55 protein-coding genes (2 of these 55 only partly in view) are annotated in these 57,671 nt (G+C 47.5%); 32 read left to right on the top strand and 23 right to left on the bottom strand.

Annotation, left to right across the window (positions count from 1 at the left end):
• The 7 genes from K7B07_RS09225 to purN all read right to left on the bottom strand — a co-directional run.
• Positions 1-1,652, bottom strand: partial view of a phosphocholine-specific phospholipase C gene (locus K7B07_RS09225; protein ID WP_223709122.1) — the 5' portion only. Its footprint begins 886 nt before the window's first position; 1,652 of the gene's 2,538 nt are visible here — the first part of the coding sequence; it begins with the start codon at positions 1,650-1,652; its stop codon lies beyond the left edge, outside the window.
• A gap of 183 nt (positions 1,653-1,835) precedes the next feature.
• The gene (locus K7B07_RS09220) at positions 1,836-3,380 is read right to left on the bottom strand and encodes a SusD/RagB family nutrient-binding outer membrane lipoprotein (protein ID WP_223709121.1); all 1,545 of its coding nucleotides are present in this window, start codon (positions 3,378-3,380) and stop codon (positions 1,836-1,838) included.
• Between the two features lie 36 nt (positions 3,381-3,416).
• Entirely contained in the window at positions 3,417-6,764 is a 3,348-nt protein-coding gene (locus K7B07_RS09215; RefSeq protein ID WP_223709119.1) for a SusC/RagA family TonB-linked outer membrane protein, read from the bottom strand.
• Between the two features lie 184 nt (positions 6,765-6,948).
• Positions 6,949-8,049 (bottom strand): FecR family protein, encoded by a 1,101-nt coding sequence (locus tag K7B07_RS09210; protein ID WP_223709118.1) that lies wholly within the window; start codon positions 8,047-8,049, stop codon positions 6,949-6,951.
• A 69-nt stretch (positions 8,050-8,118) separates the two neighbouring features.
• A complete protein-coding gene (locus K7B07_RS09205) occupies positions 8,119-8,652 on the bottom strand; it encodes an RNA polymerase sigma factor (RefSeq protein WP_223709116.1) in 534 nt (177 codons plus the stop codon).
• Positions 8,653-8,930: 278 nt separating this feature from the next.
• The gene (locus tag K7B07_RS09200; RefSeq protein WP_223709114.1) at positions 8,931-9,707 is read right to left on the bottom strand and encodes a carboxypeptidase-like regulatory domain-containing protein; all 777 of its coding nucleotides are present in this window, start codon (positions 9,705-9,707) and stop codon (positions 8,931-8,933) included.
• A gap of 102 nt (positions 9,708-9,809) precedes the next feature.
• A complete protein-coding gene (gene purN / locus K7B07_RS09195) occupies positions 9,810-10,385 on the bottom strand; it encodes a phosphoribosylglycinamide formyltransferase (protein WP_223709112.1) in 576 nt (191 codons plus the stop codon).
• Between the two features lie 402 nt (positions 10,386-10,787).
• Between purN and K7B07_RS09190 the strand changes: the two genes are divergently transcribed.
• From K7B07_RS09190 to K7B07_RS09135, 12 genes are all read left to right on the top strand, one after another.
• Positions 10,788-12,077, top strand: a complete 1,290-nt coding sequence (locus K7B07_RS09190) for a c-type cytochrome (RefSeq protein WP_223709111.1) — start codon at positions 10,788-10,790, stop codon at positions 12,075-12,077.
• Positions 12,078-12,183: 106 nt separating this feature from the next.
• Positions 12,184-15,354 carry a TAT-variant-translocated molybdopterin oxidoreductase gene (locus K7B07_RS09185; protein ID WP_223709109.1) on the top strand — a complete coding sequence of 1,057 codons (3,171 nt, stop codon included), beginning with the start codon at positions 12,184-12,186 and terminating at the stop codon, positions 15,352-15,354.
• A 139-nt stretch (positions 15,355-15,493) separates the two neighbouring features.
• Positions 15,494-16,939, top strand: a complete 1,446-nt coding sequence (gene nrfD / locus K7B07_RS09180) for an NrfD/PsrC family molybdoenzyme membrane anchor subunit (RefSeq protein ID WP_223709107.1) — start codon at positions 15,494-15,496, stop codon at positions 16,937-16,939.
• Between the two features lie 117 nt (positions 16,940-17,056).
• Positions 17,057-17,644 carry a DUF3341 domain-containing protein gene (locus K7B07_RS09175; RefSeq protein ID WP_223709106.1) on the top strand — a complete coding sequence of 196 codons (588 nt, stop codon included), beginning with the start codon at positions 17,057-17,059 and terminating at the stop codon, positions 17,642-17,644.
• A 35-nt stretch (positions 17,645-17,679) separates the two neighbouring features.
• Positions 17,680-18,339 (top strand): c-type cytochrome, encoded by a 660-nt coding sequence (locus K7B07_RS09170; RefSeq protein WP_223709105.1) that lies wholly within the window; start codon positions 17,680-17,682, stop codon positions 18,337-18,339.
• 37 nt (positions 18,340-18,376) lie between these two features.
• Positions 18,377-19,630, top strand: a complete 1,254-nt coding sequence (locus K7B07_RS09165; RefSeq protein WP_223709103.1) for a quinol:cytochrome C oxidoreductase — start codon at positions 18,377-18,379, stop codon at positions 19,628-19,630.
• A gap of 57 nt (positions 19,631-19,687) precedes the next feature.
• A complete protein-coding gene (locus K7B07_RS09160) occupies positions 19,688-20,806 on the top strand; it encodes a cytochrome c oxidase subunit II (protein ID WP_223709101.1) in 1,119 nt (372 codons plus the stop codon).
• A 38-nt stretch (positions 20,807-20,844) separates the two neighbouring features.
• A complete protein-coding gene (locus tag K7B07_RS09155) occupies positions 20,845-22,650 on the top strand; it encodes a cytochrome c oxidase subunit I (RefSeq protein WP_223709100.1) in 1,806 nt (601 codons plus the stop codon).
• Between the two features lie 87 nt (positions 22,651-22,737).
• The gene (gene cyoE, locus K7B07_RS09150; RefSeq protein ID WP_223709098.1) at positions 22,738-23,637 is read left to right on the top strand and encodes a heme o synthase; all 900 of its coding nucleotides are present in this window, start codon (positions 22,738-22,740) and stop codon (positions 23,635-23,637) included.
• 24 nt (positions 23,638-23,661) lie between these two features.
• Positions 23,662-24,237 (top strand): cytochrome c oxidase subunit 3, encoded by a 576-nt coding sequence (locus K7B07_RS09145; protein ID WP_223709097.1) that lies wholly within the window; start codon positions 23,662-23,664, stop codon positions 24,235-24,237.
• Positions 24,238-24,266: 29 nt separating this feature from the next.
• Entirely contained in the window at positions 24,267-25,139 is an 873-nt protein-coding gene (locus tag K7B07_RS09140) for a cytochrome c oxidase subunit 3 (RefSeq protein WP_223709096.1), read from the top strand.
• 74 nt (positions 25,140-25,213) lie between these two features.
• Positions 25,214-25,708 (top strand): cytochrome C oxidase subunit IV family protein, encoded by a 495-nt coding sequence (locus tag K7B07_RS09135; RefSeq protein ID WP_223709095.1) that lies wholly within the window; start codon positions 25,214-25,216, stop codon positions 25,706-25,708.
• Positions 25,709-25,907: 199 nt separating this feature from the next.
• Here K7B07_RS09135 and K7B07_RS09130 read toward each other — a convergent pair whose 3' ends face one another.
• Positions 25,908-26,462, bottom strand: coding sequence for a CopD family protein (locus K7B07_RS09130; RefSeq protein WP_223709094.1), 555 nt, complete (start codon positions 26,460-26,462; stop codon positions 25,908-25,910).
• 321 nt (positions 26,463-26,783) lie between these two features.
• Between K7B07_RS09130 and K7B07_RS09125 the strand changes: the two genes are divergently transcribed.
• Genes K7B07_RS09125 through K7B07_RS09115 form a run of 3 tightly spaced genes read left to right on the top strand, consistent with a single transcriptional unit; the run spans position 26,784 to position 30,286 of the window.
• Entirely contained in the window at positions 26,784-28,943 is a 2,160-nt protein-coding gene (locus K7B07_RS09125; protein WP_223709093.1) for an ATP-binding protein, read from the top strand.
• A 13-nt stretch (positions 28,944-28,956) separates the two neighbouring features.
• Positions 28,957-29,364, top strand: coding sequence for a hypothetical protein (locus K7B07_RS09120; RefSeq protein WP_223709092.1), 408 nt, complete (start codon positions 28,957-28,959; stop codon positions 29,362-29,364).
• A 10-nt stretch (positions 29,365-29,374) separates the two neighbouring features.
• Positions 29,375-30,286 (top strand): hypothetical protein, encoded by a 912-nt coding sequence (locus tag K7B07_RS09115; RefSeq protein ID WP_223709091.1) that lies wholly within the window; start codon positions 29,375-29,377, stop codon positions 30,284-30,286.
• A gap of 24 nt (positions 30,287-30,310) precedes the next feature.
• Here the strand turns inward: K7B07_RS09115 and hemH are convergent, their stop codons facing one another.
• Entirely contained in the window at positions 30,311-31,342 is a 1,032-nt protein-coding gene (gene hemH / locus K7B07_RS09110) for a ferrochelatase (protein ID WP_223709090.1), read from the bottom strand.
• 229 nt (positions 31,343-31,571) lie between these two features.
• Here hemH and hemA point away from each other — a divergent pair, with 229 nt between their 5' ends.
• The 11 genes from hemA to K7B07_RS09055 all read left to right on the top strand — a co-directional run bounded on the left by hemA (position 31,572) and on the right by K7B07_RS09055 (position 43,291).
• Positions 31,572-32,822 carry a glutamyl-tRNA reductase gene (gene hemA, locus K7B07_RS09105; protein WP_223709089.1) on the top strand — a complete coding sequence of 417 codons (1,251 nt, stop codon included), beginning with the start codon at positions 31,572-31,574 and terminating at the stop codon, positions 32,820-32,822.
• Between the two features lie 15 nt (positions 32,823-32,837).
• Entirely contained in the window at positions 32,838-33,812 is a 975-nt protein-coding gene (locus K7B07_RS09100; protein WP_223709087.1) for a hydroxymethylbilane synthase, read from the top strand.
• Positions 33,802-34,500 (top strand): uroporphyrinogen-III synthase, encoded by a 699-nt coding sequence (locus tag K7B07_RS09095; RefSeq protein ID WP_223709086.1) that lies wholly within the window; start codon positions 33,802-33,804, stop codon positions 34,498-34,500. The genes K7B07_RS09100 and K7B07_RS09095 overlap by 11 nt, the downstream gene beginning before the upstream one ends.
• 21 nt (positions 34,501-34,521) lie before the next feature.
• On the top strand, positions 34,522-35,568 hold the full coding sequence (gene hemE / locus K7B07_RS09090; RefSeq protein ID WP_223709085.1) for a uroporphyrinogen decarboxylase: 1,047 nt from the start codon (positions 34,522-34,524) through the stop codon (positions 35,566-35,568).
• A 15-nt stretch (positions 35,569-35,583) separates the two neighbouring features.
• Entirely contained in the window at positions 35,584-37,461 is a 1,878-nt protein-coding gene (locus K7B07_RS09085) for a M1 family metallopeptidase (protein ID WP_223709084.1), read from the top strand.
• The gene (gene hemF / locus K7B07_RS09080; protein ID WP_223709083.1) at positions 37,458-38,396 is read left to right on the top strand and encodes an oxygen-dependent coproporphyrinogen oxidase; all 939 of its coding nucleotides are present in this window, start codon (positions 37,458-37,460) and stop codon (positions 38,394-38,396) included. The genes K7B07_RS09085 and hemF overlap by 4 nt, the downstream gene beginning before the upstream one ends.
• Positions 38,397-38,464: 68 nt before the next feature.
• The gene (locus K7B07_RS09075) at positions 38,465-39,334 is read left to right on the top strand and encodes a hypothetical protein (RefSeq protein WP_223709082.1); all 870 of its coding nucleotides are present in this window, start codon (positions 38,465-38,467) and stop codon (positions 39,332-39,334) included.
• A 37-nt stretch (positions 39,335-39,371) separates the two neighbouring features.
• A complete protein-coding gene (hemB, locus tag K7B07_RS09070; RefSeq protein ID WP_223709081.1) occupies positions 39,372-40,355 on the top strand; it encodes a porphobilinogen synthase in 984 nt (327 codons plus the stop codon).
• Positions 40,356-40,451: 96 nt separating this feature from the next.
• Positions 40,452-40,982 (top strand): STM3941 family protein, encoded by a 531-nt coding sequence (locus tag K7B07_RS09065; RefSeq protein ID WP_223709079.1) that lies wholly within the window; start codon positions 40,452-40,454, stop codon positions 40,980-40,982.
• Positions 40,983-41,084: 102 nt separating this feature from the next.
• Entirely contained in the window at positions 41,085-42,380 is a 1,296-nt protein-coding gene (locus K7B07_RS09060) for an MFS transporter (protein WP_223709078.1), read from the top strand.
• Positions 42,381-42,430: 50 nt separating this feature from the next.
• Complete coding sequence (locus K7B07_RS09055; protein WP_223709076.1) at positions 42,431-43,291, top strand: MBL fold metallo-hydrolase; 861 nt, start codon at positions 42,431-42,433, stop codon at positions 43,289-43,291.
• Between the two features lie 80 nt (positions 43,292-43,371).
• Here K7B07_RS09055 and K7B07_RS09050 read toward each other — a convergent pair whose 3' ends face one another.
• Positions 43,372-44,196 carry a DUF3108 domain-containing protein gene (locus tag K7B07_RS09050; protein ID WP_223709073.1) on the bottom strand — a complete coding sequence of 275 codons (825 nt, stop codon included), beginning with the start codon at positions 44,194-44,196 and terminating at the stop codon, positions 43,372-43,374.
• Positions 44,183-45,184 (bottom strand): lysylphosphatidylglycerol synthase domain-containing protein, encoded by a 1,002-nt coding sequence (locus K7B07_RS09045; protein WP_223709072.1) that lies wholly within the window; start codon positions 45,182-45,184, stop codon positions 44,183-44,185. Before K7B07_RS09045 ends, K7B07_RS09050 begins: the two co-directional genes overlap by 14 nt.
• 27 nt (positions 45,185-45,211) lie before the next feature.
• On the opposite strand from K7B07_RS09045, the gene ruvC reads away from it, so the two are divergent.
• The 4 genes from ruvC (at position 45,212) to K7B07_RS09025 (ending at position 48,327) form a co-directional block, all read left to right on the top strand.
• Positions 45,212-45,772 carry a crossover junction endodeoxyribonuclease RuvC gene (gene ruvC, locus K7B07_RS09040; protein WP_223709070.1) on the top strand — a complete coding sequence of 187 codons (561 nt, stop codon included), beginning with the start codon at positions 45,212-45,214 and terminating at the stop codon, positions 45,770-45,772.
• 183 nt (positions 45,773-45,955) lie between these two features.
• A complete protein-coding gene (locus K7B07_RS09035; RefSeq protein WP_223709069.1) occupies positions 45,956-46,201 on the top strand; it encodes a hypothetical protein in 246 nt (81 codons plus the stop codon).
• Between the two features lie 34 nt (positions 46,202-46,235).
• Positions 46,236-46,730: a DinB family protein gene (locus K7B07_RS09030; protein ID WP_223709067.1), complete on the top strand. Its 495-nt coding sequence runs from the start codon at positions 46,236-46,238 to the stop codon at positions 46,728-46,730.
• A 220-nt stretch (positions 46,731-46,950) separates the two neighbouring features.
• Positions 46,951-48,327, top strand: coding sequence for a tryptophanase (locus K7B07_RS09025; protein WP_223709065.1), 1,377 nt, complete (start codon positions 46,951-46,953; stop codon positions 48,325-48,327).
• A 3-nt stretch (positions 48,328-48,330) separates the two neighbouring features.
• Here K7B07_RS09025 and K7B07_RS09020 read toward each other — a convergent pair whose 3' ends face one another.
• Positions 48,331-48,720 carry an HIT family protein gene (locus K7B07_RS09020; RefSeq protein WP_223709064.1) on the bottom strand — a complete coding sequence of 130 codons (390 nt, stop codon included), beginning with the start codon at positions 48,718-48,720 and terminating at the stop codon, positions 48,331-48,333.
• An 80-nt stretch (positions 48,721-48,800) separates the two neighbouring features.
• Here K7B07_RS09020 and K7B07_RS09015 point away from each other — a divergent pair, with 80 nt between their 5' ends.
• A complete protein-coding gene (locus K7B07_RS09015; RefSeq protein ID WP_223709062.1) occupies positions 48,801-49,895 on the top strand; it encodes a hypothetical protein in 1,095 nt (364 codons plus the stop codon).
• A gap of 114 nt (positions 49,896-50,009) precedes the next feature.
• Here the strand turns inward: K7B07_RS09015 and greA are convergent, their stop codons facing one another.
• The 4 genes from greA to K7B07_RS08995 all read right to left on the bottom strand — a co-directional run bounded on the left by greA (position 50,010) and on the right by K7B07_RS08995 (position 52,566).
• Positions 50,010-50,480 carry a transcription elongation factor GreA gene (gene greA / locus K7B07_RS09010; protein WP_223709060.1) on the bottom strand — a complete coding sequence of 157 codons (471 nt, stop codon included), beginning with the start codon at positions 50,478-50,480 and terminating at the stop codon, positions 50,010-50,012.
• Between the two features lie 97 nt (positions 50,481-50,577).
• Entirely contained in the window at positions 50,578-51,513 is a 936-nt protein-coding gene (locus tag K7B07_RS09005) for an NAD(P)-dependent oxidoreductase (RefSeq protein WP_223709059.1), read from the bottom strand.
• A gap of 46 nt (positions 51,514-51,559) precedes the next feature.
• Positions 51,560-52,312, bottom strand: a complete 753-nt coding sequence (gene rsmA, locus K7B07_RS09000) for a 16S rRNA (adenine(1518)-N(6)/adenine(1519)-N(6))-dimethyltransferase RsmA (RefSeq protein ID WP_223709058.1) — start codon at positions 52,310-52,312, stop codon at positions 51,560-51,562.
• A gap of 26 nt (positions 52,313-52,338) precedes the next feature.
• Positions 52,339-52,566 (bottom strand): CDGSH iron-sulfur domain-containing protein, encoded by a 228-nt coding sequence (locus K7B07_RS08995; RefSeq protein ID WP_223709057.1) that lies wholly within the window; start codon positions 52,564-52,566, stop codon positions 52,339-52,341.
• Positions 52,567-52,625: 59 nt separating this feature from the next.
• On the opposite strand from K7B07_RS08995, the gene K7B07_RS08990 reads away from it, so the two are divergent.
• Positions 52,626-53,240, top strand: a complete 615-nt coding sequence (locus K7B07_RS08990) for an HAD family hydrolase (protein ID WP_223709056.1) — start codon at positions 52,626-52,628, stop codon at positions 53,238-53,240.
• Positions 53,241-53,297: 57 nt separating this feature from the next.
• Here the strand turns inward: K7B07_RS08990 and atpH are convergent, their stop codons facing one another.
• The 7 genes from atpH to K7B07_RS08955 form a co-directional block, all read right to left on the bottom strand.
• Positions 53,298-53,861, bottom strand: coding sequence for an ATP synthase F1 subunit delta (atpH, locus tag K7B07_RS08985; protein WP_223709055.1), 564 nt, complete (start codon positions 53,859-53,861; stop codon positions 53,298-53,300).
• Positions 53,862-53,915: 54 nt separating this feature from the next.
• Positions 53,916-54,410: a F0F1 ATP synthase subunit B gene (gene atpF / locus K7B07_RS08980; RefSeq protein WP_223709054.1), complete on the bottom strand. Its 495-nt coding sequence runs from the start codon at positions 54,408-54,410 to the stop codon at positions 53,916-53,918.
• Between the two features lie 148 nt (positions 54,411-54,558).
• Complete coding sequence (atpE, locus tag K7B07_RS08975; RefSeq protein ID WP_067761131.1) at positions 54,559-54,810, bottom strand: ATP synthase F0 subunit C; 252 nt, start codon at positions 54,808-54,810, stop codon at positions 54,559-54,561.
• Positions 54,811-54,848: 38 nt separating this feature from the next.
• Positions 54,849-55,934, bottom strand: coding sequence for a F0F1 ATP synthase subunit A (atpB, locus tag K7B07_RS08970; protein WP_223709053.1), 1,086 nt, complete (start codon positions 55,932-55,934; stop codon positions 54,849-54,851).
• A gap of 103 nt (positions 55,935-56,037) precedes the next feature.
• On the bottom strand, positions 56,038-56,193 hold the full coding sequence (locus K7B07_RS08965) for a hypothetical protein (protein ID WP_223709052.1): 156 nt from the start codon (positions 56,191-56,193) through the stop codon (positions 56,038-56,040).
• 142 nt (positions 56,194-56,335) lie between these two features.
• Positions 56,336-57,226, bottom strand: a complete 891-nt coding sequence (locus tag K7B07_RS08960) for a COG4315 family predicted lipoprotein (protein WP_223709051.1) — start codon at positions 57,224-57,226, stop codon at positions 56,336-56,338.
• A gap of 40 nt (positions 57,227-57,266) precedes the next feature.
• Positions 57,267-57,671: the end of a DUF5777 family beta-barrel protein gene (locus tag K7B07_RS08955; protein ID WP_223709049.1), read on the bottom strand. The gene runs 501 nt beyond the window's last position; only the last 405 of its 906 coding nucleotides appear in the window; its start codon lies off the right edge, out of view; its stop codon occupies positions 57,267-57,269.

Raw genomic sequence — 57,671 nt, 5'->3', positions numbered from 1 at the left:
TTTTTCCCCGTTTTACGGGATGCAAAGTTTTCAATGAACTGCACCACCGATGTATGATCAAAAACCTGAGAGTTCACATACCCGCCGCGCGACCAGGGACTGGCAACCACAAACGGCACGCGGTAACCCAGACCGATCGGGCCTTCCCGCGCATTGTCTTTTGTGATCCCCTTCAGGCGGATCTCGTCATCCATGGTAACGAATTCCTTGTCGGTGTTTTTGATCCCGGCAGAAACGGCTCCGGTAGCGGGGTTCCGGTAATCCGGTGCCGTGAACGGCGGTACATGATCGAAGTAGCCGTCATTTTCATCATAAGTGAGGATGAAAATGGTCTTTTTCCAAACCTCCTCGTTATGGGTAAGTATATCCAGTACTTCAGAAACATACCAGGCGCCGAACCAGGGCGCTGAAGGATGATCGGAGAAATACTGTGGTGCCACCAGCCAGGAAACTGCGGGCATCTTTCCTTCTTTTACATCTTTCCTGAAATTGGCCAGCACGTCTGATTTGGGCACCCGCATCCGGCGCTTTGTTCCGTGATCATCATACTCGATCTCTTCGGTATCATGATAGGCGGGATCAAACTCGTTGGTGGTAAAGGCATGGTCGTGCAGGGCCTGTTCATCCGCGCTCAGGGTCTCCGCCAGTTCCTTCCGGCAGCGCTCGAGTTCAGCAATATAGCGTTTCTTCCGTTCCCGCAGTCCGTTCAGCGCCCGTTTGGCCTTTTGATCGTCGGGTTGTTCTGTTGTGCGCTGCTCCAGTTCAGCCAGACTTTTTTCATAGGCTTCCAGCCGGTTCACCAGGTACTGTTCATATTTACGGGAGCGGCGTACCCGGAACCGGGTAAACCATTCCAGCGGGTTGTCGGTAAAATTGCTTAACCAGGCATCGGCTTCCTCTTCCAGGCCGGAAGGCAGGCTGAGTTCGTTCTGATAGACCTTCCAGGAGAGTCCGTTCTCCTGCAAGAGTTCCGGCATTGTTTTCCAGTCGCTTTCAGCACTATAATCCGATTCGCTGTTCCTTACCAGTGCGGGGCTTCCGGCTTTTCCATCCTTCCGGAGAGTGCCCGACCAGAAGTACAGGCGGTTGGGGGTGGTGCCGGTGAGGGAAGAGCAGAAATGCTGATCACAAACGGTGAAGGCATCTGCAAAAGCATAGTTGAACGGGATGTCTTCCCGGTTGTAATATCCCAGGGTCATGGGCTTGCCCTCAAACCCGGGGTAGCCGGTTGTTTTAGCGATCAGCCACTGATCGTATTGCCCGTTATTGCGGGCGTCTACCTGGTCTTTCCAGCTATGCGGCAGTCCGCCCATCCAGGTTATTTTTGTTTGCTGCATGTCCAGCCGGAACGGCAGGTAGGTGGCATTGTTCTTATCGGTTTGTGCCCATACGGGGTTGCCGTTTGCCAGCTTCAGCGTACGGGGATCATTAAAGCCGCGCACCCCTTTCAGGGCACCGAAACAATGATCGAAAGAACGGTTCTCCTGCATCAGGAGCACAATGTGTTCGGCATCTTCAAAAGTAGAGCCGCTGGCCGGGTTGATGGCCATCGCCTTTTGGATAGAGGCCGGAAGGGCTGCAAAAACACCGGCGCCACCTGCCAGCAGGCTGGTCTTTTTTAAAAAATCTCTTCTTGAAAAATCAATGGGCATTGCGTATAAAAATTTTTAAGATTCGGTATTGCATTTCGCTAAATGTACTGCTTTTGCATAAGCAGCAAACCCAACAGGAATCTTATTTACTGCAACGATAAAAAATTCCTGCCGGGTTTCAAAATGCTGTTATTTAAACGGTAACTAATAACCGGGTTTAGTTAAGTGATCGCCCGCATCTCCTTATTTTAAGAGCCACATTACCTGGTTCACATCATCATTCCCACCGTATTGCGATTGAATGGCTGCTTTGTAGTTGTCTCCGTTATTATTCAACTCTACCTGGGGATACTTCCATCTTACGGGGAACTGGGTATTGGGAGTATTTAAATTGGTATTGGTATTTAATTTAAACTGGGGATATCCTGTTCTTCTGAACTCATACCAGGCATTGTAGTCTGCACCATGAAGAAATCCAGCAATATATTTCTGGGTAATGATCTGTCTGAGCTGGTTATCCTGATTACCGGTAAGAGCTACTGTTGCCGGATAACTATTAATATAGATCGCATCCATTTCCATTCCGTGATTATAGGTTGCCGGGGTAAAGTTCACCAGGAAGTTCATAGAACTTTGTATACCGGCAGTGTAATAATTCTGGGCAGGAGTTCCAGAGATCCAACCTCTTACTGTGGCTTCGGCCAGTATAAACTGAAGATCCCAATAGTTGAGAAGGCTTACAGGCTCTGCGTTGTATAAGTCAACGTATCGTTTGTTCACGTCTGAGAAGGTGCCTGCAGAGTGCGCTGAAGTAGTGCTGGAGTAAGGGTCAGAAGGCTCCACACCGATATAGGCATTAAAGTTATTGGCGGTTAACCCTGCTTTTATCGCAGAGGCCGCCGGTTCTGCATAATAAAACAATCTCCTGTCGTTATGGGTTTTTAAGAGGTCGATCAATGTTGTAGAGATCATAGGATAAATAGTGAACTGATTTTTTTGAACGGGAGTACTGCTCCAGGGATAACAATAATTTGCGGAATTGATATACGTAACTGCAAAATTGTCTTTATAATCCCGCATCAGCGGACGATTGGTAACAATGTCCTTAAACCGGTCCACCACATTTAAATCTGCGTCAGCTGTTTTTTTATGCAGGTTTATTAAAACATAAAGCGCAAAGGTATTGGTTAGTCTGCGCCATTGATCCACACTGCCTTTGTAAATAAAATCTCCGCTGAAATCTTTTCCTGTACTAAAAAGCAGATTGGCAGAGTCCAGTTCATTTAAAATACCTTTAAATACATCCTTCTGATTATCGTATTTAGGTTTAAGATTTTTTTCTGATTTTCCCTGTACCGCTTCCGAGTAGGGTATGTCACCTACCTGCATGGTTAACTGATAAAACTGCCAGGCTCTTATAAAATGCGCCAGCCCCCTGTATGACGGATAGGTTTCTGGATCTGATGCGGCATATTGCAGCATGGGGTCAATATTTCTCAAAACATTGTAACGCTCCCAGGCCCCCGTTTGTCCGATGGAGTTGTATTGATAGCTTTCCTGGAGTTCCGTCCACAAAATGTACTTTGCAAGCATAAGCGGCTGCATAAATCCTTTTTGACTGCTGATATCGCCGTAAGTGGAAGAGGAAATGATAGCAGTGGCCAGCCAGTCGGCCCTGGCTGTTGTAGACTTATCCGGATTGGTATTGATGGAATCAAATTTTTTTGTACAACTTAGCACAACCAGGGCTGTAAGTGCGATTGTATACTTATATATTCTAAAATTCATATTATTAGTTTAAAATATGTTATAAAAGGGCTTTAATTACAGGCCTAGTTTTATGTTAATACCTACCATACGTTGCGAAGGCGCATTCAGGTTTTCTGTGTCAACATCCGGGTCTGAGAATTTAAACTTGGTCAGCAATAACAGGTTTTGCCCTGTTACAGAAACAGCGGCCGATTTTATACCTCCTGCATGTTTCAAAACAGATGCAGGGAGGTTATAACCAATAGACAGCTGCCTCAGTTTTACAAATGATTCGCTCATCACACCATGAATAGTGGATGTTAATGACCTGGCATAAGCCTGGTAACCTATCGCTACATCGTTGGGAGCATACTGCCTGGTATCGCTGAGCACGTTACCGTATTTATCATAGCTTACAGTCCCCGAAACGATTTTAACGCCGGGAGCGACAAAGCTGTTATCACCATTTACTACCTGATTGTACCGATATTCATTGTCAGTTTCAGGATTGGTACCGGTGTCAAACATCTTATCCCAGATATAATCGTACATCAGTCCGCCGATCCTTCCATCTATATTAAGACCAAAAATGAAGTTGCCAAGAGTGAAATTATTGATAAACCCAAAGGAAAAATCCGGATCTCCGTATCCGATCTGACTGCCGAAGGGGTTTCGTTGCGGTTTACCACCTACGTTTACAATATTTCCAGCGGGGTCTCTTGTCCAGTCATTGGCAATATAAGCATCAAGCCGTTTTCCCACTTTTGTCCAGAGATTATCATCAGAATAAACCGGATCCAGTTGAACATAGTATTTGTGGTTGTATGAATAGTTGATCAGAGAATTCCAGGTGAATTTCCTATTCCTGATCACAGTTCCATCCAGGGTAATTTCCAATCCTCTGCGTGCATAGGTTTCCAACGTATTTAAAAGTATGGAAGAAAATCCGGATGAGTTTGAGATGGGAACGGACACCTGCTGATTATAGTAGTATTTATCGAAATAAGCTACATCCAGATGCAACCGGTTTTTGAAGAAATAAGCAGCAGTACCAATTTCCCAGGTACGGGCGGTAGAAGGCTTCAGGTTATCATCCAGCAGGTTGTTTGGATAGCTGGAGGTAACCAACCCAAATGATGTTCCGGGTGTATAAGTAAGATTGTTACTATAGATGCCGGCAGGTTTTTTATCAATCGTCCATGAGCCTCTTACTTTCCACATGCTGACCCATTGCGGCAGACGCAGATATTCGGAAAGGATAATGCTGCTTGCAAGTGATGGATAAAAATAGGAACGTTCTGATTCCTGTTGGGTAGAGCTCCAGTCATTACGGCCGGTAACATCCAGAAAGACGCCGTTGCCATATGAAAAAGTGGCCTTTCCATACAGACTGTTCACCTGGGATTGCCAGGTTGAGAAGTTATTGGTAATGGAATTAACGCCGGGAGCAGTGGAAGGTGTGGCATTGGCCAGGGAGTACCAGCCCGGTACGTTCAGTCCATTGGCTGTTTTTGCACCCTGTTCCCTGTCGATGAAATAATAAATACTTCCCCCGCCCAGGACATCAATACCGAACTTCCCGATTTTAGTATTATAGGTTAAGATCAGATCGTTATTTGTGCTGAAACCCCAGGTTTGATCCTGTCCGAATAGACCGGCTCCGTTCCAGTCCCAGCTGAAATTTCCACTCGGACTTCCGTCAACATCGGGTTTGAATTTACCGATTGAACTTCCTCTGGTAGAATTGATGCCTGCAGGGTTGCGAACGGTTAATTCATTTTTATAATAGTCGTAGCCGGAGCGGAGCATCAGCTTAAGATTCTTTGTGAATCTGTAGTTTGCTGTAAGACTGGCGTTTAATTTATTATTATCTATGCCCTGTAGTTTTTCATTAGCGATCAGATACGGATTGTCATACCAGGCATTGTAGAGCCAGTTCTGTTTCTGATCCGGGTTTACCCAGTAATCCTTGTATTGCCGGATATCGTAATCCGGTCCGGTCCACATCAGCAGCTGATACAGGTATCCCTGAGGGCCATATCCCTGTCCCCATACCTGAGGTGCGGTTTGACGTGTATAGCCCATATGACTTTCCATGTCAAACTTGTCGCCTATTTTCAATTGACCTGTCATCGTGTAATTGATAACCTTCAATGTGGCATTTGGCCATTGCCCTTTATTATAGATATAGTTAAGGCCTGCACGGAAAAATCCGTTATCGCCGCTTTGTGTAACGCTGATGTTATTATTGCTGATAATACCTGTCTGCATAAAATTTTGCAGGTTACGTTTACCGCTTGATACTAAGGGCATCACCTCCATCTGTTTGGAGACAGGGTTCCATTGTAATGTGTCCTTTCCTATATCCAGTTTAGGCCCCCACACATAGTCATCATCAAGTCTTCCGTTAAGACCATGTCCATAGGATGTCTGGATCTCCGGAATGGCAATAAATCCCGCAGCCATCATATTGTTACTGTTAATATCGACAGACAAGCCTTTCCCCTTTCCTTTTTTAGTGGTGATCATTACTGCACCGTTGGCGCCTCTGTTTCCATACAGGGCCGCTGCGGTAGGCCCTTTCAGCATATCGATGCTTTCAATATCATCCGTGGGTATATCGCGAAGGGTCATGTTACCATAGGGCACCCCATCGATCACCAACAAGGGAGTCTCCCCGCGCATTTCAAGTGCAGGACGGGCGTTGAACTCAGTCGAGTTTTTAATGGTAAGACCCGAAACCATGCCTGTAAGGGAGGTACCCACATCCACACCTTTTACTGTCTGCAAAGCTGTACCCCCCACCTTCTGCGTAGCATAACCCAGTGCTTTTTCCTGGCGTTTGATACCCAGGGCGGTTACCACAACCTCTTCCATCGCCCGGTTGGCCTCTTCAAAAACCACATTGATGGTTTGCTGTCCGTTTACTTTTATTACCTGGGAAGTATAGCCGACATAACTGAAAGTGAGTTCATCAAATTCATCCACTTCAATACTGTATTCCCCCTTATCATTGGTAATGGTGGCCTTGCCTTTATTGGAGGAGACGGTAGCTCCGGAAACCGGCGCACCGGACGGGTTGGTGACCACACCCTTTACCAGGATGTTTTTTTTGATGTTTGCCTTTTCGCGGATCACGATCAGGTTTTCGCTCAGCCGCTGGTACTCCAGCCCGGTTCCGGTAAGGATCCGGGGCAGCAGCGAAAGCACGGGTGTATTCTGTACCTTTATATTTACCAGGCCGATGTCATCAACTAGTTTATTGCTGAATACAAACCGGTAATCGGTCTTCTTCTGGATGGTTTTTAAGATCGTGGAAAGTCGGGCATTCTCCAGTTGTAACGAGACCGCCTCCTGACCAAATCCGGTATGAGCCGCAACCTGTGATGCCGTGGCAAACAGCAGGGCTAGACATAATTTCATAAACAACAGTTTTTTGAGCAGCCGCCGGGGCCGCTCACTCAAGTAAGCACTTTTTTTCATACTTTTATTTTAGTTTATTATTAAACAGTGGAAGGCTTTAGCTCCTTCCATTTATTATGAGGGGGAAATGGCCGCAATCCGTTTCTCCCTTTTTTACTGCTGTGATGTTACTGCTGCATTTTTATCATTTATATAGCGTGATATGATTCCCTTCTTTTTTATAAAGGAAGGGGTAGGACAGTTGAAGTGCTTTTAGTACTTCGTCAATTTCTTCATGTTGGAACGTTCCCGTATATGGATAATGGGCAACGTTGTCGCTGGCAATAGTGATCGTTACATTGTATTTACGCTCCAGTATATTCCTGATTTCAGAAAGCGGCTGGTTCTCAAAGATCAGGAGGTCATCCACCCATGCCGTTTCGATATTCTGATCCGCATCGTGGTAGGATAAAGGGATGACCTCCGGCTTTTCCCGTATGCTGCGCCCTGTGCTGTCTGAGGTGTTCAAAACAAATTTCTGGTTCACCTCAAGGGTCTTATAGATCATGTCGCTATTACCCCGGGTGAGCAGGATCTGTACCTTGCCTTCCAGCAGGGAGGTTTCACTGAACCGGTCGTTGGAATAGGCTTTCACATTGAATTTGGTTCCCACCGCCTTTATCTTGTATTTGGCAACATGTACGATAAACGGAAGCAGTTTGTTATGCGCCACATTAAACAAAGCTTCTCCTGTAAGGAATACATTCCGGTCTTTAACACCGAATGTTTCCGAGATCTGCAGCCGGGAGCCGGCATTCAGCGTTACTTTGGTGCTGTCGGGGAGTACAATGGTCCGGAGCTCACCCTGCCGGGATAAAACCGCATCCCCCGAATGAGGCGCTGTTGTGGTAACGGATGCCACAGGAGGCACAGGCCGTTGCGGGCGGTTGTAAAGATAGAATGCGCCGCTGCCCAGCAGCAAGGTGACGGCTGCAGCGATCGCGATCCGCCTTTTTCGGTAAGACCGGCCGGCGATGGTTTTCTCTTTGGGGTCCGGCGCCGGCTGATCAGGAACAACATAAAGCGCATGCGCCGACGAATCATCATTGGCGGATAATTCATTTTGTTTTTTCTGCAGCATGAATTTTAGTCCCAGCACCAGCTTGCGGGCCTCTTCCAGCGTCAGCAGCGCTTCCGGATGACGGGACAGGTAGTCGTTCCAGAAAGCGGCCTGCTCCGGATCCTGCCCGGTGCAGTATGCAATAAAGGAGTCGTTAATGACAAGCTCTTCAACGGTATACGTCATGTTCGCAGGACCTGTTTCTGTTATAGACGCCAGGTCTGAAGAAATCTAACCGCTTTTTTTAATATTTTTTTATGGAACAAAGGACAAAAGAACACTGGCCAACTTGGCAAGTATATTATCCTTTTGCAGGTTTTGACGCAATTGCTGTATGCCTTTGGAGAGATTGTTATAAACCGTCTGGTGGGTAAATCCGGTCAGCTCCACAATTTTTTCGGTGGAATAACCCTGGTAATATTTCATATAGATCACACGGCGCAGACGGGCCGGCAGTTTCTTGTATGCTGCTGCAATATGCTGGATCAGGGCTTCGTCTGTTTCCAGCTTTTCGATGATCTCCTGTGTGGAAGGGATATGGAAAGACTCGATGGCCTGCAGGTTCCCCTTACGCTGTTGTGTCCGGTGCAGGTCGATCAGCTTTCTTTTAAATGCGGTAACCACATAAGCTTCAGGATTTTTTATCTCATCCGTAAGCTGCTTTTGCAACAGGTCCAGGAAGAACTGATGAACAATATCTTCTGCCTCCTGCGCAGCATAGCCGAAATGACAGGCAATGGCCTGTAACTTGGCTTTGAAATCAATATACCATGAGTCAATTAGCAGCATGTGGCCAAAACTTACAAGTTTAATCTAAAGTCAGGTTTCCCGCATCAAAGATAAACGGAACGGAAGGCTTCCGGATCATTCCTTTTTTACTAAAAGATTATTTATTGATCGTATTCGTGCTCAAATTTGTAAATCCTCTGATAGTGTGGGGTTTAAAATAGTTGAAGACCGGCTGGCAGGGTGTTAATTTTTAAAGTAGCATATAGCATCGTAAGAAGGAGAAAGATAACTGTGAGGAGTTTACATTTTACTTTTGATATTCCACCCTTTACTTAATACTAGTACCGGATTCCTTCATCACCGGTAGCGCCTTCTTTCCACAGGGGCGGCGGTGGCAATCCTATCCGGAACCGCTCATAGGATTTCTTTATGTACTCATGGAACGTATAATCATTTACCCTGGTGGTAAAATAATAACCGGGCTGGTAAATGGTAATGAAATCATTGATAAGACTGTCGTCCGTCATTCCGGTGATCCGGCGGATCAGCGCTTTACTGAAGCGGTAGCGCACATAGCCTTCCTGTTCGTCTGCTATAAGCTTGTCGCGGAAACGGGTTAATTTTTTTGTCCGGCGGAAGCGGAATGCATTAACGATCTCATCCAGGTCAAAGGCTGCACCAAATCCATCACTTACAGACATGGTGGAAAGTCCCGGTTTCTGGAAATCGAAATATTTACGGTAGTTCTCGCGGTTCTCCAGGGAGTCCAGGTGGTAGTCGCGGTTCTTTACCCGCACTTCCGGGAGGTCCGGAATGCTGATGCGCAGCGAAATATCAAAAGCATAGGGCGTGGAAATAGTGGCTACCGGAAATTTTCGTGTGGGTTTGTTCAGGTAACTGAACCAAATGGAGTCTTTTGGATGCACCAGCAGGGAATAACTGCCGTCTACTCCGGTCATCGTGCCCGCGCCGGAGCTGCTGAGCACCGAAACCAGCGGTACGGGAGTCCGGCCGATGCTGTCATAAACATTTCCCTTGATCTGAACCTGGGCGGCAGCGCGGGGAAGGATCAGGAACAGGATCCCGGCAACAAATATGGATTTAATTAAGTTCAACGCTTGATACTTGGAATGGTACGGTGGTTGATTCCGACCCTCTGTTCGACGACAAAGCAATAAAAGAATTTGCAAAAACTATGGTAAAGTACAGCATTCCGGCTATGGAAAGTCCTTCAGGATCAGCCGTTCCACCACCGGAGCAAAGTGCTGGTGCTCCAGGAAATGGACTTTCTGTGCCAGTGATTCCGGTGTGTCGGATTTTGAAACCGGGCAGGTGGCCTGGAAAATGGTGGCCCCATGATCATACTGTTCATCCACAAAATGAATGGTGATGCCGCTCTCTTTTTCCCGCGCTTCAATTACGGCGGTATGCACAAACTGGCCATACATGCCTTTTCCTCCGTATTTGGGCAAAAGCGCAGGATGTATATTAATAATATGCCGGGGAAAGGCCCCGATGAGTGAAACGGGGATTTTTAGTAAAAAACCAGCCAAAATGATAAAATCGATCTCTTTTTCGAGCAATAATGCCGGAAAATCGCCCGATTGCAGCTGGTTCCGGTCGATAAGAAGCAGTTCAATGCCCTCGGCCGCAGCAATTTTAGTAACACCGGCTCCGGGTTTATTGCAAACGATCAGGGAAACGGAAGCAAATGCATGACTTCGGAAATGGTCAATAAGTTTTTGGGCATTAGAGCCGGCCCCGCTGGCAAAAATGGCGATCTTTTTTTTCATATTATTTGTAAATCAAAGATTTTACAATTTACCGAGTTCACCAAAAAACCGGGAAAGAATAATTCTGCTCCGCCCGCAGAAACCGGGAAAATTCCGGAACCCATCCCCGGATCCTGGTTTGAATTCATTTACAACCGTTTGTATGAAAATAGGATAAAATTGACCCGGGTCAATAATAATGCTAAAATATCGGGATGTGAACAACTCGGGGTGCTGTCGGATGGATGACTTTTTAATGACAAAGATTTTTTCAAATGAAAAAAATCAACCTGAAAATCGGCTGAAACACAGTCTGGTAGCGGGTTTAAAAAATTTATAAAATGTTGTTGTTTTGTTAAGCACGACCCTTATTTTTGCAGTTGATCAGAGACATTTATCCACATTTTTAGATTTAATGCGTTTATGACTATTTCTAAGCATATAATTAACCGATTCTTCTTAATTATACTAACGCTTTTCACTCTTTCATGGTTTAATACACTTTTCGCCCAGGACGCTAACGATGGTAAACAACTGTTTATCAGCAAATGTCAGAGCTGTCACTCCGGTGATATGAAGACTGATATGACCGGTCCGCCCCTGTTTGGAATTGAAGGCCAGTGGGAAGACAAGGGTAAACTGCACGAGTGGATCCGGAATAACCAGAAGCTGATCGCTTCCGGCTATCCCAAGGCCGTTGAGGTTTCCAAACTGAAACCCACAGCGATGCAGACCTTCCCTGATCTTACTGATCCCCAAATAGATGCGATCTTAAAATACATTGACGAAAAAGGAAGCGGCAAGCTGGATGCGGCAAAAGGTACACCTGCTGCGGGTGGCGAAAAAAGCGGGGAAGATACCAGTCAGCACCCTTTATTATATGGTGTCATTACCCTGATCCTGGCCCTGGCGGCATTGATCCTGATCTTTGTAAACAAAAATCTTAAAAAGATCTCCGACGATACGGAAGGAAAGAAAACACCTGATGGTATTCCCTTCCTGCAAAATAAAATGTACCTGGCTACCACGGCCATCCTGTTGTTCATCATTGGCGGATACTTTACTACAAAGGCGATGATCAATATGAACCGGCAGAAAAATTATGAGCCACGGCAGCCGATCTTCTATTCGCACAAAGTACACGCAGGTATCAATCAGATCAACTGTTTGTACTGTCACGGAAATGCATGGGAAAGCAAAACCGCCGCGATTCCTTCTGTGAATGTATGTATGAACTGTCACAAGACGATTCAGAAATATAACGGCCCCGAGTTGAAAGACAAACAGGGTAATCCCATTGATGGCAGCGCTGAGATCGCAAAATTGTACCAGTACGCCGGTTTCGACCCTCAAAACCCCGATGCATGGGATCCCAATAAAGCAAAACCGATCGACTGGGTAAAGATCCACAACCTTCCTGATCATGTGTACTTTAACCACAGCCAGCACGTAAGGGTGGGTAATGTACAGTGCCAGACCTGTCATGGTGAGATCACCCAGATGGATGAGGTGCACCAGTTCGCCGAGCTGAGCATGGGATGGTGTGTGAACTGTCACCGTCAGACCAAGGTGAACTTTAACGTGGATTCTACCAGCGGTAACCAGTTTTACAGCATTTACGAAAAATTCCATAACGACATCAAATCGGGTAAAATGGACAGTGTGACTGTGAAGGATATTGGTGGTCTGGAGTGCCAGAAATGTCACTATTAGTAATGTGCCGGTCTGCGTGGTTTGAAAACCAGTAGCAATTATCAAATCCGTTTTCAAATTTACCAGAGGCAGGTCTTCAAATTTTCAAATTTTCAAACAGAGATAAATGAGCAATAAATACTGGCAGGGTTTCGGCGAGTTAAATGATTCCGAAAAGTTTCAAAAGCGGGTTCAGGATGAGTTTCGTGATGAACTCCCTTTTGAAGATTTTGACAGTAAAGGATTACTGGATGCCAAAGCACCCAGGAGGGATTTCTTAAAATATCTGGGTTTCAGCACTGCTGCTGCCACACTTGCAGCCAGCTGTAACACAAAGGTCCGGGAAGCGATCCCTTACGGGAACAAACCGGACAACCTGGTTCCGGGAGAAGCAAAATATTATGCCACTACGTATACACAGGGTGGGGATGCGGTTCCGGTTATTGCCAAAGTGCGGGACGGACGTCCGATCAAAATAGAAGGGAACGATTATCTTTCTGCAACCAACGGCGGAACCTCGGCCCGGGTGCAGGCTTCTGTACTGGATCTTTATGATATGCATCGTCTGCGTTTTCCCCAGCGGAAAGTAGGCGACAAATTTGAGGAAAGCATGTATGATGTGCTGGATAAGGCTATTGCTGCCGATCTGGCTGCTGCCGGCTCCATTGTGTTGCTGACCAGTACCATTAACTCTCCCTCTACACTCGATATCATTGCGAAGAATCCCCGGATCCGCCACGTACAATACGACGCGGTAAGTTATAATGGTATCCTTCTGGCCAACGAAGCATCCGGCTTTGGACGGAAAATACCTTCTTATAAATTTGACCAGGCTGCAGTTATTGTGAGCCTTGGTGCGGACTTCCTGGGTACCTGGCTGAGCAGCGAAGAAAATGCAGCAGGCTATGCCAAAGGCAGAAGGATCGATGAAAAGAACCCGGTAATGAGCAAGCATTACCAGTTTGAATCCTTCCTTAGCTTAACAGGGTCCAATGCGGATGAGCGGTTTACACACCGCCCTTCACAGACCGGAGCCGTGGCGCTGGCGCTGCTGGCCGCGCTGGGAGGTGGCGTTACAGCCCCTGCCATCGCCGATTCCAAACTGACTGCAGGGATCACCAAAGTGGCAAATGAGCTGAAAGCCGCTGCTGGCAAGGGATTGGTGGTTTGCGGAAGCAATGATGTGAACATTCAGCTGGTGGTAAATGCCATCAACAATGCCATCGGCGCTTATGGTACTACAATCGACTGGTCCAGAGCAGATCAGTCCCGCAAAGGAACCGACAAAGAATTTGCCGACCTGCTGGTTCAGATGGAAGCAGGTCAGGTGGGTGCCCTGCTGATCTATGAGGCCAACCCTGTATACGATCATTTTGACGGCAAACGTTTTGCCAGTGCATTAGCAAAAATAAAAACCACGGTTTCTTTTGGTTATCGTATGGATGAGACCACTGAACTGTGTAAATACATACTGCCTGCTCCCCATTATCTGGAAAGCTGGGGTGATGCTGAGCCTAAAACCGGTGTTTACAGCTTTATCCAGCCCACGATCTTCCCCTTATTCAAGACCCGCCCTTTCCAGACCTCCCTGTTAAAATGGAGCGGAAGCGCGGAGGACTATGACACTTATGTAAAGAACTACTGGCAGCAGAAAGCCGGCAGTGAGGCCGCATACCATAAAGCGCTTGAAAATGGTGTGATTGAAGAGGCTGCTGCGGGTACGGGAACATTTAACGGAGGAGCACTGGCTGCGGCAGCTACAGCAATCGCTGCCCGCCCGGCCGGAGGAAAAGATGAGCTGGCACTGTATGAAACAGTGGCCATCGGACCCGGTTACGGTGCCGTAAACCCCTGGTTACAGGAATTGCCCGATTCAGTATCCAAGGCCAACTGGGGCAACTATGCACTGATCTCGATACCCAAGGCCAAGGAACTGGGTATTGAAGTGGATGTGGATTACGAATATTATCCGGACAAACCGGTGATCAAGATAAGCGATGGTAAAACAACGATCGAACTGCCGATCCTTGTGACACCGGGTATGAATGCCAATACCATTGCAGTGGCAGTGGGATACGGACGTGGTGAGAAACTGGGCCGGACCGCTGCGGGTGTGGGTGTGAATATGTTCCCGTTTGCTTCAATGGCAAAGGACGGAAGCGGCATCAGCTACTTTGTTTCCAATGTAACGATTTCCAATACGGGCAAAAAAGAAAAGATCGCACAGACACAGATCCACAACTCCTACGAAGGCCGTGTGGAAGTACTGCGTGAAACCACCCTGGCTACCTACCGCCAGAAACCCGATGAGGTATTGAATTTCCGCAAGAAGCTGGTAGAGAACTACGCAAAAAGCACCGGGGATTTCAGAAAAGAAGCGACCCTTTACGGCGATCACGAAAAGCCGGGTATCAAATGGGGAATGAATATTGACATGAATGCCTGCACCGGCTGTAGTGCCTGTGTGGTGGCATGTCATGCAGAAAATAACGTACCGGTGGTAGGAAAGAGCGAGGTACTGCGTTACCACGATATGCACTGGCTGCGTATCGACCGCTACTTTGTAAGTGATGAAAAAGATCCGGATAACCTGAAGGGAGTGGTGTTCCAGCCGATGCTTTGCCAGCATTGCGATAACGCGCCCTGCGAGAACGTTTGTCCGGTTGCCGCAACCAACCACAGCACGGAAGGGATCAACCAGATGGCATACAACCGTTGTATCGGTACCCGTTATTGCGCCAACAACTGTCCGTTCAAGGTACGCCGCTTTAACTGGGCTGATTATACAGGAGCAGATTCTTTCCCGAACAACCAGGATCAGAAACTGGTAGGCGTACTGGATCCGGTGGTGCACCAGATGAACGATGCGGTAAGCCGCATGGTACTGAACCCGGATGTAACGGTACGTTCCAGAGGGGTAATGGAAAAATGTTCGTTCTGTATCCAGCGTTTGCAGCATGCAAAACTGGATGCGAAAAAGGAGAACCGCACGCTGAAAGACGGGGAAGCAAAAACAGCCTGCCAGCAGGCCTGTTCCACCAATGCGATCGTATTTGGGGATGCAAGGGATGAGCACAGCGCGATCAGCCAGGTGCGGCTGAACAACCCGCAGCGGTTGTTCTACTCACTGGAGCAGCTGCACGTGTTGCCGAATGTGAGTTACTTCTCCAAGATCCGGAACACAGATGAGATCATCGGCGGCGACGAGCATGGTGAAGGACATGGAGCAGAAGGTGGTCATGGCGAAGAACACGGAGCAAAAGCCCCGGCAGCTAAAGAAGAAGCGGCACACCATTAAAAAGTGTGCAAAGTTTAATGTTTGAAGTTTAACGTTAGGCGTTGGTATAAAAAGAAAAAGTAGAACAAAAAAGGATAGAATGTTTCGGGGGAAAATGACACAGAACCTTAAACATTGAACCTTAAACCATAAATAAGTTATGTCATTAAACAGATACGAATCGCAAGTACGGGGACCATTGGTGGAAGGAAGCAAGGACTATCACCAGATTACAGAAGATATATGCCGTCCTGTGGAAGCTACGCCAAGTAAACTTTGGTGGGTCGGGTTTATCATTTCCGTTGGATTGTTACTATTTGGTGTTGTTTCCGTTACCATGGAGGTCATATACGGTACCGGTCAGTGGAACCTGAATAAAACCATCGGCTGGGGTTGGGACATTACCAACTTCGTATGGTGGGTAGGTATCGGTCACGCCGGAACCCTGATCTCGGCCATCCTGTTGTTATTCCGCCAGGGCTGGAGAACAGGGGTGAACCGTGCTGCGGAGGCGATGACGATCTTTGCGGTAATGTGTGCGGGTCAGTTCCCGATCTGGCACATGGGCCGGGTGTGGAATGCGTTCTTTGTGGCACCATATCCCAATACCCGCGGTCCTTTGTGGGTGAACTTCAACTCTCCGCTGCTCTGGGACGTGTTTGCGATCTCTACTTACTTTACGGTTTCCCTGTTGTTCTGGTATTGCGGTCTTTTACCGGATCTGGCCACCCTGCGTGACCGGGCAAAACTGAAATGGCGCAAATTATTTTATGGTGTTGCTTCATTTGGCTGGACGGGAAGCACCAAGCACTGGCAGCGGCACGAAGCGTTGTCCCTGGTACTGGCCGGCTTAAGTACGCCGCTGGTATTATCGGTACACACGATCGTATCCTTTGACTTTGCAACCTCGGTGATCCCCGGCTGGCATACCACCATCTTCCCGCCCTACTTCGTTGCGGGTGCGGTATTTTCCGGTTTTGCGATGGTACAGACATTGTTACTGATCACCCGTAAGGTACTGGGACTGGAAGAATACATCACTATTGAGCACATTGATGTGATGAACAAGGTGATTGTGCTTACCGGTTCTATTGTGGGTATCGCTTATCTTACCGAGTTATTTATCGCATGGTACAGCCATGTGGAATATGAGTGGTTTGCTTTCCGCGAAAACCGGGTGAACCTGAGCAGCCCCTATGGATGGAGCTACTACCTGATGATGGGCTGTAACGTATTATCCCCGCAGATCTTCTGGTTTAAGAAAATGCGCCGGAACCTGCTGGTAACCTTCTTTATGAGTATCCTGGTGAATATCGGTATGTGGTTCGAGCGCTTTGTGATCATCGTTACCTCTATTTACCGCGATTACCTGCCCAGTTCCTGGAGTACTTATTATACGCCTACCATCTGGGAGATCGGGTTCTATATGGGTACATTCGGATTGTTCTTTACCTGTTATTTCCTGTTCTCGAAATTCTTCCCTGTTATCGCTATAGCAGAGATCAAGCATATCCTGAAACGCAGCGGGGATAACTTCAAAGAGAAAATGGATAAGGATGAGAATGAAACACTGGAAGCGTTTCAGCATGCAAATGCACACCATTAACGAGGATGAACGGTTAATGTTAAACGGGCGGTAATTGAAAATAAAACAGACAGAAATAATAAGGGAAGAGGTTTAAACATAGTACGTTAAACTTCGGACCTGAAACAAATAGAAAATATGGCCATCAAGAAATTTATTACAGGCAATTTTTACGACGAAGCAGTGCTTTTTCCTGCGGTAAAAAAAGTGCGTCGTGCCGGCTATAAAGTGCACGATGTATATACACCGTTCCCGATCCATGGATTGGATAAGGAACTGGGCATGAAGGATACGGATCTGCACATTGCCGGGTTTATATATGGTATTACAGGTACTACCACTGCGATCAGCTTTATCACATGGGCACTTACACTCGACTGGCAGATCAATTTCGGGGGAAAGCCGTTTTTTTCCCTTCCGGCGTGGATCCCGATTATGTTTGAGCTGACGGTATTGTTCTCGGCAGTGGGCATGGTGTTTACTTTTTGCTGGTTGTGCCAGCTGGCGCCGTTTGTAAAGAAAGACCATTTTAATCCCCGCAGCACAGACGATACATTTGTGATGGCGATTGAATGTACGGATAAGACAAACGAAGAGGAGGCCATTGCCTTTCTGAAAAATGCCGGGGCCCAGGATGTACAGGTACAAAGCCGGGAAACCGGATGGTGGTTCGGCCGTTATGACCGCGATACGGTGCGCTTTGGTAAAAAAGTGGCTGCAGTTTAAAAATTGTTTTTGCATTTATTATATCAATAAAGAATATGAAGAAATATTTGATCATAAGTGTTGTAGCGGCAGGTGTTCTGGCCGGTTGCGGGGCAGACGAAAATCCGGGGCGTTCCTATATGCCGGATATGACCTACAGCAGGGCTTATGAAACCTACGCTTCTACAAATGATCTTGAAAAAGAAGGTGTTTTTTACAACCGCAAACCGGTACCGGGAACGGTGGCACGGGGTGAGGATATGGCATTTACGTTTAACCTGCCACACGATTCTGCTGGTTATGCACAATCGGCCCAGTTAAGGAATCCCCTGGATTCTGCAGGCGCTGCAAAAATCGATATGAAGGAAGCCGAGCGTCTGTACCTGGTAAACTGCGGGATCTGCCATGGTGCCAAGCTGGATGGTAACGGCCCGCTGTTCAATGGAGGCGAAGGCCCTTTCACCGCTGCACCAAAGGATTTCATGGCCGCGGATATGAAGGCCCTGCCGGAAGGCACGATGTACTATTCGGTGACCTATGGTAAAGGACAAATGGGCAGCTATGCCTCCCAGTTAAGTCCCAAACAAAGATGGGAGATCATTGCATTCATCAAATCCAAGCAGGGCGTGGGCGGCGCAGCCCCCGCAGCAGCAGCAGACAGTACCGCCAAGACCGCGGAAGCGGGTGCAGCGGCGGATGCCACTGCAAAAAAATAAATAACTAATTCACAGAACTATTTAATATAAGATTCGAATGTCAACGTCAACTACGGAAAAATTCACACCTGCAAAAAGATATAACACGATAGCGGTTGCGTTAATGGTGGTCGGTGTCATAGCAGCTATTTCCCTGTTTATGACAACCGGTGGTGAAGGGGATCACGATAACCGTGCGCGTTTTTGGGCCAGTCTGCTGCAGAACAGCGTATACTTCCTGCTGGTAGTAAATGCGGCCATGTTTTTTATGTGCGCCACAACGTTGGCCTGGGGTGGTTGGCAGATCGCGTTCACACGGGTTACGGAGGCCATCGCTTCCTGTGTACCGGTAATCGGGGTCATTGCCCTGGTGATCCTGCTGGCCCTGTGTTTCGGAGATCATCACACCATCTATCACTGGACGGATGCTGAGCATGTGAAACATGATCCGACACTCCTGCACAAAAGCGGATTTTTAAGTAAAGGATTTTTTGCAACAGTTACGATCTTAACCATAGTGCTCTGGTCATTCCTGGGATGGAAAATGCGTCAGTTATCACTGAAAACAGACGACGGCGATATTGTAAGCACGGTTGAAAAAAGAAAGAAATTTGTTTGGAACAATACGGTAATGGCGGCACTGTACATTGTGGTATTTGCCCTTACCGTAATGTCTTCCATTCCCTGGCTGTGGCTCATGAGCATCGACGCACACTGGTACAGCACCATGTACAGCTGGTACAATTTCGCCAGCACCTTTGTTGCCGGTTTGTCACTGATCGCGCTGTATGTAGTGTTCTTGAAGAACAATGGTTACCTGCCGATGGTAAATAAAGAACACCTGCACGATCTTGGAAAATTCATTTTTGCCTTTTCTATATTCTGGACTTATTTATGGTTCTCCCAGTTTATGCTGATCTGGTATAGTAACCAACCGGAAGAGACCATTTATTTTGTAAACAGGATCGGTAACTCGGCCCGCCAGAGTCCTTACTCTGCCATATTCTGGATCATGCTGACGATCAACTTTGTGGCGCCGCTGCTGATCTTTATGAGCCGTGATTCGAAAAGGAATTATACCGTGGTTACCATCGTATCAGTGATCGTACTCTTCGGCCACTGGCTGGATTATTTCCAGATGGTATTCCCGGCCGTTTCTCCGGATAAAGTACCGATGATCCTTTTTGATATGGGTATCGGTCTGGGTTTTGTAGGTATCATCATGTTTGTAACGGGTAAAACACTGAGCAAACACTCATTAACAGCCCGGAACCATCCGTTTGTAAAAGAAGCAGTAGTGCACCATACTTAAACCGGAAAACAGAAAAATTAAATATAGTAGTCGAAATAAATATTAGAACAACATCGTATGCAAAACTTTTTAATATTCGCCATTTTAATATTAGGTTTTATTATAACCTTTCAGATTGCAAGGGCAAGCGAATTTGTTTCTGTGATCCGGGGTGAGGAAAAAACCAGGAAACAAACCAATAAGATAAACGCCGTTCTGTTGCTGGTGTTTTTGATTGTTGGACTGTTCGGGGTGTATTGGGCGCATCATACGCTTGGCGATAAGATTCTGAAACTGGGTACTTCTGCTTCAGACCACGGGATACTGGTAGACCGAATGCTGAAGTACACCATCATCACTACCGGTATCGTGTTCTTCGGAACACAGATACTGTTGTTCTGGTATTCCTTCAAATACCGTGAATCGGAGAACCGTTCGGTATATTATTTTCCGCACAATAACAAGCTGGAGCTGCTGTGGACCGTGGTACCTGCAATTGTGCTTACCATATTGATCGGGTTTGGTATCGTTTACTGGTACCGTATCACCGGTGCGGCTCCTGAAAATGCCATGCAGATCGAAATCACCGGCAGCCAGTTCAAATGGGAGTTCCGCTACCCGGGTAAGGATGGTGTTTTTGGAAAGAAATATTATAAGAACATCGATGAAGCACACGATAATCCGCTGGGACAGATCTGGGAAGATGCCGCCAATCATGATGATATTTATGTAAGCGGTCAGCCAATGCACCTGGTGGTGGGCAAACCCGTAAGACTGATTATCGGGGCTAAGGATGTGATACACAGTGTAGGATTACCGCACTTCCGCTTAAAAATGGATGCGGTGCCCGGTACACCAACTACTTTGTGGTTTACGCCAATAAAAACCACAAAGGACATGATAAAAGAAACCGGAAACAGTAAATTTGTATACGAAATTGCCTGCGACCAGATGTGCGGTGCAGGGCATACGGGGATGAGAGGTGAGATCGTTGTTGAAACCCAGGAGGAATACGATCAGTGGATGGCTTCTCAGAAACCCAAATATGTGCTAATGAAGGAATCGGAAGGCGGACCGGCAACACCGGCTGCCGCTGCAACAGCTTCCAAAGATTCGGCGGCCGCTCCGGCTGTAAAGGATTCAGCCAAGGTAACAGCCGATACATCCGCAGTAAAAAAAGATTCCACAGGGAAGTAGTAATTTTTGATAAAGAAAGGTCAGTTTAAACAATAATTATGAGCGATACTTTACATATTCAGCATGAGGTTGGGAGTCATGGTCATTCAGGAGAGCCGCATGTTCACCATCACAAAGAGACATTCATATCGAAGTATATCTTCAGTATGGATCACAAGATGATTGCAAAGCAGTTTCTTGTAACAGGTATTATCTGGGCAATTATCGGAGGTTTGTTTTCGGTGCTGTTTCGTTTACAATTGGGTTTTCCTGATCAGTCGTTTCCGATTCTGGAGACCTTTTTCGGCCGCTGGGCCGAGGGGGGTAAAATAAAGCCGGAATTCTATTACGCGCTGACCACCATGCACGGAACCGTGCTGATCTTCTTTGTATTGACTGCCGGACTGAGCGGAACATTCGCCAACCTGCTGATTCCTTTGCAGGTAGGTGCCCGTGATATGGCTTCTCCGTTCATGAACATGCTTTCTTACTGGATGTTCTTTGCCGCCAGCATTGTAATGTTGTCCTCTTTATTCACCCAAACCGGGCCCGCTGCCGGCGGCTGGACCGTGTATCCCCCGCTGAGTGCGCTGGGACTGGCATCTCAGGGTTCCAAGAGTGGTATGGACCTCTGGATCATTGCTATGACATTATTTGTGGCTTCTCAGCTGCTGGGTGGTCTGAACTATATCTCTACCATTCTGAATATGCGCACCAAAGGGATGTCAATGACACGTATGCCGCTGACCATCTGGGCGCTGTTATTTACAGCTATTCTCGGGGTGTTATCATTCCCGGTACTGCTGTCCGGTCTGGTGCTGCTGATGTTCGACCGTCACCTGGGTACCAGCTTCTACCTCAGCGATATTTTTGTTGCAGGTCAGGCCCTGCCCAATGAAGGGGGTAGCGCCATCCTCTACCAGCACCTGTTCTGGTTCCTGGGGCACCCTGAAGTATACATTATCATTATGCCAACGATGGGATTGGCATCGGAAATACTGGCGGTCAACTCCCGTAAACCGATCTTTGGCTATATGGCGATGATCGCCTCACTGATGGCGATCTGCGTACTGGCCTTCCTGGTATGGGCGCACCACATGTTCGTTACCGGTATGAATCCGTTCCTAGGATCTGTATTCGTACTGCTTACCCTGCTGATCGCGATCCCTTCTGCCATTAAAGTGTTTAACTGGATCACCACTATCTGGAGGGGTAATATCCGCTTCACACCGGCCATGCTTTTTGCGATCGGTTTTGTAAGCATCTTTATCTCCGGTGGTTTAACCGGTATCTTCCTGGGAAACTCTACCATCGACATCCATCTGCACGATACGATGTTCGTGATCGCCCACTTCCATATTGTAATGGGGGTATCGGCCTTCTTCGGAATGTTTGCGGGTATCTATCACTGGTTCCCCAAAATGTTCGGAAGGTACATGAACAACACACTGGGTTATATCCATTTCTGGGTTACCATCGTTTGTGCGTACCTGATCTTCTGGCCCATGCACTACCAGGGGTTTGCAGGTATGCCACGGCGTTACCTGGATAAGAGCAGCTGGGTAAGCTTCGGTCAGTTCCACAGCCTGGATGCGATGATCACGGTAGCAACCATCATTGTGTTTGCAGTACAGCTGATGTTTGTATTTAACTATTTCTATTCGATGTATAAGGGAAGAAGGGTGCGGACCCAAAATCCCTGGGGTGCCACAACCCTGGAATGGACCACAGCGATCCATCCCGGACATGGTAACTGGGACGGCGAGATTCCGGAAGTACACCGTTGGGCGTATGACTATGGTAAAGACGGACGGGATTTTATTCCGCAGACCGAGCCGATCGGAGAGAACGAAAGTTCACATTAAAAGTGAATGGTGATCCCGGTAACTATCGGGGGTCAATAGTAAATGCCATTGACCATTGATCATTTACTATTGACTAAATAAAAAAAATTGAAAAGATCAGGAGAGGGCGGCGTAAGGGATTTTCTCCAGTTAATGAAGCCCTCATTAAGTATAATGGTGGTTTTCAGCAGCGTGATCAGTTACCTGCTGGTGCCGGATGTGATGTATGATTGGTGGAGGATCGTTTTGCTCTTTGCAGGTGGTTTGCTGGTAACAGGTAGTGCCAACACCATCAACCAGGTTGTAGAAAAGGATACAGATGCGCTGATGAAACGGACAGCCAAACGCCCGATCGCTTCGGGACGGTTAACACCGGAGCAGGGATGGGGATTTGCCATCTTTAGCGGGGCTGCCGGTATTTTCATTCTGGGTTATTATTTTAACTGGACCGCCGGAGCGCTGGCCGCCTTTAGTCTGTTCCTGTATGCTTTTGTATATACCCCGCTGAAAAAGGTAAATTCCGTAGCAGTATTGGTGGGGGCCTTCCCGGGAGCCTTTCCCTGTCTGATCGGATGGGTGGCAGGTTTTGTGCCGGGGCAGGAGATCAACTGGTTGGGAGGGATTGTACTGTTTGGTATCCAGTTCTTATGGCAGTTTCCCCATTTCTGGGCCATTGCCTGGGTGGCGCATAAGGACTACAGCAGCGTAGGCTTCAAATTGCTTCCGAGCGATAAGGGACCTACCCGGTTTACAGCATTGCAAACGGTGGTATACTCCCTGCTGATGCTGCCTATAACCATTGCTCCTTTTTTTGTAGGCATTTGCAGCTACGAAACGGTAAAGGGAATGGTAGGGGGCGGACTGATCATCGCAGCCAACCTGTTCCTCATCGGCAGGGCGGTGACACTTTATAATAAGATGGATGTACCATCTGCGCGTAAAGTGATGTTTGGCAGTTATATCCATTTGCCGGTGGTTTTGCTGGCACTGTTATTGGCCAAGGCCTGATTTTGAATCTGATAAGAAGTATTTATGAACACAAGTATAGTGAGTGAACAGCAACATAGGAGACTGCACCCGCACAAATTTGCACTTTGGGTGGCGATCGCCAGTATCCTGATGATGTTTGCCGGACTCACCAGCGCATTTATCGTAAAAAGTAACCAGGCAGGCTGGAGAACATTTGTACTGCCGAATATCTTCTGGGTGTCTACCGTGCTGATCCTGGCCAGCAGCCTTACCATGCTGATGGCCACAAAAGCATTCAGAAGCCGGGCGATGCAGCAGTACCGCGGTCTGTTGGGTATCACTTTCCTGCTGGGCCTTGCTTTTGTCATCTGCCAGGTCTTCGGATTCCTGCAGCTGTGGCATAACAATGTGCAGTTCAAAGGCGCTTCCGGCGCGGGCCAGTTCTTTTATGCCATTGCGGGCTTACACGCCGTGCACGTGATCGGTGGCGTTATAGCCCTGCTGATCATCTTTTTTAAGGCAATTACGGGAAAAACAAAATCGTACGATACCGTGCCGGTGGAGGTAATGGGAATGTACTGGCATTTTGTTGACCTGCTCTGGCTGTATTTAATGATATTTTTCATAATTCTGGGATAAACAACTTTACAAACTTGATTGAATCAAATATGGAACAAACAGTAACACATAATACCAAGTGGTGGAGCGGGGGCAAGAGTCCGTTTAACATTGAGTACGGAAAGATCATGATGTGGTATTTCCTGTTGAGTGACTCTTTCACCTTTGGAGCATTCCTCATTTCATTGGGCACCGTACGTTTTGGACTGAACTACTGGCCGGAGCCCAGTGTGGTATTTAATACATTCCCCTTTGCAGGTCATGCCAACCTGCCGCTTGCATTTGTGAGTGTAATGACCTTTGTCCTGATCATCAGCTCTGTTACCATGGTGCTGGCGGTACATGCAGGTCATAACCGCGACCGGAAAGGTGTTGAAAAGTACCTGATCTTTACCATCATCGGCGGGTTGATATTCCTGAGCTGCCAGGCCTGGGAGTGGACACACTTGCTTACTGCAAAAAATCCTGTTCTGGTAGGAGATCATATCGAAGTAATGGCGCAGCGGAACGGGTTTAACCCCTGGGGCGAAATCGTATTACCCCAGGATGTAACACCTGCACTGGCAAAGACCTCCCCGGAGACCCTGGCCACATTGGTTCATGAACAGCATCTCTCACATGCCAGCCATGCTGAACTGGTAAATACTCCAAAAGATCAGCTGGTGCAGCTGCTTTCCAACAGCGAAATGGTGGTGCGCAAACCCGGACCCACAGCCTTCGGCGGCTTCTTCTATGGTATTACCGGTTTCCACGGTTTCCACGTTTCCGTAGGGGTGATCCTGCTGATCATTATGCTGATCCAGACAAAAACGGGCGTATTTGACCGCAGGGGACATTACCTGATGATCGAAAAGATCGGGTTGTACTGGCACTTTGTGGACCTGGTTTGGGTATTTGTATTCCTTTGCTTCTATCTTATTTAAAACGATTCCCTCTTCGGAGAAGCGATAGAACAGACTTTGTATTTTGGAATTTGATATTTGAAATTTAAAGAATTATGTCACAACATTACGATCCAACAAAAGATATATCACCTTCTGCAGCCTACCCTGAAGTAAGTTTTGCACATCATACCGATGATGCGACCTTTAAACAGCGGGTTAAGAAGACCACACTGATCCTTACGGTTTTAACCATTGCGGAGCTGGTGCTGGGCTTCACTATTTATGCCCTGCATAAAGGAGAACCAAGCCATGCGCTGCTGCTTTTTATAAAAGGGGTGGTTTGTATCCTGACCCTTGGTAAAGCCTATTATATTGTTTCCGTGTTTATGCACCTCGGCGATGAGATACGGAATTTTATCATGACCATTGTAATTCCCTTGTTGTTATTTATCTGGTTCATTATTGCCTTCCTGGCAGACGGACATTCCTATAAGAACATGAGGAACAAATATGATCCTTATTTTAAAGAATCCACCACGCCGTCCGGTCACCCGGTTATCCCGACTGACGTGCATAAGTACAACAGCCAGAAAGGACAACGGCAATAGAAGTTATTTTATAAAACAAATCAGGCGGCAATCTTGTAAAGGTTGCCGCTTTTGTATTGGGGAGAACTGAGATGCAAAATAAGGGAATTCAGAAATGGGACGGATAGCAGACAGCTGTGAGAAGAGAAATGTGGCCGTTGCAACAAAATCTCAATTCTCAAAGCTCATGGCTGATAGCTCAACGCTGACTGCTGAAGGCTCATTGCTTTCTGTTCCTGATCCGCTTGTAAATCCGGATGGCCATCATAAGGATAAAGATCAGCAGGATCATTCCTACAAGGCCCCAGATCACGCTGATCTCTTTTTTTACCACCACCAGCATCACAATGGCAACAAGAAACACCGTGGCCACCTCGTTCCACATACGCAGCTGATCGGAAGTATATTTATAAATGCCCGCCATCTGTTGTTTAAAAATGCGGTGCAGTGAAAAATGATAAGCGTACAGGAGCAGAACGAGCACCAGCTTCAATAAAAGCCAGAACCCTTCGGGTTTAAAGAGCTGCAGGTACCAGTCTCCTTTTATCAGCACAGAAACACCCATGAGCAATGTAATAACAGCAGAAGGCCAGGTAATGCCATACCACAGTGGTTTCATCATTTTGGTGAACTGCCGGTGCAGCACTTCCTGTTCGGATGACGGCAACCGGTTTGCCTCCACATTATAGATAAAAAGCCGCGGCATATAAAACAGACCGGCAAACCAGGTGACAACAAAAATGATGTGAACTGCTTTTAAATATAAGTAAGCCAAGGTAGAAACATTTAGGTGAAGGACCTTTTTTCAGGGAGCTAAGATACCAGCTTTCTGAATGTTGCCGGCTGTTTTAGTCAAAAAACGGCAATTTCAGCTAAAAATCCGGATAGGAATCTTTCCGGGTTAATTCATAAGTTATTGCAAAACATTTCTTTATATAAAATATTATATGCGCTCCGATATATTCTTCTTTTTTTGCATAAAAAAGAAGAATATCTATAATTTTGGACTCCCAAAAAATAAAACAGATAGTTGGGAGAAAGATTTCTATCAGGTTTAAGAAAAACAGTTCTATGCAGTTAAATACATCCGGCAGTCATGCAAAAAAGAAACTATAACTATTTTTTGCTTATTTTCTTTGCCTTTCTGCTGGTTGTCAGCACCATTTTTACGCAAACACTTACTGATAAAGCGACCCAGGCGTTGCAAAAAGGTAATATAGAAGCAGTAGAAACATTCAAGACCAGTAATGAGATGCAGCACCTGGTCAACTTCTCTTTTACCCTTCAGTCCCGGTTCAGTCAGCTGGCAGCCGTTCCCGATAATGCACTGGATGTGCTGGGAGATTCACTTACCCTGTTTGGATATAATGCCAACGTGCTGAATGATGCCATCGCTCACAAGGCCCCCATCGCCAACCTGAAGTACCTGATGGATGCGGTGAACACCCAGCTGAATATTTCCTATGCCATCATTGATGCCCGGCAGCATCAAAACACCCGGCTGATGGAGACCCTGACCGACTCCCTGCGAAAATCCAAACCAGGTGATGATGTATATCGCTATGGCGTCCTGGTAGAAAAGTTCCTGGAGAGCCAGCTGCAGCAGACACTGGTAACCAATTCCACACATGCCAGTCAGCTTTCCTCCTATAACCGTATCCTGTCTGTAGCCGCCATCATTGCGGTGCTGATCTTTACCACGGTCATTGTGGTGCGGCAGTGGCAGCAACTGGTGCTTATAAAGGAACTGCGGCTGGCCCGCGAAGCTGCGGTTAAAAGCAGGAACGCAAAGGATGAGTTCCTCGCCAATATGAGCCATGAGTTGCGGACACCGTTGAACTCACTTATCGGGTTCGGCAACCTGTTATCAGACACTCCCTTAAACGATACACAGAAGGACTACATCAATACCATTATTTCGAATGGATACAACCTGCTGCACATTGTAAATGACGTACTGGATTTCTCTTCTATTGAAGCCGGAAAGCTGCGGATCAAGCGTATTCCCTTTAACCTTGCGGAGCTTTTTGAAGATCTGAAACGGATGTTTTCCGCGATCATAACTGAAAAAAAACTTACCTACCAGTGGGAGATCGACCCGCAGGTGCCGCAAATGCTGAAAGGCGATCCGGAGCGGCTGCGCCAGGTGCTGGTGAACCTGGTCAACAATGCCATTAAATTTACCGCCCAGGGCGGGATCCGGCTTCAGGTAAGGTTATTGCCTCCGGACAATGAAGAGACCCATAAGCTTATCTTTAATGTTATAGATACCGGAGAGGGAATTCCAAAGGAAAAGATCAATCTGATTTTTGAGCGGTTCGAACAGCTGGAGCATATGACCACCCGTCAGCATGGAGGCACCGGGCTGGGATTGAGCATTGTAAAGAGCCTGGTGGAAAGCATGGGCGGAACGGTTGCTGTAAACAGCGAACCCGGCCAGGGATCAACGTTTACATTTACCGGTATTTTTGAAAAGGTGGCGGAAATTCCGGCGATCGCCGATAAACAATCGGATAAGCCGGCAGCGGATTTTTCGGGATATACCGCATTGGTGGTAGAAGACAATGCTGCAAACCGGGTGCTGATAAAACACCTGCTGAAAAAATACCATCTTGCCATTGAACTGGCGGAAAATGGACTGGAGGCCCTGGAACGCATACAGGCAAAACATTATGATTTGATATTGATGGATATACAGATGCCGCATATGAACGGGTACAAAGCGATCTCGATCATACGGGAGGAACTGCACATCAATACACCGGCCATAGCCATGACGGCCTACGTTATGGAAAACGAGATCAAGCGCTGTTTTGCTGCCGGGTTTAATGATTATATCTCAAAACCGATAGAAGAAGCAGATATCATCGGAAAGATTTTAAAATGGATGCCCGTACCGGCAGAAGACCGGAAAGAAGAAGCGGAGGGACATCCGGCAGACAGCCTGGATTTTTTCAAGGAACTGCTGGGAGGTGATGAAGCGGTAATGCAGGAATTACTTACAGAGATCGGGAAACAATGGGAAGAAGATCAAACCGCACTGCGGACGGCCGCTGCGGCCGGCGATGCCGCCGGTGTGGCAAGGATCCTGCATCGTACCAGGTCTACATTTTCAGCGTTCGGGCCCAACCATCCCATCCAGGAATTGTTAAAGGATTGCCGGATAACAGGTACTGCTGAAAATATGATCCATACCTGTGAACAACTCATCCGGCAGATCGGGGAAAAATGGAACTTTATAATTATATCCGGTTAAAACTGAGACAGGAATGGCGGCGACACATTTTATAAAAGAAACATTGAAGCAGGACCGGCTGAACAAACCGGTACTGCTGATGCTGGTTGTATTATGGATGGTTTCCCTTACACTGATCCTGTGGCTGTTGTTTTCCTGGCGGCAGCAACAGCAGGCAGAACTGTATTCCCGGGGGCACAGAAAGCTTTCACTGGATGACATGCTGCTGTCCTTCAATGAACTGAAATTGGGCAACAATACCACGCTCATCAACCTGCAGCTGAAAGAGATCTCGCAGAAAAAGAACAATACCGATACAACCGATAAAGAGATCATTGCTGATAACAGAAAGAAAATTTACGACAGGATGCTGGAGGAAGTGATCCGATCCCGGCCGCCTGTAAAACAAGAAGGTTTTACCATAAAACCGGTACCCCAATAATTAATTGTCTATGAAGTTTTACCCGTTTGTTTTACTCCTGCTGATGCTGGCTTCCTGCGGCACCCAGCGAAAACTGGCAACCGCCAAAGCCTCCAGTGCAAGAACGCAGCAACTGGTTTCTGATGAGACGCAGCAACTGGATGCGATAAAAAAAATACTGGATGTAAAAGCCGCTGACCGGTCCATCGACAGTGTGCTGAACAATGATGTACAGAAAATTTTGAATAAGCTGAACGGCAACCTCAGCAGTGTGCAGCAACTGGCGCTGATCATGGATGCTGCAACAAAAAGCCGTTCGGCCTTCAGGAGAGGTATCCGGTCCACCGATCTTTTATCCAAGCTCGTTATCCTGGATTCCTTTAATACCGCGCGGAAACGGCGCGAAGAAGTATACACGATGCTGAATGAGTCGGTAAGTACTTCCAAGTACCAGATGTTTCATTACGCCGCTTTTTTTGGTCCGGGGGTATACCGGGTACCGGGGTCGGCAATGAATAACGTGCGTGCTTATTTTACACCTATTATTGATTCGCTGTCGCGGGTTTCCAACAAGTATTCCAATATTGCAAGAGAAGCACGTATTGTATTTGTGGGTTATTCGGATCTGACGCCGGTTACCCGGAACGGACCGCTTTATAAAGAGATGACAGACCTGCTTCATACTACCGAGCCTTCACAACAGGAGATGAATCAGTTGTTGTCGGACCTGAGAGCAAAGGAGATGGTGCGTAATATGAAACTGGTAATGGAAAGCAATACTTCGAAATTCGAAAATTACAATACATTAAAAATAGGATATGTGGCCTATGGTAAAGGGGAGGAATATCCCTCGCCCAGTATCAGGGATTACAAATCTACCGATGAGCGGCGACGCATTGTGATCAGCTACTGGACGGTATTGCCCAAGCTCCAAGATCTGTGATGCCTGTGGCCGCAGACCGGCTTCTTAAGCCGGCTGCCGGATGGTCTCATCAATCAGCTGCAATAAAGTGTCTACCCAAAGCGCGCTTGTATTCATGCAGGGGATATATGTGTATTGCTCACCGCCGTTCTCCAGAAAATCTTCTTTACCGCGCATTTCGATCTCTTCCAGCGTTTCAAGGCAATCGCTTACAAAAGAAGGACAGACCACTACCAGTTTTTTTACCTGCTCTCCGGGCAGCTGCGGCAGTCGTACCTGTGTATTGGGCAACAGCCAGGGATCGCGCCCCAGGCGGCTTTGATAGCTTTGCTGCCACTGCTCTTTTTTAAGTCCCAGCTTTTTTGCTACCAGCTCGCTGGTAATGGTTACCTGGTGCCGGTAACAGGTGGGATGCGATGGGCTTGATTTAAAACAACAGTTTTCTACCTGCATACAGTGCTTTTTGGTAGGATCGCTTTTCAGAATATGACGTTCGGGAATGCCGTGATAACTGAACAGCAGCTGGTCAAAATCTTCCTGCAGGTAAGGACGCATACTTTCCGCAAGCGCATTGATATAGGAAGGGTGCTTATAAAAAGGAGGCACCACTTTTAATGTAAAGGAATAATTATTTTTCCGGTGCGCCTCCTTCATATGTTCTACCGCAGTTTCAAAACTGCTCATTGCATAATGCGGGTATAAGGGCACCAGTACCACTTCTTCCACATCCGGCATACGCTGAAGAAGCGCTGTATAGGCGGCTTCCGGTGTGGGACTTCCGTAACGCATGGACAATTCAACAGGCAGCGCGGTTTTTTGCTGAACAGCTTCCTGTAATTGTTTTGAAAGTACGATAAGCGGTGATCCCTCTTTCCACCAGATCGTTTTATAGGCCTCTGCGGATTTGGGTGCACGAAAGGGCACAATGATCCCTTTTATCAGCAGAAAACGCAGCAGCCATGGTTTATCGATCACCCGCTTGTCCATCAGGAACTCGTCCAGGTATTTCTTAACATCCTTTACTTCTGTTGAATCCGGTGAACCCAGGTTCATTAAAATTATTCCTGTTTTACGCATGCTTTCTGCTATATAGATTTTATTTCCGGCTTACAGCTGTTATTGTTTACGCCGGCACGGACGACCCGTCTGCAAAAGTATAACAACCGGCAAAGATACAGGTTACAAAAAGACAATAATACTGTTTGCAGTAGCCGGAAAGCATGATAAAAATCATGCTTTTTTTAAATGCCAGTGACAAAAGTATGACGATACTACCACGGATCCTTTATACATTTGCGGCTGAATCATGTCGTTAGAAGAGTTCCATATTTCAAAGCAGGTTTTAGATCGTTTTTGTATTGCCGGTATTAACTATCATAAAGCCGATGCCGCAACCAGAGGGCTGTTTTCCATTACCAACGAAACGTTTGTTAAACTGGGAGAAAGCGCAAAGGCTGCAGGACTGAAGAGTGTATTTGTGGTGTCGACCTGTAACCGCACGGAAATTTACGGATTTGCGGAGTCGGTGATGCAACTGGTGGAGCTGCTGGTGCAACATACAAATGGTGATAAGGCTGCGTTTTATGAGTGTGGTTATTTTAAGAACGGGGAAGAGGCGCTGCAACATTTGTTCAATGTGGCCGCCGGACTTGATTCACAGATCCTTGGGGATTATGAAATCCTCGGGCAGCTGAAAAGGGCTGTTGAAACAGCACGCAACGAACAACTGATCGGACCGGTAATGGACCGTATGCTGAATTTTGCTTTTCAGGCCTCTAAAAGGATCAAAACGGAAACCAACCTGAGCGACGGAACCGTTTCTGTATCCTTTGCCGCAATTGAGCTGCTGCAGAATATTAAAGAGATCGAACGCAAGAAAGTGCTGATCATCGGTGCCGGAAAATTTGGAGTGAACGTCTGCAAAAATCTCAATACCTATTTGCCGCAGACACCGGTCACCATAATGAACCGTACCGATGAAGTGGCCCGGCAAACGGCAACAGCCCACAATATCGGCTTTATCCCCTATTCTGATAAAACCGCCGCTATCAAAAATGCGGATATTGTAATTGTATGCACCAATGCCAATGAGCCAACGGTAATGCCGGAGCATGTTGCGGCCGGCGGTCCACAATTATTCCTGGACCTTTCCGTGCCCGTGAATGTGCACCCGGCCATCCGGCAAAAAGAGCAGATCACTGTGATCGATGTGGATGAGATCTCCAATACCATACTGGATAAAACCCTGGCGAAACGTAAGGCCGAAGTGCCCAAGGCCCAGGCCATCATTGCACACTTCCGGATAGAATTTCTGAACTGGCTGAGAGACCACCACTATTCATTGCACCTGAAAACCTGGAAAAACAAATTACGCGAAATTGATTTAATGCAGACCTCCGTTTGCGAGTTTTATAAGGATAAGGAATTGATCAGCGAAACAGAGCGCGTGATGCGTGCTCAGAAAGCGGTAAAGCAGCTGGCGGTAAACCTAAAGGTCAGGCACGACAAAGGATGCCAGTTCATCAGCAGCATCAATGATTATCTGCAAATTCCCTAACCCGGATATTATCATATGATCCGTATTGGTACCAGAGACAGTCAGTTGGCCGTTTGGCAGGCCACTCAGGTAAAAGATCTCTTAGAAAAGTTAGGCACTCCGGCCACGCTGGAGCTGATCAGAAGTGAAGGGGATCTCGACCTTGTGACGCCATTATATGCAATGGGCGTGCAGGGTGTGTTTACACGGGCACTGGATAGTGCACTGCTCAATAATAAAATTGATGTGGCGGTGCACAGCATGAAAGACGTGCCGGTACAGCTCCCTGAAGGAATTGTGGAAGCCGCTGTTCTGGAGCGCGCCTCTTATAATGATATCCTGGTATTGAATCCCAACTGGAAAGCACCGGATCAGAGCGTCGATCCGGAAGCACTCCGATCTCCGATCTCCGATCTCAACGCTCAATTCTCAATTCTCAATTCTCAAACCCTGACCATCGCCACCAGCAGTGTTCGGCGCAAGGCGCAATGGCTGAACCGGTTCCCGCAGCATATCATTGAAAATATCCGTGGTAATGTAAATACCCGGTTGCGTAAGCTTTCCGAAAGCAATTGGTTCGGTGCCATATTTGCTGCGGCCGGACTGGAGCGGATCGGTTTACGGCCGGCGAACAGCATTACACTCGACTGGATGCTGCCGGCACCTGCACAGGGTGCCATTATGATAACAGCCCGCGGGAACGACAGGGCTGTGTTACAGGCATGCGCCCGTATCAATCATGCAGGCACTGCTTATTGTGTAAAAGCGGAGCGGGAATTCCTGAGCGCTTTGATGGGTGGATGTTCTACGCCGATCAGCAGCCTGGCAGTGCTGCAGGAGGATCACCTGTATTTTAAAGGCAGTGTTGTTGCCCTGGATGGTTCAGAAAAAACAGAGGTAGCAGCGATATATCCGCTTAACGGAACAGAAGCACCGGGAAGACTGGCGGCGGAAGCATTGCTCGAAAAAGGAGGAAAGGCGATCATCGCGAAAATGAATCATGAACAATAAGCCGCTCCATATCCTGAGTACAAAACAACTGGACAGCCGGCTGTTGCAACTGGCAGGCGACGGGGTAGAACTTGATTGCATTCCGTTTATTAAAACCCGCACCGTATCCGCCGCAGCACTTGCTGCAGCAATAGACCAGGTGCCGCTTACAGACGCGGCGGTGATTTTTACAAGCGCCCATGCAGTAACTGCAGTGGCGGCCGCGTTAACGGCGGATCCGGTATGGAAGATATACTGCATAGAAACCGCTACGCTGAAAAAGGTGCGGGAGCTGTTCCCCCGCTCAGAGATCATTGCATCCGCACCAACCGGCGCAGCACTGGTAAAGCGGATCATCAAAAAAAGACCGGGACACCTGTTCTTTTTTTGTGGAAACCTGCGCCTGGAGACCATTCCGGATGCATTGCGGCAGAACAGCATCTCCTGTAATGAGCTCGTCGTCTACACCACCACCCTTACACCGGTTCGGATAAACCGTATGTATGACGGGATCCTGTTCTATAGTCCCAGTGGTGTTGAAAGTTTTTTTTCGCTGAATACGATAACAGAAGGCACAACGGCGGTTTCCATCGGACCATCGACCACAACGGCCTTAAAAAAATATACCTCAGCTATTGTGGAAGCCGCAACACCGGATATCGGACAAATGATCCGTCTGGTTGCGGCCGGCGATAACTGGTTACGTTGACTAAACGTGAATGAATTTAATATGATGCAACAGGAAATAAAAAACGACTTGATTTTAAGAACGCTTCGCGGAGAAGCAGTGGAGCGGACACCGGTATGGATGATGCGGCAGGCGGGAAGGTACCTGCCGGAATACATCCGGTTGCGGGAGCGCTATTCGTTTTTTGAGCGATGCCAGAACCCGGAACTGGCCTGTGAAATAACCCTGCAGCCGGTAGATATTGTAGGTGTGGATGCTGCTATTCTTTTTTCTGATATTCTTGTGGTGCCACAGGCTATGGGAATGGAAGTACAGCTGGTAGAAAAACTGGGCCCTTTTTTACCCCAGCCTGTAAAGGCAGAAGAAGATCTGCAACGGATCAGCGTTCCGGATGTGAATGATAAACTGAGCTATGTTTTTGAAGCCATCAGGCTGATCAAAAAAGAACTGAACGGACGTGTTCCGCTGATCGGGTTCGCAGGCGCGCCGTGGACCCTGCTCTGCTATATGGTTCAGGGAAAGGGCAGCAAAACATTTGATGAAGCAAAGGCCTTTTGTTACCAGCAACCGGCAACAGCGCATGCCCTGCTGCAAATGATCACGGATACAACAATCGCCTATCTGAAAGGACAGGTGGCTGCCGGGGCGGATGTGTTGCAGTTGTTTGACAGCTGGGGCGGCCTGCTGGGTAAAAATGATTTTGAGGTATTTTCGCTCCGGTACATACGGCAGATCGTGGAAGCCTTAAAAACGGAGGTCCCGGTGATCGTTTTTGCCAAAGGCGCCTGGGGATCACTGGCGGAAATGGCACAAACCGGCGCTGCCGGTCTGGGAATTGATTGGTGTATTGAACCGCAGACAGCCCGCAACATCGCCGGAAAATATGTTACTTTGCAGGGCAATTTCGACCCGGCAAAACTCCTTGGTCCGGTTCCGCAGATCGAAAAGGAAACAAAGGAAATGCTCCGGGCCTTCGGAAAAGACCGGCATATCGCCAATCTGGGACATGGGATACTGCCCAATGTTCCGGTAGATCATGCCAGGGCTTTTGTGGATACGGTGAAAGCATATAGATTTTCTAACAGCTAAAAATATAACTGAACCGTGAAAAAAATACCCTTCTTAACAACCGTCTTTATCGTGTTGTGGGCTACCGCAGCAGCCCAGCAACTGTACATGCCCCGTAACATCCGGAAGGCAGTAAAAAACGGAACCCGCACCACTACGGGCATGCCCGGGGCCGGATACTGGCAGAACCGGGGGGTGTATGTCATCGACGCCGCAGTAAATGTTGCTGAAAAATCAGTCTCCGGAAAAGAAAAGATCACGTACTATAATAACAGTCCGGACACGCTCAAATCGGTGATCATCCGTTTTGTGAACAATATACACAAACCGGAAGCGCCAAGAGCAGGACAGGTTCCCCGGGATTTCTTAACAACAGGTCTGAACATCCGGCAGTTTATAGTAAACGGGACTTCATATTCCGTTAACAGCGATGGCTGGGGCACGGCCAATCGTGTAGCGCTCAACACACCCCTGCTGCCCCGGTCTCAAACGGAATTTGAGATCGAGTGGAGCTATCCGCTGTCAAAGCTGAGCGGACGGGAAGGGCAGATCGATCCCAATACTTTTTTCTGCGCCTATTTTTATCCGCGGATATCGGTATATGATGATTATAACGGATGGGATGTACTGCCGCATACCGACGGCGGCGAGTTTTACAACGATTTCAACGACTATACCGTTTCTGTAAAAGTACCCACCAATTACATTGTCTGGGCCACGGGTACGCTGGAAAACGCAAAAGAGGTATTACAGCCCGCAGCATTCAAACGGTTCCGCGAGTCACTGACCAGCAACCGCGTGGTACATATCGCTACCACAAAAGATATGGAACAGGGTGCGGTAACCAATTCCAGTGAATGGAATGAATGGAAATTCAGTGCACGGAATGTTTCCGATTTTACATTTGCCACCAGCAATCATTTTGTATGGGATGGAGGCAGTGTGGCACTTGCCGATAATAAAGAAGTAAAACGCGTAAGTGTACAGGCCGCATATAAAGATACCGCCGCTGATTTTAAGAATTATGTAGAGTGGACCAAATCCTGCATCCAGTGGTATGCTGATAACCTGCCGGGGATTGCCTATCCCTATCCGACCATGACAGCCGTTCAGGGATTTGCAGATATGGAATATCCCATGATGGTAAATGATGCTTCGGTAAGCGATCAGATGGACTCCCGGCTTACCGTGGATCATGAAGTAGCCCATACCTATTTTCCTTTTTACATGGGCATCAACGAAACACGTTATGCGTTTATGGATGAAGGCTGGGCTACAGCACTGGAGTACCTGATCGGCATCGCGGAAAACGGTAAATCTACAGCAGACAGTGCATTTAAAAACTTCCGGATAAAAAACTGGATCCGGAATCCTGCAACGGAAATGGATCAGCCGCTCATTACTATGTCCTCGCAATTGTCCGGGGCGGGATATGGAAGGAACTCCTATGGTAAAGCCGCCCTTTCTTATCTTGCCTTAAGGGATCTCCTGGGACAAAGCCTGTTCAAAAAAGCATTGCACGGCTACATGAATACCTGGAACGGAAAACACCCCACACCCTGGGATTATTTTTATTGCATCAATGCCGTATCCAAAAAAGAACTGACCTGGTTCTGGGAAAACTGGTTCTTCAGTAATAATTATATCGACCTGAAAGTGAAAGAAGCCTCGTCCGGCAATAACAATACCACGGTCACACTGGAAAATGTGGGCGGATTTGCAGTGCCCTTTGACGTGATCGTTCAGCCCGAAGAGGGGAAAGAAAAAATATACCATTATACGCCCGAGATCTGGCAACGGAAAGAAAAGACCGTGACTTTTACGGTGCCCAGCAGTGGCAGGATAAAAAGCGTGAGAATTGACGGGGGCATTTTCATGGATGCCACCCCGGAGGATAATATTTATTCGTTATGAAAAAAGAAGAAACAAACGCATTCCGCCAGCAATGGATCGAATACGTTTACGGACTGCAGGACCGCATTTGCAAGGCACTGGAAGAAGAAGATGGCCGGGCTGTTTTTAAGCAAGATAACTGGGAACGCGGGGCGGATGGAAAAGGCGGCGGTGGTCATTCCCGTGTGATAGAGGACGGAGCTGTTTTTGAAAAGGCTGGGGTAAATGTTTCCGTGGTATACGGACATGTAACCGAAAAAATGAAACAGGTGCTGCCGGTGAATGAGGGCACCTGGTTCGCCTGCGGGATCAGCCTGGTGCTGCATCCGGAAAATCCGTTTGTGCCCACCACGCATGCCAACTGGCGTTATTTTGAAGCACATGATGCGGCAGGCAACGTAACACACCGCTGGTTTGGCGGAGGGGCCGACCTGACACCCTATTACCTGTTTGAGGAAGATGTGGTGCATTTTCATACCACATTAAAAAATGCCATCGACCCGTTTGGGCCAGATCTGTACCCGAAATACAAACAACAGTGCGATGAATATTTTTCCAACAAACACCGGGATAATGAAATGCGTGGCGTTGGCGGTGTATTTTACGATTACCTGTATCTGAATAATGAAGAGGAAGCTGACCGGCTGCTGGCCTTTCAAAAGGCTAACGGGGACGCATTCCTGGAAGCCTACCTGCCTATTGTAAAAAAGAGAAAACATACTTCCTATGCTGCGGAGAATAAAAAATGGCAGGAGATCCGGAGAGGCCGCTATGTGGAATTCAATCTGATCCACGACAGGGGTACGATCTTCGGACTGAAAACAAAAGGCCGCACAGAAAGCATCCTAATGAGCCTGCCGCCAACCGTACGGTTTGTCTATAATTATGAACCGGAGCACGGCAGCCTGGAAGACAAATTATTAGAAGTATGCAAACATCCCAGGGAATGGGCCTGATCCCGGCAATGTCTGACGCCGGCCGGAAAACAATGTCAGGTAAAAAAACGCAAATCTCAAATCTCAAAATGAAAGCGGTCTTTTACATATGTTGCTTTTTGTTTTCAGTAGCTGCTCAGGCACAGCCGCAATACTATAACTGGAGTGGCTTTCCGCTGCCGGTTTATGAACGGCCTTCTGCCGCTGCCGGGATCGTGGAAAGGATACCGGCCGGAAATCCGGTGAACGTCATTCCTGGTACAGCCGGTCCGTCATATACGATTTACCTTAGTTATTACGGAGACACTTCAGTACATAAAAAGGAGGAAGGCAACCTGAATCCTGTGGGCAGTTTTTATCCGTTAAAGACAACCTGGGTAAAGGTACAGGGCGCACGCGGAACGGGCTATGTACCGCTGGGGCTGTTGTCACATATTCCGTATAAGCCGCTTTATAAAAAAAGCGAAAGCCAGGATTACCAGGATATACCTGTGCTGGATGCGTTGAAGACCTATTTCGGCAAACCGCTTTCTTACCGGAAGCAGGAGCTGGAAAAGCAAGCCAAAGAAGAGATCCATTTTACAGAGCAGTACCGGTTCACGGGCGGGATCACCTACCGTGTATTACAACAGTACGCAGAAGAAGGTGGCCCCGGAGGGGACGAACACCGGATCTTTTTACCCCATACCTCCCTGAGTGAAGCGGTCCTCTTTCTCTTGGAAATTACCCGGGGAACCCGGATACAACCGGAAGAGCAAAAAAGCGTTAATAAGATAAAAAGCCTGTATGATTCTTTCTCCTGGTGGTACCAGCCGGAGCAGTACAATGATGCCGGCGAACCGGTCAAAGAGAAGAACCGGATTGATTTTGAATATGCTTCGGAAGGCGGATCAACCGGCGCAACATTCCTTATCAGGGACCAGGGTGTTGAAATTATCTATTCTTATGGCGGCTGCTAAACCGGAAAGGACTGCCAGGTTTAAAAAATAATCGATCATGATACTACAACATAGAAACCGGATATTAAGAAGAAATGCGGCCATCAGGGAGATGGTGGCTGAAACGCAGCTACGGGCCAGCGATTTTATCTTACCCCTTTTTATTACAGAAGGCAATGATGTTGTGGAGCCGATCAGCTCCATGCCCAATTATTTCCGCCGCTCTGTAGATAAAACAGTGGAGGAAGTAAAAGAACTGTGGCAGATGGGGATCAGGAGTGTGCTGTTATTTGTAAAATGTGATGATGCGCTCAAAGATAACACAGGTAAGGAAAGCTGGAATCCTGATGGGCTCATGCAGCAATCGGTAAAAAGCATCAAGGATGCAGTTCCGGAAATGGTGGTAATGACCGATGTGGCACTGGACCCCTATTCAGAATACGGGCATGATGGTATCGTGGATGTGAAAAGCGGTTATATACTGAACGATGAAACAGTAGAAGCGCTTACCCGGATGAGCCTTTCCCATGCTGCTGCCGGAGCGGATTTTATTGCCCCCAGCGATATGATGGACGGACGCATCGGTGCCTTCCGCAAGGCCCTGGAAGCGGACGGTTTTTCCGGTGTGGGCATTATGAGCTATTCTGCAAAATATGCCAGCTGCTTTTATGGCCCCTTCCGGGATGCGCTGGACAGTGCCCCCGGCTTTGGTGATAAGAAGACCTACCAGATGAACTATGCAAACCGTATTGAGGCCATCAATGAAACCCTGCAGGATGTGGCAGAAGGAGCGGATATTGTGATGGTAAAACCGGCAATGGCCTACCTGGACATTATACGGGAAATAGCAAATACAGTTACGGTTCCGGTAAGCGCCTACCATGTAAGCGGGGAGTATGCCATGATTAAGGCTGCCGCAGAAAGAGGCTGGCTGGATGAGGAAAAGGCCGTACTGGAAAGCCTGACATCCATTAAAAGAGCCGGCGCTGCGCTGATTGCCACCTATTTTGCAAAAGATGCAGTGCGGTTGCTGCACCGGTAATACGGAACAGTGCCCGTCATACAAAGGATCTGCCTGGCCACCCGGTTGCGGTTTGGGTACAGCATCGTATTTTTGCCATAGCGGACAATTTATAACATGAAGGAGCCCATAAGAATCCCCATCAGCAAAAGGAAAACGCTTGCCGCCTTTGTCGGTTCACTGGCATTTGTAATTGCAGGTGTATTTTTTATCAGCAGGCCCATGCTGTTTATCAGAAGCGATGATCCTACCATGATCCGGATCATCGGCTACATCTGTACGGCATTTTTTGGCCTCTGTGCCATCCTCCTTTTTCTGAAACTAAGGGATAAAAAGGAAGGACTGATCATCGATGCAGAAGGGATTACAGATAACTCAAGTGGTATTGCCGCCGGCAGGATATTGTGGAAAGATGTAAGAAGTATCCGGGTGGAGGAAGCGGCCGGTCAGCAGTTTATTATGATGGAGGTAAAAGATCCGCTCCTTTACCTCAGGCAGCAGAAAAATCCGGTAAAAAAACGTGCGATGGAGCTGAATTATCAGTTATATAAAACACCGGTAGGCATTACAGCTAATTTCTTAACCGTTAAAACGGAACAACTGTTACAGCTGCTGCAAACAGCCTTTAAAGACGCCCGCTCTGCTTAGGACGCCGGTCCGGACCTATTTGCATCCCCGGGATGCGGAAAAGCATATTGCATCGCATTGGCATTGGCAAAACCCGTATTTTTATGGAAATAAAAAAACTCCATGCAAACGGCTTCCAAGAAAGTGATCAACGGATGGGCCATGTACGACTGGGCCAATTCTGTTTACAACCTGGTCATCACCACTACTTTTTTCCCGATCTATTTTTTGGCAGTCACCGGAAGTAATTCCAGCGGACATAAAGTGGACTTTCTGGGGCGGCAGTTTGTCAACTCTTCGCTCTATGATTATGTGCTGGCCATTGCCTATCTTTTTATTGCCATTCTTTATCCCATTCTCACATCCATCGCTGATACAAGAGGGAACAAGAAGAACTTTATGCGGTTCTTCTGTTATATGGGTGCACTGGGCTCGGCGGTACTGTTTTTCTTTACCAGCGATACGCTGGGTCTGGGCGTGATCGCCTTTATGCTGGCAGCGATGGGATACGTGGGAAGCCTGGTATTTTACAATGCCTACCTGCCGGAAATTGCAGCTCCTGCTGATCGCGACCGGATCAGTGCCCGGGGGTTTTCTTTCGGTTATGTGGGTAGTGTTATCATGCAGCTGGTGGGTTTTTTGCTGATTGTTTTAATGACAGATAAAGGCCTTGCCACACGGCTTACCTTTTTGCTTGTGGGTATCTGGTGGTTCGGTTTTGCGCAGATCACTTTTGCCCGGCTGCCGCAATCGGCACCGGTAAATAAGACCCGGGATACCGTTTTTAAAGAAGGGTTCCTGGAAATTAAAAAAGTATACCAGCAGGTAAAGCAGATGCCGGTGCTGAAGCGTTACCTCCGGGGCTTCTTTTTTTACAGCATGGGTGTACAAACCGTAATGCTGGCGGCTACGTTGTTTGGCAGCAAACTGCTCGGTCTTCCGGATGAACGGCTGATCATTTCGGTAGTGATGATACAACTGGTGGCCATAGCCGGAGCCTGGTATATGTCGCGTTTGTCGGCCCGGTACGGCAATATAAAAGTATTGATGGGGGTGGTCATTTTCTGGATCCTGATCTGCATTGCCGCTTATTTTACTGCTGTGGTGGCGGAAGGAGGTGGCAACGGAGAGTATCTTTTTTATGGACTGGCAGTTGCCGTGGGCCTGGTGATGGGCGGGATTCAGTCACTCAGCCGGTCTACCTATGCCAAGCTGATGCCCGATACAAAAGATACCGCCTCGTTTTTCAGCTATTATGATTTTACTGAAAAGCTGGCCATTGTGATCGGTATCTTTGTCTTTGGATTTATCGAGGAAAAAACCGGAAGTATGAAGAATTCGGTATTATCCCTGATCCTTTTCTTTGCCGTCGGCTTCTTCTGGTTGTACGCCGCACTGGTAAAACAACGGAAGGAGTAGCTATCAGCTGAATTCTCAATCCTGAACTCTCAACACTCAATTATCATCCCATGAATCTGTATACGATCAATTGCGGACATTTTAAACTGGATGGTGGTGCCATGTTCGGAGTGGTGCCCAAAAGCATCTGGAACGGATTGAACCCGGCAGATGCCAATAATATGTGCAGCTGGGCTACCCGCAGTCTGCTGATCGAAGATGGACAGCGCCTGATATTGGTGGACTGTGGAATGGGGGATAAACAGAGTGAGAAATTTTTTGGCTATTATTACCTCCACGGTGATGACGATCTGGATAAATCGCTGGCACAATGCGGATTTCACCGCGATGATATTACGGATGTATTTTTAACACACCTGCATTTCGATCATTGCGGCGGTGCTATAAAAAAGGAGAACGACCGGCTGGTACCGGCATTCAGAAATGCTGTTTACTGGAGCAATGAAGCGCATTGGGACTGGGCCATACACCCCAATCCGCGTGAAAAAGCTTCTTTCCTGAAAGAGAACATCCTTCCGATACAGGAGAGCGGACAACTGCAGCTTGTTTCCGGCAAAAAAGAAGTGGCCGGCATGCTTGAAACAGCCCCGTTCCTGGAAGGGTTCGACATCCGGTTTGCAAGTGGCCATACCGAATCGATGATGCTGCCCCAGGTGCAGTATAAAGGACGGACCATCGTGTTTATGGCAGACCTGCTGCCTTCACCGGGTCATATTCCGCTGCCCTATGTGATGGCATATGATACCCGCCCGCTGATCACCATGACCGAGAAAGAAGCTTTTTTAAAGGAAGCCCTGGAAAAAGAATACGTCCTGTTCTTTGAGCACGATCCGCAACAGGAATGTTGTACGCTAAAGGAAACAGAGCGGGGAATACGGCCGGACCGGTTTTTTAAACTGGAGGAGTTATAGCGATCAGCTTTTAGAAATGGGAATTGAGATTTGAGACTTCAGCTTATTTCACTTCTCACCCTCAACCAGCCGCTTTCTAGTTAATTCTTTTTAACCAGTGCTGTCATCGGGCTCTTCAGTCCTTCAAAGCTGGTCATATCGATCTTCACCTTACCTACTATAATTGGACTTTCCACCCGTATGGGTACCCGGTTGGCATCATCGGTTATCCATACCGTCATCTTTTCACCTCCCTCAAAAATGGTTCCTTTGATCGTAAGGGGTTTGATCTTTATGGCTTTGAATTTTCCGTATTTGGTAGTGATGGTTTCCTTGCCCATATACCGGATATACATACCAAAGACCTCATTGTCCAGGAAAACGCTGAAAGGCACTTTGTCGCCGGGTTTCAGGCTGTTATAGTCCACATTACGGGCATAAAACACAGAGCTGACCACATCGTGCACACAGGCCGGAACTTTAAACACCCCCTCATTGCTGATCGCTGTGTTGGCGGATTTATTAAAGCTCACATTCTGATATTTTTTATACCCCCCTTCATTAATATTGCGGATGAATTTCAATGGCTGAAATGTTTCTACATCTACATAGGTCTCATAAGTGTCATTGGCTTTATAGGCCCATTCATAGGAAGAGAGTGTGCGGCCGGTTCCGGTTATATGATATACAGAACGGCCGTTCAGCTTTTCCATGGTGATGTAAAAGGATCCGGTTCCGGCGGGCACAAAGGCCCCGGCTACACTATAACCAACGGTAAAACCTACTTTTTCCCCCGGCTGAAATGCGGTATTGGGGATGGAACAGGCTCCTGCAACAACCGGCGCTGCTGATGGTGCAGGTGTTGTTTTGCTGCCGGTGGCAAATAATACAAAAAACGGGGCCAGAAATAAACTAAGCGCTTTCATGTTTGCTCTTAAATATTTTTTTAATACCCAATACCAGCACGCTGCCAATAAGTGCCGGTATTACCAGGTTAATTAACCAAATGCTAGCCGAAGTTAAGCTAATACCCAATTGATTCGCGTTAAATAATCCTAATATTGTCAGGCTCAGACTCCCTCTTACACTCAGATCGGTAAACAGCGCGATTGTCGGAATGATCGCAAGGATCAAAAACAATACACTCACTCCCATCCAGGCCTGCCCGAATGGAATCGCCACTTCGAACAGCTGAAACAGTAAAAAATACTGTATAATAAAAATACAAAACCTTGTTATGGATAAAGACAATAAACGCAGCAGTACCGTTGCATTAAACTGCTCCAGCGCCTCAATGGACCAGGAAAATTTTTTCCCGGAAGGGAGCCGGGAGATCCATTTCGCCATCCAGGAAATGCGGAAATAGAACAGCAGCAGCAGCAGGCCACCGAATGCCACAACATATAATAACGCATCCAGCCAGAGGGGGGAAACGATCTTTGCATGAATAATGGCATCTTTCAGGGAATAAAGCGAAAAAAGTCCGACCCAAACCGTGATCAGCAGCTGGCTGGTATTACTCAGAACAGTAAGTGTAACGGCCTTGATGCGCTTGCCTTCATCTACATAAAGGATCCTGCCTACATAATCCCCGATACTGTTGGGGGTGGAAACCGAAAACGAAACCCCGGATAATGTAGCTTTAAAAGCACGGAGCAGCGACATCGGCTGCAGGCTTTTCATGGCCAGCCGCCATTTATAGGCCTCCACCATCCAGTTCAGCAGCATCAGCAGGATGACAGCCACAAGATAAATGATCTTTGAGCTGGTCAGCGAAGCTTTGATCTGTTCCCAGGAATCGGCCAACCCTTCCTGCTCCCGCACCTGGTTATAAATAGACCAGCACAGCCAGAGGAACAGCAGCGGGCCTAAAAAATAATTGAAGAATATTTTGATATTTTTGTTGACCTTCATGAATTCTTGGTAAAAATAGTATCCAGTTTGCAAACCGCTGCCAAAATAATATTGGGCATTGACCCGGGAACCCTGATAATGGGGTACAGCATTATTGAATGTTCCCGTCAGAAAATACGGCTGCATGAAATGCATGCTGTAAAGTTTTCTGCCCGTTTGAGCAACTATGAACGGCTGAGCCGGATCCATGAAAAAGTGACCGAGCTGATCCACACCTATAAACCCCATGAATTTGCGATTGAAGCGCCCTTTTTCGGAAAAAATGTGCAAAGCATGCTCAAACTGGGCCGTGCCCAGGGGGTTGCCATTGCTGCTGCCATGCATTTTAACCTCCCTGTTACGGAGTATTCACCCCGGAAGATCAAACAGGCGGTTACCGGCAACGGAAATGCGGCCAAAGAACAGGTATGGAAAATGCTGCAGCAGATCCTTTCCTTAAAAGAAGCACCGGAATATTTTGATGCCACAGATGCACTGGCCGTAGCTCTTTGTCATCACTACCAGATCAGCAGCCCCGTAAAAGCCGCCGCCGGATTTAAAGGCTGGGAAGATTTTATAAAAAAGAACCCGGATAAAATACGCAAATAAAGAATTATAGCGCCGGCACCAGTCTCCCGGTTCGGCTGCAGTGCATATCCGCACGACTCCGCATACATGGACAGCGATGCGGCAATAAAACACGGGACCCGCTGCCCGTATTTTATTTTATCAGGACCACTCTGAAAACTGCTGACATACTGCTGTCACTGCCCTGTTTTACCTTGTGTTCAAATGATGCCAGTTCACGATCTTAAGATAAGCGCTTCCGTAGAAGTATTTAAGACCAATGTGGTAAACAAGCCGGTTGCCAACCGGTTGAAAAGGGCACTGGAAAAATTGCTGCCGCATTCGAGGATCAGCTTTGATCTGGAGGATTGCGACCGGGTATTGCGTGTTGAAGCGCAGATCCCGGTAGACGCCGCACTGATCGCGCGCTTTATGCAGCAGGAGGGATATGCTGCAGCAATACTGCTCTGAATATTTTATTCATTAAACTAAAAATAGAATCATTATGAACCGAGTTGAAGTTTTTCAGCGCGACTTTGAAAAAGAGATCGCCACCACCCGTAAGTTTCTGGCCATTGTACCGGATGATAAATACGACTGGCAGCCCCATCCCAAAAGCATGACGGTGCGTCAGCTGGCAACACATATTGCGGAGCTGCCCGCCTGGGTAAGTATGGCGCTGAATACCGATGGGATCGATTTTGCCACGATGGACTATAAACCCACACCCATCAATGATACGAAGGCACTGGTGGACCTGTTTGAAAAAAGTGTACTGGACGGCCGTGAGAACCTGGCAAAAGCAACGGATGAGGTACTGGATAAACCCTGGACAATGCGCAAGGGAGAAACAATTTACAGCAATGATCCGAAAGCAGACGTCATCCGGATGTCCTTATCGCAGATCATCCACCATCGCGCACAGCTGGGCGTGTTCCTTCGCTTACTGGATATTCCCATTCCCGGAAGCTATGGCCCCAGCGCGGACGAATCGTTTTAGTCCGGCAGACCTATGAGGTTTTTAAAACCTCATAGGTCTGCTAGGTCTGCCGGTCTTGATTTTTTTCTTAATATTGTGTATGCTTCCGCTCTGGCAAAAAGTAATTAAGAGTCCTACTTAGTTTCCTGCACTCCTGCAGGAAGCGGATCTGTTTTTTGGATGCCGCTTTCCTTTTTACTCCCGGCATTTTTTATTTTATCTGAAAATCCAAAAAACAGTTATGGCAAAGACCATTATAGAACCCTTCCGTATCAAATCGGTAGAACCATTGCATTTCACCACCCGGCAGCAGCGGGAACAGATCCTGGAAACCGCATTCTTCAATCCTTTTCTGATTCATGCAGATGATGTACTCATCGATCTGCTTACAGACAGCGGCACATCAGCCATGAGCAGCCGGCAATGGGCAGCTATGATGGAAGGTGATGAATCTTATGCCGGCAGTAAAAGTTTTTACCGTTTTGAAGCGGCGGTAAAAAAGATCACCGGTATGCAATACATTATTCCCACCCACCAGGGAAGGGCTTCGGAAAAAATAGTATTTACCCTTACCGGCGGAAAGGGACGTTACTTTTTGAGCAACACACTGTTTGATACCACCCGCGCCAATATTGAGTTTTCCGGCGCAACAGGCATCGACCTCTTAACCGAAGCGGGGAAGCAGCCTTCGGTACCGGCGCCCTTTAAAGGAAACATCGACCTGGACCTGCTGGAAAAAACAATAGTGGAAAAAGGCGCAGCGCACATTGCCATGTGTATAATTACCATCACCAATAATTCGGGGGGCGGGCAGCCCGTGAGTATGGAAAATATCCGCGCCGCAAGCCGTATCTGCAAAAAGCATGGCGTTGCTTTTTTTATTGATGCCTGTCGTTTTGCGGAGAATTGTTACTTTATAAAACAGCGGGAGGAAGGGTATGCTTCAAAATCGATACAGGAAATCGCCAACGAGCTTTTTTCTTATGCGGACGGCTGCACCATGAGTGCGAAAAAGGATGCATTTGCCAATATCGGCGGATTTCTGGCATTGAACGATGAAATTCTTACACAGGAGTGCCGGAACCTTTTGGTGATCACCGAGGGCTTCCCCACTTACGGAGGCCTTGCAGGGCGCGACCTTGAGGCAATAGCAGTGGGACTCGAAGAAATTATGGATGAACATTATCTGAAGTACCGCATCCGCAGCATGGAATACATTGGCGAGAAACTGGAGGCGGAGGGTATTCCCTTTGTAAAGCCTGTTGGCGGACATGCAATATACCTGGACGCCCGGGCCTTTCTGCCGCACATACCCGTGCATCAGTATCCGGGTCTTGCGTTAAGCAATGCACTTTATCTGGAAGGAGGGATCCGCAGCGTAGAGATCGGTTCACTGATGTTTGGAAAATATTCGGCAGACGGAGCGCTGGTACCGGCGCAGATGGAGCTGGTGCGGCTGGCCGTACCCCGCCGGGTATATACTCAGAGTCATATCGATTATGTGGCGGAGATCATTATCGACGTGTTTACAAAAAGGCAGGAGATCCGCGGGTATGAGATTGTATATGAAGCCCCGCTGCTACGTCATTTTACGGCAAAACTGAGGCCTGTTGATTAAACCTTACAGGTTTTTTACGATGACCTCCTGTACCGCCTTCATTTCTTCGGGAGATAATTTGAGCTTGGGCTGCAGAAAATTCACGTCGTTGGCATCATTAAGCGGAATAAGATGTACATGCGCATGCGGCACTTCAATACCCACCACGCTTACGCCGCAGCGGTTGCAGTCGAAACTTTTTTCAATGGCCCTGGCAATGGGCTTTGCAAACACCAGCAAACCGGAAAGATAGGCATCCGGCACATCAAATAATTTGTCTATCTCGATCTTGGGAACTACCAGTGTATGGCCTTTGCGAAGCGGCATAATATCTAAAAAGGCAATGAACTGATCGTCTTCGGCAATTTTATAGGAAGGGATCTCTCCGGCGATTATTTTTGAAAAGATGGTCATAAAACATGTGTTTGCCCAAATTTACCTTTTTTAACCAGAAACGGGTAATTTAGCGGTTCCAGATTACCGGAGCTATATATATGAAAATACAGATCCTTCCGTTGCTGTTGTTGCTGTTATGGGGAATAAAGGCGGATGCGCAGCAGCGTCCTGTATATGTACCGTTTAAATACAATAACAAGACCGGGCTGATGGATACTACCGGTACATTGATCCGCGAACCGGGTTTTGCTGCCGGGTATTATGTTGCAGGGGACTTCAAAGCATATATTTTTATTATGCCGGAGGAGGAGCATGATATGGTGATGGATGCTGTTACCGCTGCTGAAAAAAACTATGGTAAGCTGGATGAAGAAACCGGTGCACTGGAAGACGGAAGGGCCCGCTGGTATCATTTCTGGAAGGAAGGCCGTTCGCGGCTGGTGAATATAGAAGCAGACCATGTTATAGAACTGCCGGTGGTATACCGGAAGTTTGATGCCACTGAAGGGCGCTGGGACAATGAGCTGCAAAAAAGTAAGGGGTTTGTTTTTGGTTTAAAAGAAGACAATACCTATGAGTTGCTGGATGCCGGTCGTGGATTTGAAAAAGTAAGCACCTTACCGCCTTTTGAAAGCTACGATATGGTACTGCAAACGGATGATTCCATTTCTTTATTGACCGGGTATGTGACGGGGACAGCAGATGTGATCAACCGGCGGGAGAACGGTATTTACGGGATCTCCTCATCGCCAGGCCAGGTAGCGATTTATAATGCGGATTTTAAAAAGCTGGGAACAGCCGCATACAACCCGGAAGCGATCGGAATGATATTTGGGAAAGAGGTATTGCTGCGGGGAATGATGCCGGCTCCGCCGGCGGTTAAGAACCGGGTGATCCGGCAGGTGCATCAGGGCCGCGAAAAACTGAATGAGACCTTCTCCGTTTTTGAAAGAAAGAATCCCGCTGATTCAGAACTCCGGTTGCTAAGTCTGGAGCAGACCACCTCCAATGGCCATCGGCCGGTTTTTAGAAAAAGGATGGATTACCGGTACATTGGTATACCGGGGGCAAAGAACGCGTTGCTCCAGGTAAGGGATGCCGGCTCCGGAAGTTTTTTTTATTTTGATTATAACGGAGTATTTTTTCCAAAGGGAACGCCGATGATCCCCGCACCGTATTTACAGGACAGGTAGCGGATAAAATAAAAACCGCGCATCGCGCGGTTTAAAAAGTTGAGAAATGTACTGCAGTGCAAGTGAGTGACACAAGTAAAGCCCGGCGATGCACTGCAGCCGGTGGCAAAAAAATTATATCGAAATCTCTTCAATCTTAAACTGGATCACACCTGCAGGGGCCTGTACATCAGCTACATCACCCGGTTCTTTACCCAGGATGCCTTTTCCGATGGGAGAGGTGATGGATATTTTCCCGGCTTTTAAGTCGGCTTCCTGTTCACTTACCAGCTGGTAAATGACCTGTTTTTTTGTTTTCAGATTGGTCAGTTTTACTTTGGTCAGGATCGACACCTTACTGGTATCAATAGTAGATTCATCTACCACACGGGCATTTGCAAGGGCACCTTCCAGTGCAGCGATCTTGGCTTCAAGAATGCCCTGGGCCTCCTTTGCGGCGTCATACTCCGCATTTTCTTTCAGATCTCCTTTTTCACGTGCTTCGGCAATAGCCTTGCTGGCTGCAGGCCGCTCCACACCCTTCATGTGCTGCAGCTCTTCCTTCATTTGCTCTAATGTTTCCTTTGTTACATATTGTATCGTCATATGCGTTTCTTTAGAATAAACAGAAAAAAATAACAACGCCTCAGATCAGAACTGAAGCGTTGCATTTACCTATATAAACAAATATAATTAAAAAGGCTCAGAATTCCTTTATGCCTAACTTTTTTAACAGAACCGTAGCCATTTTCAAAAATGCCTCATGGCTATAACCTGCAATATGGGGTGTGATGATCACATTGGACTGATTCAGAAGCCATTGCAGTGTTTCTTTTTCCTCCGGTGTATAGGTGTCGAGTTTCTCATTTTCCAGTACATCCAGACAGGCACCGGAGATCAGACCCTGTTTTAGTCCTTCGGCAAGTGTGGGGAGATGGATGACTTTTCCGCGGCTGGCATTAAGGATAACGGGTTTTTGCTGCATGGTTTGCATCAGCTCCAGCGTAAGCATTCCCCGGGTGTCTGCAGTAAGCGGCACATTAAAGCTGATCACATCTGAGTAGCGGCAGACCTGTTCGAGGGAAGCTTCTTTTATAAAATCGTGTGCAAAATCATTTTTGAATTTATCATAAGCAAGCACGGTCACGTTAAAAGGCTGCAGTAACCGGGTAAAAGCGCCGCCGGTATTGCCATAGCCGATGATGCCTACCGTTTTACCCGAGAGTTCTGTACCCCGGTTCTCTTCCCGTTTCCAGATCAGCTGCTGTACTTCGGGAACAGCGATGTTCATTTTATTGAGCAGCATCAGCAGCATGCCGAGACTTTGTTCTGCAACGGCATTACGGTTGCCTTCCGGACTGCTTACGCAAAGGATATCCCTGCTTTGTGCATAGGGCACATCGATGAGTTCCATACCACTGCCCAGCCGGCCGATCCATTTGAGGGAAGGGGCGGCATCGATCAGTGCCCTGTCTACCGTAATGCGGGTGGTCAGTACCAGCCCTGTGATATCCTGCGCCTGCGCCATCAGCTCCTCATAGGTGATTTTGGGTAGATAGGAAACGGCAAATCCTTTCTCTGCAAGGGTTTCCTGCAATATGGGATGTGCATTTCCTGTAATGATCACTTTTTCTTTCATCAATTAATTTTTTGTAAGATAAACTGTAAATAAAAACCGTGGGAGATTATTTCATTTTAAAACTGAGCTCCGCAAAATCACGGACGGATAGTTGCTCCGCGCGTTTGTTAAAGATATCGTCCTTCAGCACTGCATCATCAAACAACGGTTTCACGGCATTGCGCAGGGTTTTTCTTCTTTGATTGAATGCCGTTTTAACCAGGATGGTAAAGGAGCGGTCCGACTTCATCGGTTCTTCCGTTTGCCTTTTCCTGAGACGGATCACCCCGCTTTTTACTTTCGGTGGCGGATTAAAAGCCTGCTCGCTGACATCGAAAAGATAAGCTACTTCATAAAAAGCCTGCATCAATACACTGGTGACGCCGTAGATCTTGGAACCCGGTGCTGCTGCGATCCGCTGTGCCACTTCTTTTTGAAACATCCCGGTAATAACGGGAACCTGTTCTTTCCAGTCGAGTATTTTAAAAAGGATCTGCGTGGAAATATTATAGGGAAAATTGCCCACAATATGAAACGGTCCTTCAAAAGGAGTAGTTGTATCCAGGATGCTTTCATGGATGATCTTATCTTTCAGTACCGGATAGGCAGTCAAAAGATATTGTACTTTTTCGGCATCCAGTTCCACTGCCTTAAAGGATACCTCCGGCAACTGGATCAGGTAGCGGGTAATGGCCCCGCCACCGGGCCCTACTTCCAGCAGCTGCCCCGGTGCTTCCGCGGCCACTGCGGCCACGATCTTTTTGCAGATGTTATCATCTTTTAAAAAATGCTGCCCCAGGGATTTCTTTAGCGTGTACATAACAGCAAAATTAAGCAGTTGCCGGGTTAAACGGTTTTCTTCGGGGGAAGGGCAAAGGCCGTAGCCTCGTGTTCAAAATGACCTTTGTGGCTGCCGTCGCAGAAAGGTTTGTTCACCGACATGCCGCAGCGGCAGAGCGATACAATGGTGCGGCCACCCAGGTCATAGGGCTGACCATCCCTGTCCACAATTTCAAAGTCACCCTCAATGCGCAGCGAACCGTTATTATTCACTGTAATTTTTGTTGTAGCCATAGTTATTTATTAGCCGGCAAAGATAGGGGCGAAACATTTTTCGACCCTATCTTTGAGCCATGATTAAAAACGTAATTTTTGATTTTGGAGGGGTATTGCTGAATCTTGATTTTAAACGGTCATTTGCAGCATTTGCCGCATTGGGATTTGAGGACTTCGAAGATAAGTTCTCCCAGTATACGGCAGACCCGATCTTTCAGCAACTGGAGAAAGGCCAGATCGCTGCGCCGGTATTCTATGAAGGGCTCCGGGGCCTGCTGGGCCGGCCGGTTCCGGATGTGCAGCTGGCGGAGGCCTGGAATGCGATGCTGCTGGATTACCGCAAACCCAGTCTGGATTTTCTGGCATCGCTGTCGGGCAGTTACAATCTGTTCCTGCTCAGCAATACCAACCGCATCCACTACGATCACTTTTCAAAAACGCTGAAAGAGGAAACGGCGTATCCCTCACTGGAGTCCTTTTTTACAAAGGCGTATTATTCGCATGATGTCAACCTGCGGAAACCGGACCCGGAGATCTATGCTTTTGTGCTGAAGGATGCCGGCATCGCAGCGGAAGAGACCCTGTTCATCGATGACAGCTTTACCAACCTGCCGAATGCGCAGGAGCTGGGTATACAAACCCATTTATTGCTACCGGAGGAGCGGATCGAACACCTGGAGTATTTTAATTGATTGAAGTCCATAAAAAAAGCCCGTCTTAAACGGGCTTTTTTCTTCGTACAAATAATCTTACCGCACTTTATAAATAAAGTCGTTATTCTTAAATTGCTTGGCAATGGCCTTCAGGTCATAGCTGACACTGGCATCTACCATTTTGTCTCCCATTTCCAGTACAAACCCGCCGATAATATCGGGGTTTACGGTTGCTTCCAGCTCGATCTTCTGCTGACCGGAGGCTGCTTTTACCTGGTTGATGATATTGTTCTTCACCGCATCACCAACCGGAACAGCGGTGGTCAGTTTAACTGTATGAATATTGTTCAACACCTTGTATTGCTCAATAAAAGCCGGCAGGATCTCCGGAAGGATGGATTCCCGGTTCTTTGAGATCAGGAGGTTGGCAAAACCTTTGGTGATCTCTCCGATATGCGTTCCGGCAATGGCATTGACAATGCTTTTTTTCTTGTCGGCTTTGATGATCGGGCTGCGGAGCAGGTTTACAAAATCCCTGCTCTGCCCACACAGGGCCTGTAACCACTGAACATCAGCAAATACCTGCTCTACCTGGTCCTTTTCCTTTGCCAGGTCTAACAGGGCTTTTGCATATCTTGAGGCTAAACGAGGATTTGGCATATCTTAAATGTAAAATGTAGAATATAAAAATAGTAAAAGCGCTCCGGGACCGGCTTAGTTCAATTTGATGGAATCCACCAGGCTGTTGATGTATTCTTCCTGCTTATCCTGTCCGGCAAGTTGATGCTTCAGCACTTTTTCACTTACTTCGATCACCATTTTACCCACTTCATTCTTTACATCGGTAAGCGCTGCCATTTTTTGTGCATTGATGGCCTGCTGTGCGTCTGCAATGATCTTGCTGGCCTCTGTTTTAGCCTGCTCCTTGGCTTCATTTACGATCTTATCCTTTGTTTCGCGTGCCTCTTTCAGCAGCTGGGCCCGTTCTTCGCGTGCTTTTTCCAGCAATGCCTCATTCTCGCTTTGCAGCTGGGCCATTTCCGCCTTTACTTTTTCTGCAGAAGCAATGGCTCCGGCAATATTTTGTTCCCGCTCATTCAACATTTTGATGATGGGCTTCCAGGCAAACTTTTTCAGTATGACAAATACAACGATGAAGGCAACCAGTGCCCACACAAAATAACCGAGGTTGGGAGTTAATAATTCCATTTTGATCTGTTTATTGTTTTGGGTTTCTTACCGGAGGTTCGTACCTCAAACTAAAAACTTCAAACCAGAAGCGAATAATTTTTTAAAATAACTGTACCCATTGCCCTTTGCGCCGGGTACAGTAAGGTTTTGTTCGTGAACGTTGATCTTACTTCAGTACGGCCAATAAACCGGCGATTACCGCAAACAGGGCAACACCCTCGATAAACGCAGCAGTTAAGATCATAGCGCCACGGATGTCGTTAGCAGCTTCCGGCTGACGGGCGATACCTTCAGTAGCGCCTTTACCAATCTGACCGATACCGATACCGGCACCAATAGCAGCAAGGCCAGCGCCTACGGCACCACCAAAGTGAGACCAGCTTCCGCTTACTTCCAACAAAGTGTTCATTAAACTCATGACTCTGATTTTATAATTGATTTAAAATAAAAAACGTATTAATGATGGGTAACGATGTCTTCCTCATAATGATGATCACCAATGGCACCGCCGATGAACACTGCAGTAAGGTTGGTGAAGATATATGCCTGGATGAACGCTACCAGAATTTCGATTAAATAGATGAATACCGCAAAGGCAATGGAAACCGGGGTGAAAGCGATACCGGCAGTTTTTGACATTTCGGTAAAGATGAAGATCAGGCTTACAAAGCTCAGAATGATGATGTGTCCTGCGGTCATGTTGGCGAACAAACGGATGATGAGGGCAAAGGGTTTGGTGAATACACCCAGCAGCTCTACCGGCATCATCAGGATCTTCACCGGCAGGGGCACCCCCGGGAACCAGAAGATATGCTGCCAGTAATGGCCGTTCGTATTAAACAGGATCACAAAAAAGGAAATGATCCCCAGCATGGCCGTAAACGCAATGTTTCCTGTTACGTTGGCAGCACCCGGCAGTAATCCGAAAATATTATTGATTAAGATAAAAAAGAAGACGGTCAGTAAATAAGGCAGGAATTTCTGGTACTTGGGTCCCAGATTGGGTTTGGCCACATCGTCCCGTACAAAGGTGATCACGGGTTCAATGGCGTTCTGCATGCCTTTGGGAGCCGAAGTAACACCCTGGCCGGTTTTGTATTTTTTGGCCACAGTGATCAGCAGCCATACCAGAACAATCAGTGCAATCAGCATCTGAACCACGTTCTTGGTCATGGAGAAATCGTATACTTTCACGGTATCATCCGGGTTGCCGGCTTCATCCACAGCTATGATCTTTCCATGTTCCTGCTTGTATCCGTTGTGTGCCTCCGCCCCGTGGTGGAACGCAGAAGACATAAAAGCACTGAAACCGCGCTGGGGCGAGTACAGGAGTACCGGCAGGGGGATCGTGCCATGGAATTCAGTTCCATCGGCTTTTTTCAGAGAGAAAAAATGCCATTCGTGGGCATCGGCAATGTGGTGCAGGATGGCTTCCCCCGGGTTAAACTTTTCCTCTGTGGCAGGTCCCTCCGCATGCTCCTCATGTTGTGCAAAAACGGACTGTGCCGAAGACACCAAAAAAAGGCTTAAAGCCGCTACCATAAAGGATTTGAACCATTTAAAACCCATACTGCTCTGAAATTTGCGGCAAAGATAAGGCTGAAATGGATAAAAAAGGGCATTTACAGGCGGGTATTTAAAGTTTTTAGCGGTTGCCAGGCGCTTCCTCCCGGATTTTTTTGATCCGCTTCCGTTCGATGACGCCGATCTGGCCTTTGGGCCGGTTTACCGCCTTTTTATTGGGGATGAGATGATTGATATGAAAAAAGGGGACGTTGACCTCATCGATTTCAGCAATCAATAGAGGGTCTTCTTCCGGGTATTTTTTTGTTTGTCACCGCTTCAGGTTACTAAATATCTTGGGACCACCAATGAATAAAGCCGCCTTCAATTTTTTTAGAAGACGGCTTTCATATAAACCTATCGAACCTCTGCATAATTCATCACGGTGCCGGCGCCGCAGCCCGGCTTCGTACCACCACCGGCCATTTGGGATGGTTGACCGACACTCCTTTATTGAGCCCCATCGTCATATTGTCTGATGCATAATAATAAAGCGGCCAGCCGTTATAGGTCAGTTGTTTTTTGCCGGAAGGATAGGTAATTACCGAGAAACTGGATTTTTCCAGATAGGACGGAACAACGATCTTCTCCGTTTCATAAACCGGCCATATGGCAGCACAGCCTTCGACGCAGTTGCTGGTATTCAATTTGTCATTGGTAAACGCATACAACGTAATGCCCCGGGCATCGGTCAGGTAGCGGGTCTTGCTGTTACCGGTGATCACCACCAGGGTAGAGTCGTATTTATTGCCATCCTGGCCCACCAGTTGTGCGTTGGTAAGGGTGATGGTATAATCGGGTTTTGCCACGAACCAGTTATTCCCGACACCCTCTCCCCCGATCTGTCCTGCCGTCTCCGGTACATTGGTGCCGTTTGAAAGCGGGGCATAATAATAAAGCGGCCGGCCCTTGTAAGCCAGTTGCATAGAAGCGCCAGTGCCGATGGTGTCAAAATCATTGATGTTCAGGCCGTTTCCGATGGTCTGCGCATTGATGCCCGCAAAAAATACCGGCCATAAGGCTTTACAACCTGCAGAAAAACACGTGTTTACGGTCGCCGAATCGTTGGCGAAGAAATAAAGCGTTCTCCCATCCTTATCCACGAGATAATCACCATAGGTGGTGCTGGCAGCCAGTTTTACCTGTGTTTCGGGTGTGGGCGGGGTATAGCTGTCATCACTGGAACAACTGCAAATGGTTATCATTAGAAGGGAGGCAATTATATGTAAGATCCCGGTCCGCCGGAATATGGCCTGTTGGAAATAGTTCATAATTTTTCGGTTTAAGATTTAAGAATATGTTTTAGCCGTATCAGGATTCCGGTATTGGTTTAGACTTTTTCTTGCCGATGGTAAAGACCCGGGAAAGATTGAACCCGAACCGGATCTCCCCACTGCCCCAGCTGTCTGTGGTATTGGTGATAAAGGCTTTCTCGTTCATACCGGTGGCATTGGAAAAATGCAGCTGGAATACATGCCCGCCGGTTTCAATATCAAATCCGACCGACAGCGGATTTTTGTACAGGTCCTTGTTCAGTCCGGAGATCACATACTGGTAATCGGCTACAAAGGCTACGCGTTTCGAAATTTTCAGCCGGCCGCCGATGCCCAATGCGTAAGTGTCGTTGTCATCGGTAGGTTCAATCACCAGGTTGCGGTGTACATAGGTGGGGGAGAGTTGCAGGCTGAAGGCTTCCGTAAATTTCCGGCCGACGAT

The organism is Niabella beijingensis (assembly GCF_020034665.1).
GTDB classification, from domain to species: Bacteria; Bacteroidota; Bacteroidia; order Chitinophagales; family Chitinophagaceae; genus Niabella; species Niabella beijingensis.
Note: the sequence above shows the minus strand (reverse complement) of the source record. Positions and strands in the feature narration are given on the sequence as shown.

Bases quoted from the DNA above. Each gene is read 5' to 3' on its own strand.
- hemA (WP_223709089.1), top strand. From the start codon at position 31,572: ATGTCGTTAGAAGAGTTCCATATTTCAAAGCAGGTTTTAGATCGTTTT.
- K7B07_RS08960 (WP_223709051.1), bottom strand. From the start codon at position 57,226: ATGAACTATTTCCAACAGGCCATATTCCGGCGGACCGGGATCTTACAT.
- K7B07_RS09095 (WP_223709086.1), top strand. From the start codon at position 33,802: ATGAACAATAAGCCGCTCCATATCCTGAGTACAAAACAACTGGACAGC.
- K7B07_RS09145 (WP_223709097.1), top strand. From the start codon at position 23,662: ATGAACACAAGTATAGTGAGTGAACAGCAACATAGGAGACTGCACCCG.
- K7B07_RS08990 (WP_223709056.1), top strand. From the start codon at position 52,626: ATGATTAAAAACGTAATTTTTGATTTTGGAGGGGTATTGCTGAATCTT.
- K7B07_RS09075 (WP_223709082.1), top strand. From the start codon at position 38,465: ATGAAAGCGGTCTTTTACATATGTTGCTTTTTGTTTTCAGTAGCTGCT.
- K7B07_RS09055 (WP_223709076.1), top strand. From the start codon at position 42,431: ATGAATCTGTATACGATCAATTGCGGACATTTTAAACTGGATGGTGGT.
- K7B07_RS09060 (WP_223709078.1), top strand. From the start codon at position 41,085: ATGCAAACGGCTTCCAAGAAAGTGATCAACGGATGGGCCATGTACGAC.
- K7B07_RS09050 (WP_223709073.1), bottom strand. From the start codon at position 44,196: ATGAAAGCGCTTAGTTTATTTCTGGCCCCGTTTTTTGTATTATTTGCC.
- K7B07_RS09155 (WP_223709100.1), top strand. From the start codon at position 20,845: ATGAGCGATACTTTACATATTCAGCATGAGGTTGGGAGTCATGGTCAT.
- purN (WP_223709112.1), bottom strand. From the start codon at position 10,385: ATGAAAAAAAAGATCGCCATTTTTGCCAGCGGGGCCGGCTCTAATGCC.
- K7B07_RS09140 (WP_223709096.1), top strand. From the start codon at position 24,267: ATGGAACAAACAGTAACACATAATACCAAGTGGTGGAGCGGGGGCAAG.
- K7B07_RS09135 (WP_223709095.1), top strand. From the start codon at position 25,214: ATGTCACAACATTACGATCCAACAAAAGATATATCACCTTCTGCAGCC.
- K7B07_RS08995 (WP_223709057.1), bottom strand. From the start codon at position 52,566: ATGGCTACAACAAAAATTACAGTGAATAATAACGGTTCGCTGCGCATT.
- hemB (WP_223709081.1), top strand. From the start codon at position 39,372: ATGATACTACAACATAGAAACCGGATATTAAGAAGAAATGCGGCCATC.
- K7B07_RS09005 (WP_223709059.1), bottom strand. From the start codon at position 51,513: ATGAAAGAAAAAGTGATCATTACAGGAAATGCACATCCCATATTGCAG.
- K7B07_RS09015 (WP_223709062.1), top strand. From the start codon at position 48,801: ATGAAAATACAGATCCTTCCGTTGCTGTTGTTGCTGTTATGGGGAATA.
- K7B07_RS09115 (WP_223709091.1), top strand. From the start codon at position 29,375: ATGAAGTTTTACCCGTTTGTTTTACTCCTGCTGATGCTGGCTTCCTGC.
- K7B07_RS09170 (WP_223709105.1), top strand. From the start codon at position 17,680: ATGAAGAAATATTTGATCATAAGTGTTGTAGCGGCAGGTGTTCTGGCC.
- K7B07_RS09185 (WP_223709109.1), top strand. From the start codon at position 12,184: ATGAGCAATAAATACTGGCAGGGTTTCGGCGAGTTAAATGATTCCGAA.
- atpB (WP_223709053.1), bottom strand. From the start codon at position 55,934: ATGGTAGCGGCTTTAAGCCTTTTTTTGGTGTCTTCGGCACAGTCCGTT.
- K7B07_RS09160 (WP_223709101.1), top strand. From the start codon at position 19,688: ATGCAAAACTTTTTAATATTCGCCATTTTAATATTAGGTTTTATTATA.
- hemE (WP_223709085.1), top strand. From the start codon at position 34,522: ATGATGCAACAGGAAATAAAAAACGACTTGATTTTAAGAACGCTTCGC.
- K7B07_RS09030 (WP_223709067.1), top strand. From the start codon at position 46,236: ATGAACCGAGTTGAAGTTTTTCAGCGCGACTTTGAAAAAGAGATCGCC.
- K7B07_RS09175 (WP_223709106.1), top strand. From the start codon at position 17,057: ATGGCCATCAAGAAATTTATTACAGGCAATTTTTACGACGAAGCAGTG.
- K7B07_RS09020 (WP_223709064.1), bottom strand. From the start codon at position 48,720: ATGACCATCTTTTCAAAAATAATCGCCGGAGAGATCCCTTCCTATAAA.
- K7B07_RS09120 (WP_223709092.1), top strand. From the start codon at position 28,957: ATGGCGGCGACACATTTTATAAAAGAAACATTGAAGCAGGACCGGCTG.
- atpF (WP_223709054.1), bottom strand. From the start codon at position 54,410: ATGGAATTATTAACTCCCAACCTCGGTTATTTTGTGTGGGCACTGGTT.
- nrfD (WP_223709107.1), top strand. From the start codon at position 15,494: ATGTCATTAAACAGATACGAATCGCAAGTACGGGGACCATTGGTGGAA.
- K7B07_RS09125 (WP_223709093.1), top strand. From the start codon at position 26,784: ATGCAAAAAAGAAACTATAACTATTTTTTGCTTATTTTCTTTGCCTTT.
- hemF (WP_223709083.1), top strand. From the start codon at position 37,458: ATGAAAAAAGAAGAAACAAACGCATTCCGCCAGCAATGGATCGAATAC.
- K7B07_RS09065 (WP_223709079.1), top strand. From the start codon at position 40,452: ATGAAGGAGCCCATAAGAATCCCCATCAGCAAAAGGAAAACGCTTGCC.
- hemH (WP_223709090.1), bottom strand. From the start codon at position 31,342: ATGCGTAAAACAGGAATAATTTTAATGAACCTGGGTTCACCGGATTCA.
- greA (WP_223709060.1), bottom strand. From the start codon at position 50,480: ATGACGATACAATATGTAACAAAGGAAACATTAGAGCAAATGAAGGAA.
- K7B07_RS09100 (WP_223709087.1), top strand. From the start codon at position 32,838: ATGATCCGTATTGGTACCAGAGACAGTCAGTTGGCCGTTTGGCAGGCC.
- K7B07_RS09220 (WP_223709121.1), bottom strand. From the start codon at position 3,380: ATGAATTTTAGAATATATAAGTATACAATCGCACTTACAGCCCTGGTT.
- K7B07_RS09035 (WP_223709069.1), top strand. From the start codon at position 45,956: ATGATGCCAGTTCACGATCTTAAGATAAGCGCTTCCGTAGAAGTATTT.
- K7B07_RS09025 (WP_223709065.1), top strand. From the start codon at position 46,951: ATGGCAAAGACCATTATAGAACCCTTCCGTATCAAATCGGTAGAACCA.
- rsmA (WP_223709058.1), bottom strand. From the start codon at position 52,312: ATGTACACGCTAAAGAAATCCCTGGGGCAGCATTTTTTAAAAGATGAT.
- K7B07_RS09205 (WP_223709116.1), bottom strand. From the start codon at position 8,652: ATGCTGCTAATTGACTCATGGTATATTGATTTCAAAGCCAAGTTACAG.
- K7B07_RS09045 (WP_223709072.1), bottom strand. From the start codon at position 45,184: ATGAAGGTCAACAAAAATATCAAAATATTCTTCAATTATTTTTTAGGC.
- K7B07_RS09165 (WP_223709103.1), top strand. From the start codon at position 18,377: ATGTCAACGTCAACTACGGAAAAATTCACACCTGCAAAAAGATATAAC.
- K7B07_RS09190 (WP_223709111.1), top strand. From the start codon at position 10,788: ATGACTATTTCTAAGCATATAATTAACCGATTCTTCTTAATTATACTA.
- K7B07_RS09215 (WP_223709119.1), bottom strand. From the start codon at position 6,764: ATGAAATTATGTCTAGCCCTGCTGTTTGCCACGGCATCACAGGTTGCG.
- atpH (WP_223709055.1), bottom strand. From the start codon at position 53,861: ATGCCAAATCCTCGTTTAGCCTCAAGATATGCAAAAGCCCTGTTAGAC.
- K7B07_RS09210 (WP_223709118.1), bottom strand. From the start codon at position 8,049: ATGACGTATACCGTTGAAGAGCTTGTCATTAACGACTCCTTTATTGCA.
- atpE (WP_067761131.1), bottom strand. From the start codon at position 54,810: ATGAGTTTAATGAACACTTTGTTGGAAGTAAGCGGAAGCTGGTCTCAC.